Here is a 57,671-nt window from a genome sequence, read left to right on the forward strand (position 1 = left end):
AGCAAGGCCTGCCCCTTCTACTACCAACTCGACCACCTCGGCACCCCGCAGGAACTGACGGATTTTGGCGGCGAGATCGTCTGGTCGGCGAAGTACAACGCCTACGGAAAAGTGACGCAGCTAGTGTCCGGCGCAGGCGAGCAACTCGAACAACCGCTGCGGTTTCAGGGGCAATACTGTGATGTTGAGAGCGGCCTGCACTACAACCGGCATCGGTACTATGATCCCGACGTAGGCCGCTACTTGACGCCGGATCCGGTGAAGCTGGCGGGTGGGCTGAATCAGTACCGGTACGCGCTGAACCCGACGGGGTGGGTTGATCCGTTGGGGTTGAGTGGGAATTGCCCACCGAAGTCCCCGAAGTCATCAAATTGCGGGAATCCAAGCGAACCCGATTTACCTCAACTTTCCAGGCAGGGAGCATTTAGGCAGGCAAAGTTTGATGCCAAAATCCCTAGAAATCAGCAGCCTGATGTTCAGTTGGATGATATTGATGGAAGGCCACGTCAATTCACTTATGCCAATATGACTGATATGAACGGAAAAAATATTCTCAACGAAAAAGGGTTTCCGATTAGGACTAGGCAATACTTTTTTACACGGGAGGATGGGGTCAAGTTGATACTTCAAGATCACGCTGCGGGGCATAGATTTGGTGCCAAAAACGGCCAAGGAGATCAAGGGCCTCATTTTAACGTTCGGCCAGCGGACGACCCGAGAAACGGAAAAGTTGAAAATACAGCTGAGCACTATTCGTTTAGGAGATAAATCATGAAATTCTGGAATGAGCTTGATGGTAGTAAATTTTTCTCGATGGTATTTAGTGGAAATGTTGTCATTGATCGAGTCAAACTTTTTTCATTGAGCGTAGATAATAATCAATCCACGTTGTCACTACTGTTTGATATAAAAGAGTTGCCAGATACGGTTCCGGAAAAGTGGAAAGAAATTTCATATAATGCCTGTCGTATTGGAATTACTGGAAGTGAGGTTGAGGGTTTGATAGTTAAACAATTGCCTACAAGCGAGTATTTAAAACTAACCATCGAAAAGGCGGGTTCGTGTTTCTTGGTATCTGCTAAGTCGGAGCGCTCAATGATAGAGTTTACGGCGTCATTTATAGCTCTTCGTGATCCTACAGTTTATCTCACAAAGACTCCCTTTGTTTGAAGCGGGCATATTCGTTTATTAAAAATATTGGGGGTGATTTCGAATTAGGAAATTCCTCAACTGAAAATGAAGAATTGGATTGTCAGGTCGGCAGCCTTAAAGAAAACTTGCTACAAGCAGAATGTTCATCCGGCCTTTTTATTCGCACAGAGCGAAGTCTTGATAGAAGGAAAGCGCCGGGGCGTGATAGAGAACGCGTATCTGGTCCTGGCCAAGTTGACAGGTTAATTAATTGTAGGGTTGGGGATTTATGTTGGGTGATATGTTTTGCAAGATAGGGATTTTAATAAATAAGTGCGCGATGCGAATTACAGGCCAGGATGTATCGAAAGAGCATTTTGCTGTTGATCAGCAACCGGTTATTAAACACCCATTACTCGGTCAGGTCAGTAAGTGGAGGGCAGTTCCCAGTTCAAAATTTTTAAGCTATGTGGGGCAGCTGAATGCCTATAATGAAGCGATGACAAGGGAAGCCAGAAACATGTCACGTTTTACCGGGGAGGATAGGAAAGGAAATTTGGTGGTGCGAATGGAAGCTGAGAATATAGGATCTGGATATGAACCTAATGCCTTGGATCCGGCCAACCCGCGTTACATTCCTAAGATGAATGCATTTGAGATGAAGTTTGACTTTGAGACGCTGGAACCTTTAGCGTTTTACCCGATAGAGAAAGTTTAATGTTGATGCATCCTTATCTTGATATTCCGTACAGTCCGCGCTTGGAACATTTTCTCGGTGGATTCGATATATATGATCTCGAAGACAGTCTTGGGGTTGAGTTATCTAAGTACGATCCTGAGTGTCCTTACGATAGAGGGTTTTTAATATCTCGATATATTGTGAAGCGCTTTGCTGCGCTGAGCTATCGACATAAGTTTGTTTTGTTTTTTGTATTGGTAGAGGCTCTTGATGGCGATCCGAAAGTTTTTTCTGATGTGCTTGAGCATGATCCAATATCGCCCTCGTTACTTCCTCTTGGTTGGGATGAAATGAATGATCCCAAGGCGTTTTTTGAGGATGTTTACGTTAAATTATCCGAAGCTTGGGCCGAGGATTTGTACAAGGCGAGCCAGGAGGACTTTTCAACCTGGTGAAAGGCTAAGTAGCGAGAGGTGCAAAGATTTTTGCAGCGCTTGTATCGGCCTTTTTGCGGGCAAGCCACGCTCCTACAGGATCGAAGTCGTTCCTGCTTTTTGCGGCCAGCCTTGAATCTGTAGGCGCGAGGCGTGCCCGCGAAGGCGGTCCTACAGACGCTACAAATTCGGGGCAAGGTCATCGGAAGTTTCCTTCAAGTTGTAGCGGTTTGCATGAACTGGTGCGAAGTGAGCTCCAATGGTTAGTCTTTGGCAGTCGCTGCGAATGCAGTGACAGGGTGTAGGAACCCTTCAAAACCAGAGAAAACGCTTCGGCGTCGACACCTGAATTGCGGCCGTCAATGTGCGCCCGTAAGATCAGTTGCAGCGGCTGTGCGCGGGCACGCTTCGGTGTGGTCGAGTTCTCTGGCCTCGATATTCCTACCCCGCGTATAGCTGCCACCCAAGCCTGTAGGAAGGCCGATCGAAGTGATGGAGAATCTGTCCATGCGTAGCTCGATCGAGTGCCAGTCGTTCATCCTCAGTGACTTCGCGTTGCTCTACGCCATTCCGTTGCGCGATGGCTGCGACGTGCTGGATGTGCTTGGGCGACGACTGAAGGCGCGGCGTTCGGAGCAGCGCGAAACGGCTTGATCGTTCCCACGCGCTGCGCAGGGACGATCAGTGCCAGCCGCTCGGCTGCGAAGCCCTGACGTTCGCGTCGGTACAAGGTAAACTTCCCGGCCTTCGCAGGAGCAATCATGAATTATCGTCACGCCTTCCATGCCGGCAATCACGCCGATGTGTTCAAACACCTGACGCTGACCCGCCTCATCGCCCTGATGTCGCGCAAGGAGCAGCCGTTTGCCTATCTCGACACTCACGCCGGCATTGGCCTGTACGACCTTCAGGGCGATCAGGCGAGTCGTACCGGTGAGTACCTGGAAGGCATCGCGCGGTTGTGGGATCAGCCGGACCTGCCGGCGCTGACCGCCGATTACATGAGGGTGCTGCACGACATGAACCCGGATGGCCAGTTGCGCTATTACCCGGGTTCGCCGGAGCTGGCGCGGCGCCTGACGCGGCCGCAGGATCGGGTGATGCTCAACGAGAAACACCCGGAGGACGGCGTGTTGCTCAAGGACAACATGGCCGGCGACCGTCGGGTGAAGGTGCACCTGGGAGAAGGCTGGCATGTGTCGCGCGCGATGTTGCCGGTGCAGGAGAAGCGGGCGGTGATGTTGATCGACCCACCGTTCGAACAGCTGGACGAGATGCAGCGCTGTGCGGCGTCGCTGAAAGAAGCGATCGGGCGGATGCGCCAGACGGTGGCGGCCATCTGGTACCCGGTGAAGGACCAGCGCATGCTGCGGCGTTTTTATCAGGACCTGGCCGGCACGGGCGCGCCGAAGTTGTTGCGGGTGGAGTTGCTGGTGCATCCCCTGGACACGCCGAACACCTTGAACGGCTCCGGGCTGGCGATTGCGAATCCGCCGTGGGGGCTGGAAGAGGAATTGCGTGAGTTGCTGCCGTGGTTGTCCAAGAAATTGGGGCAGACCCAAGGTGGGTGGCAGATGGATTGGTTGATTGCTGAGAGTTGATCAGTGATCAGGTGTTTTGAGGTTGGCTAATCCGGCGCCTTCGCGAGCAAGCCCGCTCCCACAGGAGGGGTTGGCGTCGTACTCAGGATTGTGATCGCCGCATCACCTGCAGGAGCCAGCAAGCCGGCGCCTACAGTTGATCGTGTGTCAGGTCAGGTCAGATCGGGCAGGTCACGCCGGTACCGCCAATCCCGCAATACCCTTCAGGGTTCTTGGCCAGGTACTGCTGGTGATAAGCCTCGGCGAAGTAGACCGTCGGGGCTTCGTCGATTTCGGTGGTGATGGTGCCTTTGCCGGCCTTGGTCAGTTCGACCTGGAACACGTGTTTGCTGTGTTCGGCGGCGGCCAGTTGAGCCGGGTTGGTGGCGTAGATCACCGAACGGTACTGCGTGCCGATGTCGTTGCCCTGACGCATGCCCTGGGTCGGGTTGTGCAGTTCCCAGAACATTTTCAGCAGCTCTTCGTAGCTGACTTTCGCTGGCTCATAGACCACCAGTACCACTTCGCTGTGGCCGGTCAGGCCCGAGCAGACTTCTTCGTACGTCGGGTTTGGCGTGAAACCGCCGGCGTAACCCACCACCGTGCTGACGACGCCTTCGCGCTGCCAGAACCGGCGTTCGGCGCCCCAGAAACAGCCCAGTCCGAAGATCGCGAAATCCACGTCGGTGATGAACGGACCCAGCAGCGGCGCGTCGTGGACGAAGTGTTTTTCCGGCAGACTCATTGGGGTGTCGCGGCCAGGCAGAGCTTGTTCTTTGGTAGGAAGCACGTTTTTGTTCACCAGAATTTCCGAGCGCAGAACCATGATCAGTCCTCTCAGTCAGGTTGAAATTGTCAGATGCGCAGTTTGCCCGAGTGCAGCGCCGCTGTCAGGCGATTGGGCCACGCGGGTAGCGCTTGAGCTTTTCGATCAGCTCGGTGCCCGGGATCGGCCGGTCGAACAGGTAGCCCTGGCCGACATCGCAACGATGGCGGCGCAGGAACGCCAATTGCTCGGCGGTCTCGATGCCTTCAGCCACGACCTTGAGTTTCAGGTTGTGGGCCATGGCGATCACGGCGGAGGTGATTTCCATGTCGTCCTGGTTGTCCGGGATTTCGTGAATGAAGCTTCGATCGATCTTGATGATGTCGATCGGGAATTTTTTCAGGTAACTCAGCGACGAGTAACCGGTGCCGAAGTCGTCCATGGCCAGGGTCAGGCCCAGGCGCTTGAGCTGATCGAGCTGCAAGTGGGTGTCTTCGGTGGCTTCCAGCAGCAGGCCTTCGGTCAGTTCGAGTTCCAGCAGATTGGCCGGTAGCGCTTCTTCCTTGAGGATGTTGGCGATCGACGAGACCAGGTCCGGGTCGGAGAACTGTTTGGGTGACAGGTTGATCGCCACTTGCAGGTTACCGAGGCCGGCGGCCGTGAGGTCTTTGCTCATGCGGCAGGCCTGGCGCGCGATCCATTTGCCGATGGGGATGATCAGCCCGGTTTCTTCCGCGACGCTGATGAACTGATCCGGACGGATCATGCCTTTTTCCGGGTGGTTCCAGCGCAGCAGCGCTTCCATGCCCAGCAAGCGACCGCTGCGCAGGCAGAGCTTGGGCTGGTAGAACACGTCCAGTTCGTTTTGCGTCAGGGCACGGCGCAGGTTGTTTTCGACGAACAGTTTGTAACTGGCCTCCGCGTTCAGCGCTTCAGTAAAGACCTGCACCTGATGTTTGCCGTTGGCCTTGGCCTTGTGCAAGGCGAGCCCGGCGTTACGCATCAGGGTCTGCGGATCACGGCCATGCAGCGGCGCGCAGGCCAGGCCGACCGAGCCGGTGACGCTGATCAGCTGGTTGTCGACGAACATCGGCTTGTCGAGGGTCGCCAGCAGTTGGTTGGCCACTTGCTGGCCCGTCGCGAGGTCGGTGTCGTCCAGCAACACGGCGAACTCGTTACTGGCAAAGCGCGCCAGGCTGCCGCTCGGGATCAGGCTGTTGCGCAGGCGGCGAGCCAGGCTGATCAGCAGCTTGTCGCCGGTCTGGTGGCCGAGGCTGTCGTTGATCCGTTTGAAATTGTCGATGTCCACCAGCAGCAGGCTGATCGGTGTGTCGCTGTCGCGGGCAAAGCGTTCATCGAGGTTGCGGATGAACGCCGGACGGTTGCCGAGGTTGGTCAGGTTGTCGGTGTAGGCCAGGCGTTCGATGCGCTGTTGAGCGAGTTTGTTCTGGGTAATGTCTTCGTAGATGCCGATGTAATGCGTCAGCTCGCGATTGTCGCCATACACCTTGGAAATCGACAACTGGCCCCAGTAGGGTTCGAGGTTTTTCCGGCGACTTTTGAATTCGCCTTGCCAGCTGTTGCTCTTGGCCAGCGCCGAGGGTGCGTCGAACAGCAGTTCACTGAGATTTTCCAGGGCCGGCAGTTCCGACAGGCGCTGGCCGTGGACTTCTTCGGTGCTGTACTGGGTGATCGCGGTGAAGCTCGGGTTGACGTATTCCACCACGCCGTCGCAATTGACCAGCAGAAAGGCGTTGGCACTTTGCTCGACCGCGCGCTGGAACAGGTGCAGGGCGCTGGTGGCGGTTCGGCGGTTGTGATTATTGATGACCTGGGCGAATTGATCGGCCAGCTCGCCGGCAAAGGCGATTTCGTCGGACTGCCAGGCGCGGGTCGCACCGGTCTGCTCCAGGCAGAGCACGCCGACCACCTGACCATCGACCCGAATACTGGCGTCGAGCATCGCGCTCACGTCGCGCGGGCGCAGGCTTTCGGCGATTTCCCGAGTGCGCGGATCGCGAACCGCGTTGTGCGCATCGATCGCGCGGCTGCCGTGCAGCGCTTCCATGTAATCGGGGAAGCCACTGATGTCGATCGGCTGCGGCAGTTCGTAGGTCTGGGTGTCGCGGTGATACGCCGAAATTGGCACCAGCATCGAACCTTCAAGGTTCCACAGGCTGGCGCAGTCGATTTCGTAGATGTCACAGGCGCTGCGGGTGATCAGCTCGGCGGCTTCTCGCAGGGAGTTGCCGGTGCTGTAGCGCTGGCGGGTCAGCAGCAGGATCAGGTCTTGCTGGGCGCGCACGCGATCCAGGTGCAGGAGTTGTTCCTGCTGGGCGCGTTGATTGAGTTCGAGGGCGATCTGCAGGCGCGAGTTCTGGGTTTCCAGGTCGAGCGCCGGGATCAGCGGTTCGCCCTCGAACAGGCCGTCGACCACCAACAGGTAGCCGCGCAGCAGGTGTCGATTGTGTTGCTTGTAGGCTTCGCCGACTTCCAGCAGGCTCAAGGTGCCGGCGGCGGTATGCAGGGTGTAGCGAACCTGATAATGCGGACCGGCGGTGAGTTGCTGTTGAACGGCGTCGTGCAGTTGATAGCGCGCTTCGGGCTCCATCAGGCTGGCGTAGGGCGAGCCGACCAGGGCACACAGCTCCACGGCCGGCAGGCCGAACTGTCGCTCGCAATTGGGATCGAGGAACAGCAGCGCCCAGCTTGGTTCATTCAGCCGTTCGAAACGCAGCATGCCGAGCCGCGAGGGCACAGGCAACTGCGTCACTACCTCGGCCACCATACGGCTGGCGGCATCGGGTTGGCTTTTCATTGAGGGAAACTCGCTTCGAATGTGCTGATCGCGCCGGGCTCTCGCCCTCTTTACTGTTGCCTGCGGCAAGGTTGCATCATTGCGACACCGACTGACAAGAGACATGAAGGCCAAGTGCTATAAGAATATGTCGGCCGGCATTAACTTTTCTTCAGTATTGCCTGAAAACTAACGTATTTCGCTGGAAAAAGCGCTGCTGATTTTCGCTGGCGATGGCGGCCTTTAGGGGCGGGATCTGAGGGCGCTATCGCCAGCAAGCTGGCTTCTACAGGGCGTCCGCGATGTGTGCGGGGCGCAGGACGTGTAGGAGCCGGCTTGCTGGCGATGCTTTCGGCTTCAACGCAACGTGATGCGGGTCGACTGCAACAGACCGCCCTCCCGGTCGTGAAAACTGACTCGCACCTGATCTATGTCGACAACCAGATGGGCAAAATTGTCCTGGCTGATCACCCGGCTGGTCAGTTCATGCCGGTAATCCCCGGTGGCTGTCCGGGCCAAGGGCTGATTGAGGATGAAGGTGGAAGCCCGGGCATACGGCAACAACAGGCTGTTGCACAGCGGTGAGGACACAATGGTGTGGACCTCGAAGTCCGGGTCTTCGCTGTGGGTCAGGCGGCTGGTCAGGGAGCCGTGGACATCGCCGGACACGAAGAAGACGTTTCTGATGCAGTGTGTGCGAATCGTCTCCAACAACCGCAGGCGTTGTTCCGGAAAGGCTTTCCAGGCGTCGCCGCCCATACGTTTGCGATCGGGGTAAAACATCACGCTGGTGACCACGAATTTGACCCGCGCCGGGCTGTTGATCAACCAGTCGCAGAGGGCTTGTTCCTGTTGTTCGTCGAGGATGCGCCGGTTGGCGGCCGACAGGTTGCGCCGGGTCCGGCTGTCCGTGACAAACCACTCGATATCGCCGTGGGTGAATTGATACCAGTAGCGTTCCAGGCGCCCGTCCAGGCCCCCCGTTTCAAGGACCTCATGGGCCGGGCCGTGGCTGGCTTGATACAACTCGTAAGCGGCGATGGCATTCTTATACAAATGGTCGTCGTCAGGGCCTCTGTTGGCTGGCCAGTTGTCTTCGATTTCATGGTCGTCGAGGATCATGTAAGTCGACAGGCTCGCCATCAACCGGGCGATGTGGGGTTGGGAAAAGGCCGTGCGGTACTTGCTGAGTATGTCCCCGTATTCGCGATCAGGCGCAACGAAGTTCAAGTCATCGATATACACCTGGTCCCCGGTCATCAGCAGGGCATTGATGGGCGTGGCGGCGCGCTGCGCCAAGTGGTTGATCGACGCGAAGATTCGGTCGCCAAGCCGTGGCAGCACCGGTGAGCCGCCGGTCATTCGCAGGTACCGGCAAGAGCCAACGATGTACGCCCGAGGCACCGTTGTTATGCTGGGCTGGGTGCGGAAGCGATAGACATCCCGCGGCCATTGCAGCGGCAGCTCCTGAACCGTCTCCACGGTGTGCACCGGGCTCATGGGGCTGAACCAGCCTGCCTGGTATTCGTATTGGGTATCGGCGGCGAGGTCATCGAGGACGAAGACTTCACACATGTCCCGCGTGCTTGCCAGTTGGACGAAAACGCCGCTGGACCAGCGCAGGTCGCCGCTGCGTCGATAACGCAGCCCGGCAAATACCAAGGCGTCTGTTTGTAACTCACCGCGCAGAAAGATCCGGGCGTGATGGGGTGTCGTGTGGCCAATAATCGGGCCGACGGTAGGTTTGAACATATTCGAATCCATTCGAAATAAGGCTGATTAAGCCAATGAGGGTGTAACGCACTCCATTGAGAACGATTGAGCCCAGCCTAGTGACTGACGGGCAAAAAACACTGACGTTTAGTGGACGTGAGTTGTGGCCGACGTAAGCCACACGTGTAGGACGGGACCTTTTTCCAAAGCAAAAAAAAGCCCCGCCAAATTGGCGGGGTTGAGGTACGAGCGTGGCGCTCGGAAAACGTGGAACGCGACAGGCCCTCCGGTGAAGGAGGGCCAGCCGGTGTTACAGCAGGATGGTGCGGATGTCCGCCAGCAGATCGCTCAGACGCTTGGTGAAGCGTGCAGCAGCGGCGCCGTTGATCACACGGTGATCGTAGGACAGCGACAGTGGCAGCATCAGTTTCGGCTGGAAGGCTTTGCCGTCCCAGACTGGCTGGATAGTTGCCTTGGAGACGCCAAGGATCGCCACTTCCGGCGCGTTGACGATCGGCGTGAAGCCGGTGCCGCCAATGTGGCCGAGGCTGGAAATGGTGAAGCAGGCGCCTTGCATGTCGTCAGCGGTGAGCTTCTTGTCGCGGGCCTTCGCGGCCAGCGCAGCGGCTTCGGCTGCCAGTTGCAACAGGCTCTTCTGGTCGACGTTCTTGATGACCGGTACCAGCAGGCCTTCAGGGGTGTCGACGGCGAAGCCGATGTTCACGTATTTCTTGCGGATGATCGCCTTGCCGCTCGGTGCCAGCGAACTGTTGAAGTCCGGCAGCTCCTTGAGCAGGTGCGCGCAGGACTTGAGCAGCAGCGGCAGGATGGTCAGCTTGACGCCAGCCTTCTCTGCAACGGCTTTCTGAGCGATACGGAACGCTTCCAGCTCGGTGATATCAGCCGAATCGAACTGAGTCACGTGCGGGATGTTCAACCAGCTGCGATGCAGGCTCGACGCGCCGATCTGCATCAGGCGAGTCATCGGCACTTCTTCGGTTTCACCAAAGCGGCTGAAATCCACGACCGGAATCGGCGGGATGCCCGCGCCACCGGTAGCGCCGCCAGCAGCGGCCGGTGCTTCCTTGGCCTTTTGCATCATGGCTTTGACGTAAACCTGCACGTCTTCTTTCAACACTCGACCGTGCGGGCCGCTCGAGCTGACTGCGCTCAGCTCGACGCCAAATTCGCGCGCCAGTTGGCGTACAGCCGGGCCAGCGTGAACCTTGGCGCCAGGCTTGGCGGGTGCGGCAGCCGGTGCAGCCGGGGCCGGGGCGGCAGCCGCAGGGGCAGCTTCAGACTTGGCCGCCGCAGGTGCGGCAGCAGCGGCTGGAGCCGGTGCAGCGGCCGGTGCAGCGCCTTTGACTTTGAGCTTCAGGATCAGGTCGCCAGTACCGACTTCGTCATCCAGCTTGATGGAAACGCTTTCCACCACGCCAGCGGCTGGCGATGGAATTTCCATGCTCGCCTTGTCGGATTCCAGAGTGATCAGCGACTGGTCGGCGGTGACGGTGTCGCCTGCCTTGACCAGCACTTCGATGATCTTGGCCTTGCCCGACGAACCGATGTCCGGGACATGAATGTCCTGAACGCTGTCGGCCACCGGTGCAGCCGGAGCGGCAGCGGCAGGTGCCGGGGCAGCGGCCGCAGGTGCAGCCGCCTGGGCTGGCGCGGCAGCAGCAGGGGCCGCAGCACCCGCCACTTCCAGGTCCAGAATCAGGTCGCCGGTACCGACTTCGTCGTTGAGCTTGACGCTGATGGCCTTGACCACGCCAGCGGCTGGCGAAGGGATCTCCATGCTGGCCTTGTCGGATTCCAGGGTGATCAGCGACTGATCAGCCTCGACGGTGTCGCCGACCTTGACCTGGATCTCGATGATCTGGGCCTTGCCCGCCGAACCGATGTCCGGCACATGCACTTGCTGAACGCTGGCGGCGGCCGGCGCAGCAGCAGGAGCAGGCGCGGCAGCAGCAGGTGCGGCAGCCGGTTTGGTTTCAGCTTTGGCGGCAGGTGCAGCGGCAGCCGCCGGGGCCGCTGCTGCGGCGCCTTCGACTTCCAGCTCGAGCAGTTCGTCGCCTTCTTTCAGGCGATCGCCCAGCTTCACTTTCAGGCTCTTGACGATGCCGGCCTTCGGCGCAGGCACTTCCATGCTCGCCTTGTCCGATTCCAGCGTCAGGATGCTTTGCTCGGCTTCGATACGGTCGCCGACCTTCACAAACAGTTCAATTACTTCACCTTCACCGCTGCCGATGTCAGGTACGCGAATGAGTTCGCTCACAGAATCTCTCCTCAGCAGTCCAGTGGGTTGCGTTTTTCCGGGTCGATGCCGAACTTGGCGATGGCTTCGGAGACCACCTTAGGTTCGATATCACCACGGTCAGCCAGGGCTTCCAGGGCTGCCAACACCACGAAATGACGGTCGACTTCGAAGAAATGACGCAGTTTCTTGCGGCTGTCGCTGCGGCCAAAACCATCGGTGCCCAGGACTTTGAATTCCTTGGACGGTACCCACTGACGGATCTGCTCGGCGAACAGTTTCATGTAGTCGGTGGAGGCGATGACCGGACCTTTACGGCTGTTCAGGCACTCTTCGACGTAGCTCAGTTTAGGCTTCTGGCCCGGGTGCAGACGGTTGGTGCGTTCGACGGCCAGGCCATCGCGACGCAGTTCGTTGAAGCTGGTCACGCTCCACACGTCAGCGCCAACGTTGAACTGTTCACGCAGAATCTTCGCCGCTTCACGGACTTCGCGCAGGATGGTGCCGGAGCCCATCAGCTGAACGTGGTGCGCTGCTTCCTTGGTGTCTTCTTCGAGCAGGTACATGCCCTTGATGATGCCTTCCTCGACACCGGCCGGCATGGCTGGCTGCTGGTAGGACTCGTTCATCACGGTGATGTAGTAGAAAACGTCCTGCTGCTCTTCGGTCATCTTCTTCATGCCGTCCTGGATGATCACCGCCAGCTCGTAGCCGTAGGTTGGATCAAAGGTGCGGCAGTTCGGGATGGTGGCGGCCAGGATGTGGCTGTGACCGTCTTCGTGTTGCAGGCCTTCGCCGTTCAGCGTGGTCCGGCCGGCGGTGCCGCCGATCAGGAAGCCACGGGTACGGCTGTCGCCGGCAGCCCAGGCGAGGTCGCCGATACGCTGGAAACCGAACATCGAGTAGAAGATGTAGAACGGCAGCATGGGCTGGTTGTGGCTGGAGTACGAAGTACCGGCCGCGATGAAGGAGCTCATGGCGCCCGCTTCGTTGATGCCTTCTTCGAGGATCTGGCCCTTCTTGTCTTCCTTGTAGAACATCACCTGGTCTTTATCGACTGGCTCGTAGAGCTGGCCGACGGACGAGTAGATGCCCAACTGACGGAACATGCCTTCCATACCGAAGGTACGGGCTTCGTCCGGGATGATCGGGACGATACGCGGGCCGATTTCCTTGTCCTTGACCAGCTGCGCGAGGATCCGCACGAAGGCCATGGTGGTGGAGATTTCACGGTCGCCCGAGCCGTCGAGAATGGCCTTGAGGGTATCGAGCGACGGGGTCGGTACGCTGAAGCTCTGCGCGCGGCGCTGTGGCACGAAACCGCCCAGTGCAGTGCGGCGCTCGCTCAGGTAGCGGGCTTCGGCGCTGTTTGGCTCCGGCTTGAAGAACGGCAGGTTTTCCAGCTCTTCGTCGCGCACTGGAATGTCGAAACGATCGCGGAACAGCTTCAGGCTTTCAACATCGACTTTCTTGGTGTTGTGCGCAGTGTTTTTCGCTTCGCCGGCACCGGTGCCATAACCCTTGATGGTCTTGGCCAGGATGACGGTCGGTTGTTCCTTGTGGTTGACCGCTTCGTGGTACGCCGCGTAGACCTTGTACGGGTCGTGGCCGCCACGGTTGAGTTTCCAGATCTCGTCGTCGGACAAGTCTGCAACCATCGCCTTGAGTTCTGGCGAGTTGAAGAAGTGTTCACGCACGAACGCGCCGTCTTTGGCTTTGTAGTTCTGGTACTCGCCGTCGATGACTTCGTCCATGCGACGCTGCAGGATGCCGTCGACATCCTTGGCGAGCAGAGGGTCCCAGAAACGGCCCCAGATGACTTTGGTCACGTTCCACTGAGCACCGCGGAACACGCCTTCGAGTTCCTGGATGATCTTGCCGTTGCCGCGAACCGGGCCGTCGAGGCGCTGCAGGTTGCAGTTGATGACGAAGATCAGGTTGTCGAGCTTCTCGCGGCCAGCCAGCGAGATCGCGCCCAGGGATTCCGGCTCGTCACACTCGCCATCGCCCAGGAAGCACCAGACTTTTTGCTTGCCTTCCGGAATGAAACCACGGGCTTCCAGGTACTTCATGAAGCGTGCCTGGTAGATCGCCTGGATCGGGCCCAGCCCCATCGATACCGTCGGGAACTGCCAGAAATCAGGCATCAGCCAAGGGTGCGGGTACGACGACAGGCCGTGACCGTCCACTTCCTGGCGGAAGTTGTTCATCTGGTCTTCGGTGATGCGGCCTTCCATGAACGCACGGGCGTAGACGCCTGGCGAGGTGTGACCCTGGAAGTAGATCAGGTCGCCGCCGTGTTCGTCGGTCGGGGCCTGGAAGAAATAGTTGAAGCCGATGTCGTACAGGGTTGCGCTGGAGGCGAAGCTGGAGATGTGACCGCCCAGGTCAGAATCTTTCAGGTTCGTACGCATCACCATGGCCATCGCGTTCCAGCGTACCAGCGAGCGAATGCGGCGTTCCATGAACAGGTCGCCAGGCATGCGTGCTTCGTGGGTAACGGGAATGGTGTTGCGGTATGGCGTGGTGATGGCGTAAGGCAATTGCGAACCGCTGCGGGTTGCGAGTTCGCCCATACGGGTCATCAGATAGTGAGCACGGTCTTCGCCTTCTTTGTCGAGAACCGATTCCAGGGCGTCCAGCCATTCCTGGGTTTCGACGGGATCGAGGTCTTGCATGGCTTGCTCCAGGGCGGAAAGGCTTCCAGAATCGGTTGCCTGAGTTTGCGACTGGCCTTGTGGGCAGACGATATAAATTCTTGGATTGCCGAGAGGTAGGTTCCGGCGGCGTGTAGTTTTACTACAAATCATCGGGCATTTCAGCTATCCGAATGTATATACGAGTAGTAAAACTACAGATGAGCGGCTTATGGCCTCCAGCTGCGTTGTGAGAATAATCGTTAAGGTTGGTCTTTTGCCAACCGAAAAAGGTGAAAGCTTGATGCTGTCTGCCAAAAATAAAGAAATTTCAGCTATTTCTAACCTTTGTTCGACAGTCGACCACGTAGTGCAATTTGAAAATTCACTACATGCACCCCTCTATACGCCGATCAAGGATAGACCATGAGCCTCCCTTCGCTTGCCGAACTGCCCGGCATTCTGTTGCCGTTTGTCACCCGCGCCGAGCAGTCGTTCCGTGCGGCTGTCGAGGCACTGGATGACGACCATGGCCTGTCCGGCTGGACGCCTGAACGCTGGGCGCAATTCGCCCGCGTCACCGCCGCCAGCGACTTCGTGATTGAACAGAGCATTCGTGACCCTTTGATGTTGCTGGCACTGGTGCAGTCCGGCGAACTGGATCGCGCGTTGACCCCCGGTGAGTTGTGCGCGCAGATTGCGGCGGCGGTCGGTTCGGCAGACACCGAAGACGAACTCGGTCGCGCCCTGCGGCGCCAGCGCACCCGTCAGCAAGTGCGGATCATCTGGCGCGACCTGACCCGCCAGGCGGACCTGATCCAGACCTGCCGCGACCTCTCGGACATGGCCGATGCCAGCATCGATCAGGCCTATCAGTGGTTGTACTCGCGGCATTGCCAGCAGTTCGGCGTGCCCACTGGCCGGCGCAGCGGCGAAGCGCAGCAGATGGTCATTCTCGGCATGGGCAAGCTCGGCGCGGTCGAGCTGAACCTGTCATCGGACATCGACCTGATCTTTGCCTACCCCGAGGGCGGCGAAACCGTCGGTGTGAAACGCTCGCTGGATAACCAGGAATTCTTCATCCGTCTGGGCCAGCGCCTGATCAAGGCGCTGGACCCCATGACCGTCGACGGTTTTGTGTTCCGCGTCGACATGCGCCTGCGACCGTACGGTTCGGCGGGCGCCTTGGTCCTGAGCTTCAATGCCCTCGAGCAGTATTACCAGGACCAGGGCCGCGACTGGGAACGTTACGCGATGATCAAATCGCGCGTGGTGGCCGGCGACCAAGTGGCCGGCGCGCAATTGCAGGAAATGCTGCGCCCGTTCGTTTACCGGCGTTACCTCGACTTCTCGGCGATCGAAGCGCTGCGCACCATGAAGCAGTTGATCCAGCAGGAAGTCCGGCGCAAGGGCATGGCCGACAACATCAAGCTCGGTTCTGGCGGGATCCGCGAGGTGGAGTTCATCGCCCAGGCGTTTCAGCTGATCCACGGCGGCCGCGACCTGAGCCTGCAACAACGTCCTCTATTAAAAGTGTTGAGCACCCTCGAAGGTCAGGGTTACCTGCCGCCGGCGGTGATCAGCGAACTGCGCGAAGGCTACGAATTCCTGCGGTACACCGAGCATGCGATCCAGGCGATTGCCGACCGCCAGACCCAGATGCTCCCGGACGGTGCGCAGGATCAGGCGCGCATTGCCTTTATGTTGGGCTTTGGCGATTGGGATACTTTTCATGCGCAACTGATGCATTGGCGCGATCGGGTGGCCTGGCACTTCGGCCAGGTGATCGCCGACCCCGACGAAGAGGAGGGTGGCGAAAGCGAAGTGGTGGTGGGCGGCGAATGGCTGCCGTTGTGGGAAGAGGCGCAGGACGAAGAAGCCGCGTGCCGTCAGTTGGAGGAGGGCGGTTTCGCCGATGCCACCAAAGCCCTGAAAGCCTTGGCCAGTCTGCGCAGCAGTCCGCAATTGCGGGCGATGCAGCGTTTGGGCCGTGAGCGCCTCGATGCCTTTATTCCGCGGTTGCTGGCGCAGGCGGTTGAACACGCCAATCCCGATCTGGTGCTGGAGCGCGTGCTGCCGCTGGTGGAAGCGGTGGCCCGGCGTTCGGCGTATCTGGTGCTGCTGACGGAAAACCCCGGCGCGCTGCGGCGTTTGCTGACCTTGTGCGCCGCGAGCCCGTGGATCGCTGAGCAAATCACCCGCTTCCCGCTGCTGCTCGACGAATTGCTCAACGAAGGCCGTCTGTTCAAGCCGCCGTTGGCGCCGGAACTGGCCGCCGAGTTGCGCGAGCGCCTGACGCGGATTCCCGAGGATGACCTCGAGCAACAGATGGAAGCTTTGCGCCATTTCAAACTGGCGCATCGCTTGCGCGTCGCCGCCTCGGAAATTGCCGGTAGCCTGCCGCTGATGAAGGTCAGCGATTACCTTACCTGGCTCGCCGAAGCGATCCTTGAGCAAGTGCTGGCCCTGGCCTGGCGCCAAACGGTGGCCAAGTACGGTACGCCGTTGCGTAACGACGGGACGTTGTGCGATCCCGGCTTCATCATTGTCGGTTACGGCAAAGTCGGGGGCCTGGAATTGGGGCATGGTTCGGACCTGGACCTGGTGTTCATCCACGACGGCGATCCGCAGGCGGAAACCGACGGACCGAAACCGATCGACGGCGCGCAATTCTTTACCCGGCTCGGTCAGCGGATCATCCATTTGCTCACGGCGCAGACCAACTCCGGTCAATTGTATGAAGTGGACATGCGCCTGCGACCGTCCGGCGCCTCGGGTTTGCTGGTGAGTTCTCTGGGGGCGTTTGCCCGTTATCAGGAGAATGAGGCCTGGACCTGGGAGCATCAGGCGTTGGTGCGGGCGCGGGTGCTGGTGGGCAGTCAGGATGTCGGCCAGGCGTTCGAGAAGGTTCGCGCGGCGGTATTGGGCAAATCCCGGGACCTGGCGACCTTGCGCCAGGAGGTCAGCGAGATGCGCGCCAAGATGCGCGATAACCTCGGCAGCAAGAGCACCGCGGCCGGCACCGGGGCAAATGCCTTCGAGGCCACGGCGCCGTTCGATCTCAAGCAGGACGCCGGAGGTATCGTCGATATTGAATTTATGGTGCAATACGCGGCCCTGGCGTGGTCGCAAACACATCCGCCATTGCTGCGCTGGACCGACAATATCCGCATTCTGGAAGAGCTGGAACACGAAGGGCTGATGCCCGCCGAAGACGCCAGCCTGTTGCGCGAGGCCTATAAAGCCTACCGCTCCGCCGCGCATCGGCAGGCCTTGCAGAAGGACGCCGGGGTGATACCGGGCGACCAGTTCGTGGATGAGCGGCGGCAGGTGTTGCGGATCTGGCGCGAGCTGGGCCTGAGCTGAAACCGGATATTCGAACGCTTGATATCCACTGTAGGAGCGAGCTTGCTCGCGATGAACCAGAAATCGCCGCGGATGGTCAGGCTTGCCGCGTAATCGTTGACGACCATCGCGAGCAAGCTCGCTCCTACAGTGGAGTTGCTGTGTTGTGTAGAGTGAAGGCAGTAGGCAAAGCGTTAAGCTGCAGATACCCAATGTGGGAGCAAGACCGGTTTGCCGGCGATAGCGGAGTGACAGTCGACAGTCATGTTGAAGGTGATGACCCATCGAAGCCAGCCCTGCTCCCGCAGTGATTCTCGAGGCGGGGAGGCGTATGCCTCCCCGGTTCGTTTTTGGAAACCACATGAAAATTCTGATCGTTGGGCCCAGCTGGGTCGGTGACATGGTGATGGCGCAGACACTGTTTCAGTGTCTCAAACGACGCCACCCGCAATGCGAAATCGACGTCCTGGCCCCCGAGTGGAGCCGGCCAATACTTGAGCGCATGCCCGAAGTCCGCCAGGCCTTGAGCTTTCCGCTCGGCCATGGGGTGCTGGAACTGGCGACTCGCCGGCGCATCGGCAAATCCCTGGCTGGCCAGTACGACCAGGCGATCCTGCTGCCCAATTCCCTGAAGTCGGCGCTGGTGCCGTTCTTCGCCGGCATCCCGAAGCGTACTGGCTGGCGTGGCGAATTCCGCTACGGCCTGCTCAACGACGTGCGCACGCTGGACAAAGAACGTTACCCGCTGATGATCGAGCGTTTCATGGCGCTGGCCTACGAGCCGGGCTTCGAACTGCCGACACCCTATCCTCGCCCGACCTTGCAAATCGACCCGGTCACCCGCGAAGCGGCGCTGGCCAAGTTCGGCCTGACCCTCGACCGTCCGGTGTTGGCGCTGTGCCCCGGTGCCGAGTTTGGCGAATCCAAGCGCTGGCCGTCCGAGCATTACGCCAAGGTCGCCGAGGCGAAGATTCGTGAAGGCTGGCAAGTCTGGCTGTTCGGTTCGAAAAACGATCACGCCGTTGGCGAGGACATCCGCGCGCGCCTGATACCAGGCCTGCGTGAAGAGTCGGTGAACCTCAGCGGCGGCACGTCCTTGGCCGAGGCCATTGACCTGCTGTCCTGCGCGGACTCGGTGGTGTCCAACGACTCCGGCCTGATGCACGTCGCCGCGGCGCTGAATCGCCCATTGGTGGCGGTGTACGGCTCGACCTCGCCGGGCTTCACCCCGCCGCTGGCCGAGCATGTCGAGATCGTGCGCCTGGGCATCGAATGCAGCCCGTGCTTCGATCGCACGTGCCGCTTCGGTCATTACAACTGCCTGCGCCAGCTGATGCCGCAAGCGGTGAACGAAGCCTTGCAGCGGTTGCAGGGCACTGCGGTCGAGGTCCAATAGTTTGCGGGTTCTGCTGATCAAGACTTCTTCGTTGGGCGACGTGATTCATGCGTTGCCGGCGTTGACCGACGCTGCCCGGGCGATTCCCGGCATCACGTTCGACTGGGTGGTGGAAGAAGGTTTCGCCGAGATCCCGACCTGGCACCCGGCTGTGGGCAAGGTGATTCCGGTGGCGATCCGTCGCTGGCGCAAGAACCTCTGGCAAACCATCAAGAGCGGCGAGTGGAAGCGCTTCAAGCAAAGCGTTCGCGCCAGCCAATACGACCTGGTGATTGACGCCCAGGGTCTGTTGAAAAGCGCCTGGCTGACGCGCTACGTCAAGGCGCCGGTGGCGGGCCTCGACAAAGGTTCGGCACGGGAGCCGATCGCCGCGCGTTTCTATGATCGGCGCCTGGCGGTTGCCCGTGGCCAGCACGCGGTGGAGCGAGTGCGTCAGTTATTCGCCATCGCCCTGGGCTACGACTTGCCCAAAGGCCTGGGTGATTACGGTCTGAATGTCGAGCGGCTGGTCGAGTTGCCGCGCAAGAATCCTTACGTGCTGTTTCTGCACGGCACCACCTGGGACACCAAACACTGGCCCGAAGCCTACTGGCGCGAGCTGGCCGAGCGTGTCGGCTATCTCGGCGTCGGCGTGAAGCTGGCCTGGGGCAATCCCGCGGAGAAAGCCCGGGCCGAGCGCATCGCCAAGGACATGCGCCACGTCGAAGTGCTGCCCAGGCTGAACCTGGCGGGCGTCGGCAAAGTGCTGGCCGGCGCGCAAGCCTGCGTGGCGGTCGACACCGGCCTCGGCCATCTCGCCGCGGCGCTCGACGTGCCGACCCTGTCGCTGTTCGGCCCGACCAATCCGGGCCTGACCGGCGCGTATGGCAAAGCGCAGATTCACATCGCCAGCGATTTCCCCTGCGCACCGTGCCTGCAAAAGAAATGCACCTATCAACCGACGGCCGACGATGCCCGCCGGTTTGACCTGAAACGCGAGTGGCCGCTGTGCTTTACGCGTCTGAATCCCGAGCGTGTCGCGACCCGACTGAGCACGTTGTTACTGGCTGAGGAGCTGCGCTGATGCAATTGGCATTCGTCTTGTACAAGTACTTTCCCTTCGGCGGCTTGCAGCGTGATTTCATGCGCATCGCCCTGGAATGCCAGCAGCGTGGTCATCAGATTCGCGTCTACACGCTGATCTGGGAAGGCGACATTCCACCGGGTTTCGAAGTGCTGGTCGCGCCGGTCAAGGCGTTCTTCAATCATCGGCGCAACGAAAAACTCAGTGAGTGGATGGAGGCCGACCTGGCCAAGCGTCCGGTGGACCGCCTGATCGGCTTCAACAAAATGCCGGGCCTGGACGTTTACTATGCCGCCGACGGCTGTTTCGAAGACAAGGCGCAGAACCTGCGCAACTCGCTGTACCGTCGTTGGGGCCGCTATCGCCATTTCGCCGAATACGAGCGCGCGGTGTTCGCCAAGGACGCCAAGACTGAAGTGCTGATGATTTCCGAAGTCCAGCAGCCACTGTTCATCAAGCATTACGACACGCCGCTGGAACGCTTCCACCTGCTGCCGCCGGGCATTTCCCAGGACCGTCGCGCACCGCCCAACGCCGCCGAGATACGCGCCGGTTTTCGTCGTGAATTCAACCTCAAGGACGACGACCTGCTGCTGGTGCAGATCGGCTCCGGCTTCAAGACCAAGGGCGTGGATCGCAGCCTCAAGGCACTGGCCGCATTGCCCGCTGATCTGAAGAAACGCACCCGGCTGTTTGTAATTGGCCAGGACGACCCCAAATTGTTCCAGATGCAGAGCGCCACGTTGGGGCTCGGCGACAACGTGACGTTCCTCAAGGGCCGCAGTGATATCCCGCGTTTCCTGCTCGGGGCCGACCTGCTGATCCACCCGGCGTACAACGAAAACACCGGGACCGTGTTGCTCGAAGCGTTGGTCGCCGGTTTGCCGGTGCTGGTGAGCGCGGTCTGTGGTTATGCCCATTACATCGCCGAGGCCGACGCCGGTCTGGTGCTGGACGAGCCGTTCGATCAGGCGCAGCTGACGCACTACCTGACCGGCATGTTGAACGACGCAAATGCACGGGCGGCCTGGAGCCGCAACGGCCTGGCCTTCGCTGAGACGGCCGACCTCTACAGCATGCCGCAGCGCGCGGCCGATGTGATTCTGGCGGAGCACGCTTAATGAAGTTGATGCTGGCTGAACCGTTCAAAAGCCTTTGGACCGGACGCGACCCGTTCGCCGAAGTCGAAGGGCTGCAGGGCGAGGTGTACCGCGAGCTTGAGGCCCGGCGGACGCTGCGCACCGAGGTGGACGGCAACGGGTTTTTCGTGAAGATCCACCGGGGCATCGGCTGGGGCGAGATCTTCAAGAACCTGCTGACCGCCAAGCTGCCCGTACTCGGCGCGGGCCAGGAATGGCAAGCCATTCAGCGCCTGCAGGAGGTTGGCGTGCCGACCATGACCGCCGTGGCTTATGGCGAGAAAGGCAGCAACCCGGCGGACCAGCATTCGTTCATCATCACCGAAGAGCTGGCACCGACGGTCAGCCTCGAAGATTTCAGCATCGACTGGGTCAGGCAGCCGCCGCAGCCCAGGCTCAAGCGCGCGCTGATCGCCGAAGTCGCGCGCATGACCGGCATGATGCACCGCGCCGGGGTCAATCACCGCGACTGCTACATCTGCCACTTCCTGCTGCACACCGACAAACCGGTGACGCCTGACGACTTCAAGCTCTCGGTGATCGATCTGCACCGCGCCCAGACCCGCCCGGCGATCACCCAGCGCTGGCGCAACAAGGATCTGGCGGCACTGTACTTCTCGGCCCTGGACATCGGCCTGACCCAGCGCGACAAGCTGCGTTTCCTCAAGGGCTACTTCCAGCAACCGCTGCGGCAGATCCTTGCTGAAGAAGCCGCGTTGCTCGGCTGGCTCGAAGGCAAGGCCAACAAACTCTATGACCGTAAACAGCGATACGGGGACGCGCTCTGATGTCGGGCTGGAAACTGGAACCTGCTTACAGCGATCTGGCCGAAGACTTTGGCAGCCTCGAAGCGGTATTCGCCCTCAAGGGGGAGCAACTGACCCGCGATCCATTGTCCGAAGTCGTCCGCGTGCAGCGCAAAGGCGTCAATTATTACGTCAAGCGCTACGTTGGCGCGGGCAAGGGCTTGCGTCGTTATCTCGGCAAGCCGCGAGTGAAAATGGAATGGCAGAACCTCAAGCGTTTTGCCAAGTGGGGCATTCCCACCGCGGAAGTGGTGGCCTGGGGACTGGAGCGGCGCGGTGCCGCCTATGACCGCGGGGCGATGATCACCCTGGAATTGCCGCATACCGAAGACCTCAATGCGCTGGCTGAGCGGGATGACCCGAAGCTGGCGGATCGCGCCTGGGTCGATGGCATCAGCCGACAACTGGCCGGTTACACCCGGACCATGCACGACAATCGCTTCACCCATAACGATCTGAAGTGGCGCAACCTGCTGGTCGACGACGAGGCGCGGCTGTTCCTGATCGACTGCCCCAACGGTGATTTCTGGCGCGGTTTCTGGCTCAAGTACCGCATCACCAAGGACCTGGCCTGCCTCGACAAGGTCGCCAAATATCACTTGTCGGCCACTCAGCGCCTGCGTTTTTACCTGCAATACCGCCAGCGGACCCGGCTCAATGCCGCCGATAAAAAGCGGATCCGGCACGTGGTGAGATTTTTCGAGGGACGCGAATGACTGATTTTCTGGCCGCTGAAGACCGTGCGCTCCTGGAGCGTCACGACCTCGGCACCTTCGATGCACTGTGGGCCCGCAAGCTTGAAGCTGTGGATGAGCCCAACACCGCGCGCGGTGGCTGGAGCAGTGTGTTTCGACTGGACCTTGAAGGTCACGGCTACTACCTCAAGCGCCAAAGCAATTATCTGATGCGCACCTTGCACGCGCCGTTTGGCGAACCCAGCTTTGCCCGGGAATTCCGCAACATCAGCCGCTATGAAAAGCTTGGCATTCCGGCGCTGAAGGCGGTGTTCTTCGGTGAGCGCAAGGTCAATGGCGAGGTCCGGGCCGTCCTCTTGACCCGCGCACTGGACGGTTGGAACGACCTGGATTCACTGTTGGAACGCTGGTCGGATCTGAGCCCGGCGCAGCATTCGGCCATTTTGAAGGCCTGCGGGCTGCTGGCTCGGCGCCTGCACGGCGCACGCCAGGTTCACGGCTGCTTCTACCCCAAGCACATTTTTCTCCAGGCCACCGGCGACGGGTACTCGGCCCAGTTGATCGACCTGGAAAAAACCCGACCGCTGCTGTTCGGTCACCGTGACCGGGTCAAGGACCTCGAGCCGCTGACTCGAAGGGCGCGCGAGTGGAGCGAAGCGCAGCTGCGCGAGTTGCTGTCCGCCTATCTGGATCAACCGCAGGACAGTGCGCTGATCGATAGCTGGCTGGCGCGATTGACCGTGCGGCGTCGCTACAAGAGGGCGAATTGATGCGTTTGTCTGAACTCAAGAACGCCGGTCGCCATCCTCAGCTGCCCCTGAGCATTCCGCTGGCGGATGCCGCCGGGCCGGCGCAGTTGCAGCTGTTGAGCCTGTTACGGGTGTTGCCGGGCCAGCGTTATGTCGGTGCCGGTGTCTGGCGTGGCCGCCCGGTACTGGCCAAATTGCTGGTCGGCAGCAAGGCGGCGCGGCATTTTCAACGTGAGCGGGACGGCGTGCGTCTGCTCGCCGCCCAGGGATTGACCACGCCGCCATTGCTGGCCGATGGCCTGAAGGAGGGCGAGGGTGGCTGGCTGTTGTTCGATTTCCTGGAGGGCGCCGAAAGCCTCGGTGATACCTGGAAACAGGTCGAGCACTTGCCGGTGCTCGCGGACGGGCAGGGGGCTGTATTGGCCGAGGCGCTGGGTGCGATCGGTCAGATGCACCGCAAAGGGTTGTGGCAGGAAGACCTGCACCTGGACAACCTGCTGCGTCAACGCGGCCGCCTGTATTTGATTGATGGCGCCGGGATCCGCAGCGAAACCCCGGGTCAGCCGCTGTCACGGCAGAAAGTCCTGGAAAACCTCGGGGTGTTTTTCGCCCAGTTGCCCAGATCGCTGGAGCCGTTCACCGAAGAATTGCTGGTCTATTACCTCCTGAGCAACGGCGAGCACGCCTTGCCGATGGAGGCGTTGCAGAAGCAGATCGACAAGGTGCGCAGTTGGCGGCTCAAGGACTTCCTGATCAAGGTGGGGCGTGAGTGCACGTTGTTCAGTGTGCAACGCGGGCCATTCGGCCTGCGGGCGATTCGTCGCGAAGAAGAGGCGGCCATGCTGCCCGTGCTGGAGCAGGCTGATGCACTGCTCGATCAGGGCCACTTGTACAAGACCGGCGGCGCGGCGAGTGTCGGAAAAGTCGTGGCGGCCGGTCGGACGCTGGTGATCAAGCGTTACAACATCAAGGGATTCGCCCACTGGCTCAAACGCTTCTGGCGCCCAAGCCGTGCCTGGCATTCCTGGCGTGAAGGCAATCGCCTGACGTTCCTTGGTATCGCCACGCCGAAACCGTTGGCTGTGCTGGAAAAGCGCTTCCTCTGGTTGCGCAGCCGGGCGTATCTGGTGACCGAGCACCTGCCGGGGCCGGACATCATCGAGCGATTCGCGCCGTACGTTGAGAGCGGCGACGCCCCCGAGGCCGAGCTGGTGGCGCTGGATCATCTGTTCGCGGAGCTGATTCGCGAGCGGATCAGTCACGGCGACTTCAAGGGGCATAACCTGTTCTGGCAGGAAGATCGCTGGGCGCTGATCGATCTGGATGCGATGTGCCAGCACGGTTCGCTGAGCAGCTTCGCACCGGCGTATGCACGGGATCGGGCGCGGTTCATGCGTAACTGGCCTGAGGGTAGCGCGTTGTATCAGGTGATCGATCAGCGGTTGCCCAAGGACATCGCCAGCGCTGGCTGAACCCCTATCGCGAGCAGGCTCGCTCCTGCAGGATCGGCGGCGGGAGCGTTTACCGCAGATCCTGTAGGACCCGGCTTTACGGCGATGTGGCCGGAAAACCCAATCCACCCCTCGGCCTGTCAAATCGGGACAGGTTCTTGTGACATGTCCTACATGATCTACAGACCCCATGAACTGGGCCTCCCATAGTCACGATGCTAGTTTGCCTGACGTTCTCGGAGGGCAAGTCTTGTCTATTAAATCGGCTGTCACGCTTGGCACCTGTTCATTGCTGTTATCGGGCTGCGGAACCGCTCTCACGGTGTTGCAGAATGACGAGGGCGCCGCGCGCGGCCTCAGGAAGCAAAAGACCTACTGTCAGTCCATTCCGCGCATCTATAGCGGCCTGGCCCACGATTTTTGTATTTTGAATGCGCCGCCCGATCCCACCGGCTTCCTGGTCCCGTTCGTGCTGCTGGACCTGACCCTGTCGGGAGCGTTCGACACGGTTGCCCTGCCTTACACGATCTACCGCCAGGCTGCGGATGGCAGCCTCAGTATCTACTGGCGGCCGGCTCGCCGATGAATCCAGGCAATCACTTCATACGAAATCATCTGGGTGGCACTGATAACCCGTAGGCTCATTCCTGCCATGTTTACGCTATAATCCCGCCCTTTAGCTGTCTCTCGCCCCTTGCGAGGGCACATTCATTTTGAGGCGCGTTGCGCCTGCATGCAGACTTAAGAGGCTAGACCCCTGTGGCATTGACGATTCTTGGCCTGTCCGGCGCCCTTAGCCATGATCCTTCCGCAGCCCTGTACATCGACGGCAAACTGGTCGCAGCGGCGGAAGAAGAGCGCTTCGTGCGCGATAAACACGCAAAGAACCGCATGCCTTACGAATCGGCGAAGTTCTGCCTCGAGCAGGCCGGTATCAAGCCCTCCGACGTTGACGTGGTGGCAATTCCGTTTGCGCCGATCAGCCTGTTCGGCAAGGCCCGCTGGCACTACGCCAAGCGTTACTGGTATGCCCCGGACCGCGCCCTTGACGCGATCCTGATGGGCAATCGTCGCTACAAACGCTATCGCAACAAGATCGTCTGGTGCCTCGAACAACTGGGTTTCGATCCGAAGAAGATCAAGATCGAGCCGGTCGAACACCACCTGGCCCACGCCTCCAGCGCTTACCACTGCTCCGGTTTCAAAGAAAAAACCGCGATCCTCGGGATCGACGGCAAGGGTGAATACGCCACGACCTTCTTCGGCTACGGCGAAAACGGCAAGATCCACAAGATCAAGGAATTCTTCGATCCGGACTCCCTCGGTGGCCTGTACGGTGCGATCACCGAGTTCCTCGGTTTCGAAATGCTCGACGGCGAGTTCAAGGTCATGGGCATGGCGCCGTACGGCGACGCCAGCAAATACGATTTTTCGCGCCTGGCTTCCTTCGAGAACGGTGAGCTGGTGATCAACACCGACTACGCCAACGTCATCGGTCTGCGTCGCTATAAAGAGAAGGGCAAGGGTTTCTACTTTTCGCCGAAGCTGATCGAGTGGCTGGGGCCGAAGCGCGAAGGCGACATCGCTGACGAGCCTTACATCCACTACGCCGCGAGCATGCAAGCGCTGTTCGAAAAGATCTCGCTGCAGATGATCGACTACTACCTGGGCGACGTGCTCAAGGAAACCGGCAAGCTGGCTTTCGCTGGCGGCTGTGCGTTGAACGTCAAGCTGAACCAGAAAATCATCGCCCGCGATGACGTCAAGGAGCTGTTCGTGCAACCTGCGTCCGGCGATGCCGGCACTGCGGTCGGTGCGGCCGCTTACGTGTCCCACGCCCGTGGCGTGCCGGTCGAGAAGATGGAACACGTTTACCTCGGCCCGTCGTACAGCAACGAAGACGTACTCGCGGCCTGCGCCCGTCACCCGAGCAAGCCGGTATGGCGCAAGCTCGAGAACATGCCGGAAAACATCGCCAAAATCATGGTCGACGGCAACCCGGTGGCCTGGTTCCAGGGGCGCATGGAGTTCGGTCCGCGTGCCTTGGGCGGGCGTTCTATCATCGGGTGCCCGAGCGCGACCGGCGTGGCCGATCGCATCAACCACCAGATCAAGTTCCGCGAGCGTTGGAGGCCTTTCTGCCCCTCGATGCTCGACACTGTTGCCCCGCAGATGATCAAGATCGATCACCCGGCGCCGTTCATGACCTTCACCTTTGAAGTGGCGGAAGAGTGGAAGACCCGGGTGCCCGAAGTTGTCCACGAAGACGGCACGTCCCGGGCCCAGGTGCTCAAGCGTGAATACAACCCGCGCTACTACGACATGATGAAAGCGCTCGAAGTCCTGACTGGCAACGGCGTATCGCTGAACACTTCGCTCAACCGTCGTGGTGAACCGATGATCTGCTCGCCGACGGATGCCCTGAACATGTTCTTCGGTTCCGACCTACAGTATCTGATCATGGAAGACATTCTGGTGGTCAAAGAGGGCGCGAACGCATATGACACGCTCGGCTGAACGCCATGTGCTGCAGTTCTGTCACGGCTATGACGGTCCGTTTCTGGACTGCGCCCGGCAGTACGCCAGTCTGTTCGCGGGATCCGGCTATCGAGTGACCACGGTGTTCCTGACCGGGGAGGCCGATGCTGAGGTCGCCGCGGCCTGCGCTTCTGATGAAGTGCTGTTCATGGAATACAGTTCCAGGGCCATTCGTGGCCTGAAGCTGGGCGCCATTGCCGATCTGCGCAAGATCGCCGCCTCGCGCAACTTCAGCTTCTGCATCGCCCACCGATTCAAGCCGCTCTACATTGCTTTGCTCGGCACCTCGTTGCCGGTGATCGGCGTGCATCACGCGTTTGACGACTACGCGCGTGGCACCCGCAAATTCTTCGCCAATTTTTTCCGCAAGCGCTTGAGCCTGCTCGGAGTCTCTGACGCCGTGCGCGACGATATTCGCATATGCCTGCCAAAATGGCCGGCTGAGCGGATTCAGACCCTCCATAACCGCATCGATGTGCAAGCCTTGCAGGACAGCCATGTCTCCGTGCGCGAAGCGCGGGAAACCCTGGGGTTGTCGATGGATGCGTGGGTGATCGGCAACGTGGGCAGGCTGCACCCGGACAAGGACCAGACCACGTTATTGCACGGTTTTGCTGCGGCGTTACCGAAGTTGCCAGCCAACAGTCAGTTGGTGATTCTCGGGATTGGCCGTCTGGAGCATGAGCTCAAGGCCATGGCTCGGGAGCTGGGGATTGGCGATCGCGTGCTGTTCCTTGGTCAGGTACCTGAGGCTCGTCGCTATTTCCGTGCCTTCGATGTGTTTGCCTTGAGTTCCGATCACGAGCCGTTCGGCATGGTGCTGCTGGAGGCCATGGCCGCCGGTGTGCCCCTGCTGGCGACGGCGTGTGGCGGGGCGAAGGAAGTGGTCGAAGGTGTCGGCATTCTGTTTCCGCTGGGCGATGTCGAGCGCCTGGCGCAAGGCCTGCAACATCTGGCCGCCATGGATGACCTGCAGCGTCGTCAGTGCGCCGAACTGATGCTTGACCGTTTGCGGGAGCGCTTCTCCGATCGCGCGGTGCGCGATGCTTTCTGGCATTTGCCGATCGTCACCGAACTGACGGTGAGGGGTTGATGCTCAACCGATTCCAAGGCTGGCGCGAACGTGGTTGGGCAGTGATCGACGCCTCGACGTACGCCGAGACCTGGCAACACTATGGCGGCAGTGTCGCCACTCACCCCATGGTGGTCGAGCGCCTGGCGCAGTTGGCTGGCATTCCGGTGCGCTACCTCGGCTGGGCACCGAATGGCGAAATTCAGGCGGCCATTCCGACCTGGGGCCGCGACCTGGCCTTGTCCAAGGACGTGCTCAAGCGCCGCGGTAAAAAAGGACTGTTCGACCTCGGTAATGCCGAGCTGATCCTGCCCGCCGCCGTCGATACCCAAGCCCCCCTGCGCCATCGCGCACGTTATTTGTCCGCACTGAATGAAGGTCGCTTCAGCGGCATCAGGTTGCAGGCGGAACAACTGGCCATGGCCCGCACACCAGAAGAACTGTCGAAAAAGTTTCGCTATAACCAGCGCCGTGAATTGCGCTTGCTGGAGGAGGCGGGCGGCGTGGTGCGGCCGGTCAGCGGATTCTCCAGTGGCGAACTGGCGGCGATCTACTGCGATTTGTTCCAGCGCCGTTGGGGTTTTCCGGCGACCGGGGCCGAGCGCATGGCTGAGGTGATCGAGCTATTGCGTGATTTGCTGATCGGCTCGGTGATCTTCCTCAACGATGCGCCGATCGCGATTCAACTGGTGTACCGCGTCGAAGCGCCGCAATGGATCAGTGTCGAGTACATCAATGGCGGCGTTGACCCCGAGACCCGCGAATTCAGCCCTGGTAGCGTCCTGAGTTTTCTCAATACCCAAAGCGCCTGGGAGCATGCACGTGCGCTGGACAAGCCCCTGCGCTTTTCCTTCGGTCGCGCCGACCGTGAATACAAGGACCGCTGGTGCAATCCTGTGCCGGTCTTCACCGTATGAGCCCACCCATGAGCCGCAAACAGCAATTGCTCAAGCGCCACCGGCGCAACAAACGCATCGGCCTGTTGATCGCCCTGGTGCTGTTGATCGGTATTGGCGTCCTGGTGGCCTGGTGGCTGCCGCTGGTGCTCGCGGTCCTCGGCTGGATCGCTCACGAAGCCTGGTTCGCCGACCATTTGTTTTATTCGCCCAAGGACGATTACGCGTACAGCTTTCCGCCCTACACCCCGCAACCGAAGATTCATCTGGACGGAGAGCGTTTGCGTCTGGATGACGGTGTCATGCTGGTGGACGACGCGACGCTGATCCTGGCGCTGCGGGTCAAAAGCACCTGGCTCGGACGCTTTATCGACCCGTTCGTCGAGTTGGCGGGTGGCGACAATCCTGATCGGCAAACCTTCGAGCGCGGCGCCAACGGCTTGCGCTATCTCAATCTCAGTGGTCAGGCGCAAGTGCTGTCCCGGGGTGAGCTGCGTTTGCGCGGACGTTTTTGCCGGGTGCTGGGCGAACCCGTGCTCTGGGCGTTCGAACAGCCGGATTACCGCCGTCAACGTGTAATGGTGATCGCCCCTCACGCGGACGACGCCGAGCTGGCAGCCTACGGTTTGTACAGTCAGGCGGACGAAGCCTGGATCGTCACCCTTACTGCAGGTGAAATCGAAGCGGATCATTATCGGCAGATCGGCCTGAACAAGGTCGAGGCGGCACGTTTGAAAGGGCGGTTGCGCGCCTGGGACAGCATCGCCGTGCCACGCTGGGCGGGGGTGCCGGAAGCTCATTGCGTGCAGTTGGGCTATTTCTGCCTGCAACTGGCGGGGATGCAGGCCGCGCCATCCAGACCCGTGGGTTCGCGTGAAGCGGAGATGGATGACACGCGATTGTTCCGTCAGTTGAACCCCTTTGCCCTGCCGGGCGACGTCGATGGTGCGCCGACCTGGAATAACCTGCTGGCCGATCTGCGCGAATTGCTGCTACGCGCTCGCCCCGAAGTCATCGTGTTGCCGCACCCGACGTTCGATCCGCACCCGGACCACATCTGCGCTCAGCAAGCGGTTCTGGAAGCGCTTCGAGGCCTCGACTGGCAGCCGACCACGTTGCTCGGTTATGCCAACCATTTGCATGACAACGATCGCTGGCCCATGGGCGATGCCGGGCATGGCATTGCGCTGCCGCCGGCTTTCGATGCTTCGCTGCCCATGCAGCCGTTCTGCCTGCCGGTGCCACCGACGCTTCAGCGTGATAAGGCCATGGCGCTGGCAATGATGCACGACTTGCAGCCGCGCATGCCGTTCAAGCGGCGCCTGCGGCGGTTGATACAGTGGCTCTTGGCCAGTAGAGTGCCGCCCCTCTATGGTGAGAATGAGTTCTTTCGCAAGGCGGTCAGACGCCAAGAGCTGTTCTGGCTCCTGCAGCAGGTTGAAACATCCGGGCAGCAGAACTGAAGTACACGTCTGCCTGGCATGGCGGCGTTTCCCAGCATTTACAGTGAGTTTTCCGTGATCAACCCTTGCCCGCGTATTTTGTTCCTGATGCCTTATTTCGGTCGCTGGCCTTTCTGGATGCCGTTTTTCCTGGAAAGCTGTCGTCGAAATCCCGACATAGACTGGTTGCTGTTCAGTGACTGCGGGGTTCCCGAGGACTTGCCGCCCAACGTCACCGTCGAAAGCATGACGTTCAGCGATTACTGCGGGCTGGTGTCCGAGCGCCTGAACATCGACTTTGCGCCGAAGGAGGCGTACAAGCTGTGCGACATCAGGCCTGCGTTCGGGCTGATTCATGCCGATCGTCTGCAAGGCTATGATTTCTGGGGATTCGGCGACCTTGATCTGGTGTACGGTGATTTGCGCAGTTACTTCACTGCCGAGCGCCTGGCGGCCTACGACCTGTTCTCGACCCACGAGCGCCGGGTGGCCGGGCACCTTTGCCTGATCAGGAACACCGAGCGCACGCGCCAGTTGTTCAGGCAGATCAAGGATTGGGAAGCGCGGTTTACCGACCAGAAGCATCACGCACTGGACGAGGGGGCCTTCAGTCGAATCTTTCTCTGGCGCAAGAATTTTCCCGACCCTTTGTTCAAACTGGTGGGCAAGTTCAACCCGTGGCGCCGCCGCAGCGAATTCACCGAGGCCTTCAGCACGCCGGGTGGTTGCATCAAGTGGCATGACGGGACCGAGAACTTCCCGCTCCAGTGGTATTGGCGCGACGGCCAGGTCACCAATGATCGCGATGGCGATCGCCGGTTTCCGTATTTCCATTTCGTTTGCTGGAAGCGCAACGAATGGTCACGGTTGCCACAACCTGATCCGGTGGAGCTCAAGCGTCTCGCCGCTGAGCCCGCCTGGGTCATCGACGCGACTGGTTTTCACCGGGGAGAGTTATGAGTCAACGGTTGAAGGTTCTGCAATTGCAGCCTGACTATAACGTCAAAGCCCATGACTTTGCCGACCTGGCAGAGCAGATCGTCAAGGCTTTGCCGGGCGATCGCTACGAAGTGACTGCCGCGTTCCTGCGCGGCAAGCCGGGGCCGGGCGAGGCGGTGAGCCGAGCCGCGCGCTCCGTGTATTTCGAGTTTTCCGACAAATCGCTCAAGGGCATGCGCCTGCGTGCCATGTGGCGGCTGTACCAGTTTTGCCGCAAAGAAAAATTCGATGTGGTGATCTGTAACCGCTTCAAACCCGTGAACATGATGCTGACGCTCAACCGCTGGTTGAAAGTGCCACTGTGCATCGGCATCTCCCACGGCTTCGGAGAGTACGACCGCTTCTACCGGCGTCGCCAGACCCAGCGCCTGATCGATCGTCACTGGCGTTTTGTCGGTGTGTCGCCGGCGGTCAAACAGTACCTGCTGGACTGTGATTGCGGTTTCACCGATGAAAACACCTACGCCATTACCAATGCGATCGACATCGAGCAGGCAGAGGGCTTGCAACATAGTCGCGAGCGCGCCCGGGAAATGCTCGGCATCGATCCGTCGGTGCGGTTGATCGGCGCGCTCGGCAGGTTGGTTCCGGTCAAGGGCCACACTTACTTGTTGCAAGCCTTTGCTGCGCTCAAGGACAAGTACCCGAACACGCAGCTGGCGATCATCGGTGCCGGTCGCGAAGAGTCGCGGCTGGCCGCCGAGATCGAGCGCCTGGGCCTGAGTGGACGTGCACACTTGCTGGGCTTCAAGGAAAACGCCTTGCAGTACGTGCGCGCCTTCGACATCTGGACCATGCCCTCGCTGGCTGAAGGTCTGGGCCTGGCATTGCTGGAAGGCATGAGCGGTCACCTCCCGGTGATCGCCTCCAATGTGCCGGCGATGCTGCCGCTGATCCAGGGCGCGGGCGGTCTGGCGATCACGCCTAAGGATGTGCCAAGCCTGGTCGCGGCGCTTGATCACTATCTTGGGCTGTCGGACGCAGCGCTCAGGGCCAAGGGCGAACAGGCCTATCGTTATCTCCAGGAACAACATGACATCGAGGTGTTCCGCCAGGAATACCTGAACCTGATCGACACTGGCCTGAGCCAGGCCCGCAAGGAATCACCATGAGCGACGCACAACCCATCGTCACGGTCATCATCGCGTCGTATAACCACGGTCGCTACATTGAGGAAAGCATTCTCAGTGTGCTCAACCAGACCTACCCGAACATCGAGTTGCTGGTGGTCGATGATGGCTCCAGCGATGACAGCGTCGAGCGGATCAACGCTTTGCAGGCGCAACACGGCTTTGATTTCCGCGTCCAGCAGAACCAGGGACTGACCAACACCCTCAACGGCGCCATTGCCCGCGCCAAGGGTAGCCTCATCGTTCCTTTCGGTTCCGATGACATCATGTTGCCCGAGCGTATCGCCACGCAGGTGGCGCACATGGACGGCAAGCCCGAAGTCGGTATCTGCGCCGGCAATATCGAGCTGATGGACGCCGATGGCATTCCGTATCCGGAGTCGCGCCAGCGCCGCGATGTGCCGTTCCGTCGCCTGGACTTCGATGACATGTTTCTCGAGCGCAAGCCTTATCCGCCGGCGCCGACCCTGATGATTCGTCGCGAGGCGCTGGACAAGGTTGGCGGGTTCGATCCGACGATTCGTCTGGAAGACTTGTTGATCGAGCTGAAAGTGACCCATGCGGGTTACTACATTGATGGCTTGAACGTGCTGATGGCGCGCTATCGCAAGCACGCCACCAATTCCTACAAGAACCACCGTTTCATGATTGACAACATTCTGCGTACTTATGACCTGTTCAGCGATCACCCGCTGTACGAGCACGTACGCTACAAGTTTCTCAGTTCGATGTTCCTGAAAACCGCCAATCGAGACCGCAAGCTCGCGCGCGAACTGCTGGCGCAGATTCCGTTCAAGGCGTGGAACAAGAAGACCTGGCGTGGCCTGGGCCGCTTGTATTTCTCGCGGTTGGAAAAAAGCTGAGCTACCGATGAATCCGCGCCTGCCGCTGCACCTGTAGGAGCGAGCTTGCTCGCGATGGTCGACAACGATGACGCGGCTTCCTGAGTACTCGCGTCATCCGAACGATCATCGCGAGCAAGCTCGCTCCTGCATGTTCAGTGGGCGGGCGCGCTGGTGGCCAGCACCTGTTTGTGCAAAGTATCCACCGCCGATTTCGAGGCCGTCACGGCATAGCCTTGCAGCAGCGCCTGGAAGTGATCCTCGAACAACCAGCGTTTGTCGACGGTGTAGCGCTGCATATGGCGCAGATTGCGCTGGCGCAGAGACAGGCTGAGTGACGACGGGTAGAGGCGCAGGTCAGCCACGTCGATCAGACCGAACTCGCCATCCTCCAGCACCAGCACATTACCCAGATGCAGCGAGCGGAAATACACCCCTTGCTCATGCAGCTGCGCCATGAATTTGCCAAAGCGTTCCACCAGCGCCTGACGCACGTCCGGGGCCGTGATCCCTTGCAGGACCTGACGCAGGGTGTTACCCGGCAGCGGCGTGTAATGCACAGCGCTGCTGCCATCATTGAGGCGGTACAGGTCGAGGATCTGCGGCGTCGGGAACCCCATGCTGCGCAGGCGTTCGCTGTTGACCGCAAAGCGTTCGGAGTAGGAATTGAAGCTGCCCGAGGTGTACCAGCGACGAGAGCGGAACAGCTTGAGGAAACTGCCATCTAACAGGCGCAAGACCTTCGGCCCAAGGCCATCCTCTTCAATCACCCGGGCGTTGGCGGTCAACGTTTCCAGGGCCGGCGGGGTCAGTTTCCTGATCGATACGGCCAGCAGGCGACCGGCGCGCTGGTTGATGCTCAACGCGGCGATCAGTGCCAGGGGAATCCATAGCAGGAACCAGTGTTCCTTGGGACGCGAAATGATCCCGCCGCCTTCGGTCAGGCCCGCCCCGATGCCGAACACCAGCCAGGTCGAAGCGATGATGAACAACGGTTGCACGCGATGGCGCCAGCTGCTCAGCAGGGCCCAGGCCTGGAAAAATATCCACGGGATAAAGCCGATAATGCCGACGTAGTAAAGTACGCCAAGGGCGAAACTATGGGGCTCTGACAGTGTGTAACCAACGCCGGGATCGACGTCCAGGGAGGCATCGAAGCCATGGCCGATCCATGGGTGTTCGGCGATTTTGTGCAGGACAATCTGCCAGATTTCAAAACGATAGGAGCCGCCTCGTTCAAGAAGCATGCCCGAGAACTGCACGATCACGGCTGCTCCACCGAGTACCAGGGCACTCAGCAGGACGACCGAGCGACGATTCCAGCAGATGAAAACCAGCCAGCAGGCGGCCAGGGTAAGGGCGACCAAGGGCGTGCGCGACCCGGTGGCAATGACCTCGGCGAACATGATGGCCGTCGCTGGAATGCTGAGCCAGAGTATCTGCGGGCGCTTGCACGTCATGCTCAGACTGAGCCAATAGGCGCAGAAGAAACCGAACAGGTGCGAGGCCAGCAATGGGTTGTCGAATGCACCGCCGCCAATCATGCGCATGCCCGGTTCATAGATACGGGCGAACATGACCAGGTTGTAGATCGAAACGATCAGCGCCACGGTGGCGGCACTGAACAGCAAAGGCTGAATGCCTTCGCCGCGATGTCGCACCAGCAGGTAGCATCCGCCGAACAACATCAACAGGTGCAGCGGCGGCTTGAGTTTGCCGGCAAAACATTCATCGCCGGGGCTCCAGCAGAGACTCAACAACGCCCACCCGGCGAACAGCAGCAACGCGATGAAAATCGGCTCGCGCAGCAGTTCTTTAAGCTGTCGTGGGCGCAGGCACAGGGCTATCAACGATGGAATGCTGAACAAGCCGTAGTACAGCTTGTGAAGCAGATTGCGTTCCGGCAACAAGAACAGCGCACACAGAAGCAGGAAATAGCCAGCGGGAAGAATCCACAGGCAAATGAAATCGAAAACTCGATTGGACGTATTGTTTAAACCGCTGACTTGCATGCTGAAAGATTCAATCCTGAAGTTGATCGGCCATTCCGGTGATGGCTATATGATACCGTTTGCGCCGTCTAACAATACCAGCCTTTATGCGATTGCCAGAACCCCGAGGAAGCTGTGCTAAAGTCAGCGTCCTTTTCATCGACATTCGCGTGATATGACCGACTCCAGTCTCTCCGCAAGCCCCTCGAGCTTGAAAATCTACTTCCGTCTGCTGGGTTACGTTCGGCCGTACATCAGCCTGTTCCTGATCAGCATTGTCGGGTTTCTGATTTTCGCTTCGACGCAGCCAATGCTCGGCTACATCCTCAAGTACTTCGTCGATGGCCTGTCCAATCCCGAAGCGGTGCTATTCCCCAGCGTGCCCTATCTACGCGATCTGCAACTGCTGCAAGCCGTGCCGTTGCTGATCATTCTGATCGCTGCCTGGCAGGGGCTGGGGTCTTATCTGGGCAACTACTTCCTGGCCAAGGTTTCCCTCGGGCTGGTCCATGACCTGCGGGTGCAGTTGTTCAACAACCTGCTGGTTCTGCCTAACCGGTACTTCGACAAGCATAACTCGGGTCACCTGATTTCCCGCATCACCTTCAATGTAACAATGGTTACCGGGGCGGCAACAGATGCGATCAAGGTCGTAATCCGTGAAGGCATGACGGTGATCTTCCTGTTTGCCTCGCTGCTGTTCATGAACTGGAAACTGACCTTGGTCATGGTCGCGATCCTGCCGCTGATCGCGGTGATGGTGCGTACCGCGAGCAAGAAATTCCGCAAGCAGAGCAAGAAAATCCAGGCGGCCATGGGCGACGTGACGCACGTGGCGTCGGAAACCATCCAGGGTTACCGCGTGGTGCGCAGCTTCGGCGGCGAAGTCTACGAAGAGAAGCGCTTCTTAGATGCCAGCCAGGGCAACACCGACAAGCAATTGCGCATGACCCGCACCGGCGCCATCTACACGCCGCTGCTGCAGCTGGTGATCTACAGCGCCATGGCGGTGCTGATGTTCCTGGTGTTGTACCTGCGCGGCGACGCGTCCGCCGGCGATATGGTCGCCTACATCACGCTGGCGGGTCTTTTGCCAAAGCCGATCCGTCAATTGTCAGAAGTCAGCTCGACCATCCAGAAAGGCGTCGCCGGTGCCGAAAGCATTTTCGAGCAACTGGACGTCGCACCGGAAGTCGATACTGGCACTGTCGAGCGCGACGCCGTGACCGGTCGCCTCGATGTCCGGCACCTGAGCTTCACCTACCCGGGCACCGAGCGCCAGGTCCTGGACGACATCAGCTTCTCCGTGGAACCGGGGCAAATGGTGGCGCTGGTGGGGCGTTCGGGCAGCGGCAAGTCGACCCTGGCCAACCTGATTCCGCGTTTCTATCACCACGACAAGGGCGAGATCCTGATCGATGGCGTCGAGGTTGAGCAGTACAAACTGCTGAACCTGCGCAAGCACATCGCCCAAGTGACCCAGCACGTCACGCTGTTCAGCGACACCGTGGCCAACAACATCGCCTACGGTGATCTGGCCGGTGCGCCGCGCGAGGCCATCGAAAAAGCCGCGAAAGACGCCTACGCCATGGACTTCATTGCGCAGCTGCCCGAAGGCCTGGACACTCAGGTCGGCGAGAACGGTGTGTTGCTGTCCGGTGGTCAACGTCAGCGTCTGGCGATTGCCCGGGCCTTGTTGAAAAATGCGCCGTTGCTGATTCTCGACGAAGCCACCTCGGCCCTCGACACCGAGTCGGAGCGGCACATCCAGGCCGCGCTGGACCAGGTGATGAAAGGCCGAACCACCCTGGTGATCGCGCACCGTCTGTCGACCATCGAGAAGGCCGACCTGATTCTGGTCATGGATCAGGGCCGCATCGTCGAGCGCGGCACCCATGCCGAATTGCTGGCGCAGAACGGCTACTACGCTCGACTGAACGCCATGGGCCTTGATGCCCCGGCCGAGGACATCGCCTGAGTCTGGCCGACGTTCAAATGTTACGAACGCGTCAAAAAAATCGCAGTCTGAAGTTTTCGAACTTGCACAGGCTGCGATTTTTTTGTTTTTGTCTCCCGTGTTAATGCCATGCGCAAGCCCCAGGTCAACCCTGTGCTAATATCCCGCCCTTGTTCATTTTGTATGTGGGTTGCTCCATGAAGTTGTCCATGCCGCGATTCGATCAAGCCCCCGTCTTGGTGGTCGGCGATGTCATGCTCGACCGTTACTGGCATGGTGGTACCTCGCGGATTTCCCCTGAGGCGCCGGTGCCGGTGGTCAAGGTCGAGCAAATCGAGGACCGCCCGGGCGGTGCGGCTAACGTTGCCCTGAACATTGCCGCGCTCGGTGCGCCGGCCTCGCTGGTCGGTGTAACCGGCGACGATGAAGCCGCCGACAGCCTGGCCAACAGCCTCAAGGGCGCTGGCGTTCGCGCGTTGTTCCAGCGCATTGCGCACCAGCCGACCATCGTCAAGTTGCGGGTCATGAGTCGTCACCAGCAACTGCTGCGTATCGATTTCGAAGAGCCTTTCGCCACCGACGCCCTGGCGTTGGGCGAGCAAGTGGACGAATTGCTTGAGGGCATCAAGGTGCTGGTGCTGTCCGACTATGGCAAAGGCGCGTTGAAAAACCATCAGGTGCTGATCCAGGCCGCCCGTGCCCGTGGCATTCCGGTGCTGGCCGATCCCAAAGGCAAGGACTTTTCGATCTACCGGGGTGCGAGCCTGATTACCCCGAACCTCAGCGAATTTGAAACCATCGTCGGCGGCTGCGCCGATGAGCACGAACTCGTGAGCAAAGGCGCGCAACTGATGCGCGACCTTGATCTCGGCGCTCTGTTGGTCACCCGTGGCGAACATGGCATGACCTTGTTGCGCCCGGATCATCCTGCATTGCACTTGCCCGCCCGTGCGCGGGAAGTGTTTGACGTGACCGGTGCCGGCGACACGGTGATTTCCACCCTGGCGGCGGCGATCGCTGCTGGCGAAGAATTGCCCCACGCGGTGGCGCTGGCCAACCTGGCAGCCGGGATTGTCGTTGGCAAGCTCGGTACGGCCGCCATCAGCGCTCCGGAGCTGCGCCGTGCCATTCAGCGTGAGGAAGGTTCCGAGCGCGGTGTGTTGGGCCTGGAGCAGCTGCTACTCGCGGTTGATGATGCGCGGGCACACAAAGAGAAGATAGTCTTCACCAACGGCTGTTTCGATATCCTGCATGCCGGTCATGTAACCTATCTCGAGCAGGCGCGGGCCCAGGGCGATCGATTGATCGTCGCGGTCAATGACGATGCGTCGGTAAGCCGCCTGAAAGGGCCGGGACGGCCGATCAACAGCGTCGACCGTCGTATGGCCGTGCTTGCGGGGTTGGGGGCAGTGGACTGGGTGATCAGCTTCCCTGAAGGCACCCCGGAGAATCTGCTGCGTGAGGTCAAGCCGGACGTGCTGGTAAAGGGCGGCGATTACGGGATCGATCAGGTCGTCGGTGCCGACATCGTGACCGCTTACGGGGGGACCGTGAAAGTGTTGGGATTGGTAGAGAACAGCTCGACCACAGCGATTGTCGAGAAGATCCGTAATCATTGATGAGATTAACGACTCCCGCTTCGTACGTTATGAGCGGGTTTTATCGTGAGGATAAAACCGTCCCCGACGATGTTGGCCGGAATTAACTCAATGCTCTTACCCGCTTTTGTCTCGTGGTAAAAGATTTATGAAAGTCATGCTTCTGGTGATGGACGAGCAGCGCGTGATTCTGGATCGCCTGTATGAAATCGTGCAGCAAAACTGCGACGAGTGTGTCGTCTATCGCCTGAGCAAAAAGCAGCAGATGAAACTGGGGCCGTTTCTTGCGTCGGTTAATTACCAGACTTTCGACAGGGTGGTGATTTTCTCCAGAGTCAAACGACTTGTCCCGCAACTAAGTGTTTTGAAATGTATCCCGGGACTTATTTTCCTCGAGCATGACGCCTATCAGAACTACATGCCTGCAAGTAAATACCTGAGGGTTTACTCGCGCCTGTACAGCCGTTTGCCGAGTTCCCGCGCACTGGTTTCTGGTGCTGTCGTGGCGCGTCGGATGCAAGCTGAAAATATCGATGCGGTGTTCGTTTCGAAGGGATATGACGAACAGATGCTGCACAACACCGGCTGCGAACGGGACATTCCGGCGGGGTTTCTGGGCAGTCTGAAAAGTACTGAATATGCGCAACGCAAGGCGCTGCTCGAGTCCCTGTCCCGGCGTACAGGCATGCTGGTAACCCGCACCAAGTCCGGCGCTGAATACCTGGAAATGCTCAATCGCATCAAGATTTTCGTGAGTGCCGACATCGGTATGAATGAATTCATGATCAAGAACTTTGAGGCGATGGCCTGTGGCTGCGTGCTGTTGGCCTGGAGTCAGGGTGAAGAAGACGAGTTGCTGGGATTCCGCGACATGCACAACACGGTTTTCTATCGCTCGGAAGACGAGGCCGTTGAAAAACTTGAGCTGTTGCAGAATGACCCGGAGCTGACGGCGCGGATCGCCAGTAACGGCCAGGCCTTCGCCGAGAGCCAGTATTCCTTCGCGCGGGTGGGGCGCACCCTCGCGGCCGAGATTCAGCGTGAGATGCGTCCGTGGCGGCCACCTTCAACGTTGATCCGTCTATGGGTCAAGCTGCGATACGGTATGCAGGTTCCTCGGTAACCATGGAAAATCAACAGCAATCCATGGCGCTGGATGCGCTGCCCGGTGGACATCAATCCATTCTCGACGGGATGCCCCCGGCGCTGAAAGAGTGCCTGCGCAAGGCCGCGCGGGTGGTGCTGGTCGCCAACAATCCAGCCATTACCCGGGACGATGTCCAGGCGCTGAATATCGGTGCCGATGATGTCATCGTCAGCTTCAACAACTGCGTCCTGGCTCCGCTGCTTTCCCCACAAAGCGTCAATCTTTTCGTGCACGGGTTCAACGCGCCGGATGCCTATTTCTTCGGCCTTCCCTATGGTCCTGAAGTGCAGCGGATTTTCGCGCAGGCGCAGGCGCGGTGTTTCACGATGTTAGTGGGATGCACCGGAGCCATGTGCCCGTTGCCGGAAGTGTCGCTCTATTGGGAGCGTATTCCGTTGCCCCCATTGTGGAACTACCCGGTCGATCGCCCGGGCGGCAAGCGCTATGTCGGACCGACCACCGGCTTCAATGTGCTGGTGTTGTTCGACTGGTTGCGCGGTCAGGCGGATTACAACTTCCAACTCATGACGTTAGGTTTTTCCAACGAAGCGGGTAAACGCTGGGGCGGCCATGCCTGGGATTATGAGCGGGACTGGTTGCAACAATCAGACGTCATCGTAGTACCGCTGCGGCCACGCCGGTGGTGGCAGAAACTGTTTCATCGCCGATAAATTTTCAAGGGGTGCTGTCGAGTGTTGAATATTGCGGTGGCTTTTTTTGGTATCCCGAGAAATTCGCAAATCTGCTTTCCGTCCATTCAAGAAAACGTTCTTGCGAGGCTGCCTTCCGACAGCAACGTCAAGTGCTTTTACCACCTGTATAAAGTCGACGAAGTCCAGAATTCGCGCTCGGGTGAACAAGGTGAGTTGAAGGCCGACAACTACGAGCCCTTCGAGACCATGACCGGGCAACTGACCTCAACCGACGGTGTGCTGGAACGCTGGAACTTTGAACAAGTGAAAGCACTGGGCGATACCTGGGCGGATGATTACGCCTCGCTCAGAAACCTGATCTATCAGCTCAATTCGCTGCACACGGTCACGACACTGATGGAGTCGTTCAATCCCGATTTCGTCATCTTCGTCAGGCCGGACATTTGCTTCCACACAGCGCTGCCCACGTATGTGTTCAAGCATGCCGAAGCCCGGCAGCTCAATACCTACATCCCCGACTGGCAGTGGTGGGGCGGATTGAATGACCGGTTTGCCGTGTGTGGTCGCGGCACTTATGTCGCTTATGGCAAGCGAATCGAGCGCATTTTCGATTTCAGTCAAGCGACTGGCAGGAAACTGCATTCCGAGCGTTTGCTTAAATTTGCACTGCAACAGGCGGGGGCGCGGATATGTACCCTGAAGACCCAGGCGTCGCGCGTTCGTATCAACGGGGCGTTCGCCGAGGAATCGTTTTCGCCTAAACGTGGCATGGGCAAGCGCGAAAATCGCTATTTCCATTTTTTTGCGCGCTTGCGCACCTACATGGACAAGCGCCGGGCAAGCTAGCTCAAGTCGAAGGACGATCAGGGATCTCTGTAGGAGCGAGCAGGCTCGCGAAAAACCTGAGAACGCCGCGAGGTGTCTGGCTTCCCACGTTATCGTTGCCAACCATCGCGAGCCTGCTCGCTCCTACAGGGCATGCGGCTTATTTGCGCAAACTGCCCCGCACCAGCCGGACCAGACGCAAAGCCTTGACGCTCAGTTTCTTCAGGCCACGTCGCGGCGCCTTTGGTGTTTCCAGCCCTTGTTGTGCCACCCAGTCTTTCCAGCGAATTCGTTCTTCGCGGACGACCCAGCCTTCCTGGATGGCAAAGCTTTCCGCCAGATACAGCCCGCGAGTACTGGCGGGCACCAGCTTGTCGCGCTTGAGTGTGTACAACTCGGGACGCGGAACGCCCTCATTCAGCGGCATCAGGTACAGGTCCGGACGTTTGCGATCCAGGCGCGCCACCAATTGGTCGCCTTCCAGTCGCTCGTCCACATGAAACAGGCTCAGGGACTTGGCTTCCTTGGGGACTTCCAGGCGCAAGTCATAGATTAGTTGTAGCGACGCGGTTGGCAGGTGCACATAGGCACGTGGACGCTCGATCAGCTGCATGTTGGCGCAGCGCACCGGTCGCGCCGCGCCGGAGAACGGCGTCAGGCGAAACGGCAACGCTTCGCGATAATGCAGTGCCGACGAGTAGGGCGCGGGCAGCCAGGTGTCATTAAAGCGTCCACCGAGCCAGCCTTCCGGGGTTTCGAGCAGGCACTCTTCGGCAATCTCCTGGATCGCGGTGTGCAGCGGCAGGTTCAATTCGTGGGCCGGCACGTAACCCGAGATCAGTTTTAGCACCACATCGCCACGGTCCTGCCGGCGCTGGCGCACCAGCACCCAGTAATCGCGATTCTGCCAATGCAGGGTCAGGCGCACCGAGACCCCGAGGTTGGCCAGCTCCAGCGCGAACCGCTCACTGTCCGCCACCGTCACCGGTCGACGACGTTGCAGGGTCTGGGAGAAATTGAGCGGCATCCCGACGCTCTGATAGCTCAAGCCTTCGGGGGTCGCTTCGACGAATAACGGCAGGGTCTTGAAGTTGCTCGGGTTCTTTCTAATGAGCGTACGCGGCATGTCGGCTCCTGCTTAAGGCCGCGTGGGCGGCATCATTGACTACGTAGGACCTGAGCAACGGTCGCGACATTGTGGGCGAGGTGCAGCGGATTGATCGTCCCGACAATAGCACTGGCTACCCCCGGGTGTTCAAACACCAGCTCGAAGCTGGCGCGCACCGGGTCTACGCCCGGGCTCAGACAGACGTGACCGCTGGCGAGGGCTTTTTTGACCAGGATGGCTTTGCCGTGAGCAGCAGCATAGTCAATGACTGGCTTCTCGTGCTGTTCGTTCAGATTGAAGGTGACCATGGCGCAATCACCTTGCTCCAGGGACTTCAGCCCCCCTTCAACGGTTTTGCCGGAGAAGCCGAAACCGCGAATCTTGCCCTCGGCCTTGAGCGCCGCGAGGGTGGCGTAGACCTCGCTGCCGTTGAGAATCGCCAGGTCGTTGCCATCGGAATGCACCAGCACCAGGTCGATAAAATCCGTTTCCAGACGTTGCAGGCTGCGCTCCACCGAACGCCGGGTATGCGCCGCGCTGAAATCGTGGCGGGACTGACCGTCGGCAAATTCTTCGCCGACCTTGCTGACAATCACCCATTCCTGACGCTGGCCCCGTAGCAACGGGCCGAGGCGTTCTTCGCTGCGACCATAGGCCGGGGCGGTGTCGATCAGGTTGATGCCGAGGTCGCGCGCGAGTTTGAGCAGCCTGCGCGCTTCGTCATCGTCGGGAATCTGGAATCCATTGGGGTATTTCACACCTTGGTCGCGGCCGAGCTTGACCGTGCCCAGGCCAAGCGGCGAAACCATCAGGCCGGTGCTGCCCAATGGGCGATGCAGTTCGTGCAGGGTCTTTACGCTCATGGCAGCAATTGCTCCCAGGCTGGAACGCCCAGCGGTGGTTTTGGCAACGCGGGCAGCGGCGCCTGGTGGCCGGGCTGGATGCCATCGCGTTGCAAGGCGTTGATGACGCGGTCGGCAAAGTCCGGCGCCAGCGCCAGTTTTGTTGGCCAACCGACCAACAGCCGGCCCTGCTCGGCGAGGAACGCGTTATCCGGACGGGTCAGGCCCGTTTGCAGCGGCTCGGCGCGGTCCACGCGCAAGGTGGCCCATTGCACGGTGCCGAGGTCGATCCATGGCAGCAGTTGGCCGAGTTCTTTCTGCGCAGTGGCAATTTGCTCAGCCGGTTCGCGGGCGACGCCTTCGGCCTCGGCGATATCGCCTCCCAGGTACCAGACCCATTGGCCATCGGCCGCCGGGTGGGTGGTGACGGTGATGCGGGGCTTGGTGCCGCCACCCAGGCAGTGAGCGTACAGCGGTTTAAGGCCCGGGCCCTTGGCGATGATCATGTGCAGCGGGCGGCGTTGCATGGCCGGCTGGCTCAGCCCCAGCGCTTCCAGCAGCGCTGCGGTGCCAGCCCCGGCGCTCAGGACGATGCGCTGGGCGCGGATCTCGCGCTCGTCGACCTTCAGGCCCACCAGCACGCCACCTTCCAGCCACGGTTCGATATTCTGGCCGGCGAGCAAGCCATCGCCGGCGAGGTCGGCCAGGCGCTGGATCAGGCTGGGCACGTCGACCACCAGTTCCGCCAGGCGATAGACCTTGCCCTTGAAGCGCTTGTCTTGCAGGGCGGGTGGCAGTTGGTCGCCCTTGACCTGATCGACGCGACCGCGCACGGCTTTGCTGGCGAAGAAACTGGTGAGGTTGCCTGCGAGCGTGCCGGGGGACCAGAGGTAATGGGCTTCAGACAGCAGGCGCACACCCGACAGGTCCAGCTCGCCGTCGCCGGCCAGGGCTTCACGCCAGCGGCGCGGCATGTCGGCGATGGCTTCCGAGGCGCCGGTCAGGGCGCCGTGCAGCGCGTACTTGGCGCCGCCGTGGATGATCCCCTGAGACTTCACAGTCTGTCCGCCGCCGAGCGTAGCGCTTTCCACCAGCACGGTCGAAAACCCCTGGCGGCGCAGGCGCGCATTCAGCCAGAGGCCGGCGACGCCAGCGCCGACGATCAGCACATCGGTTGAAATAGCGGATGGCATGCAGCGACCTCAGTGTTCAAAACGAGGGCGCAGTATACAGCGTACGGAACGCTCGAAACCTGCGGGAGCGTGTTTCGGGCGTTAGTGCCCGGCGGTTTTGGAGAACAGCTGGATGACTACGACACCCAGCACAATCAATGCCATTCCCAGCATCGCCGGCACGTCGAGCTTTTGCCCGTAGATGAACAGCGCGGCAACGCTGACCATCACAATCCCCATGCCGGCCCACACTGCGTACGCCACCCCCACCGGAACGCTGCGCACCACCAGCGTCAGCATCCAGAAGGCGATACCGTAACCGACAATGACCAGAATCAACGGTAGCGGCGTACTGAACCCTTTGACGGCTTTCATCGAGACCGTGGCGATCACTTCGGCGCAGATGGCAATGGCCAGATAGTAGTAAGCGGTCATGGGTGCATCCTCGTGTGAAGTGTTGCGTTCTGAGGTCGCATTCTAGTGATTCCCCAGATGCGGTAAAGTCATTACCTATCTGTTCTGAAGATGGGTTGGCCATGGACATGCAATGGAATCTGGAACAGCTGCGCTTGTTTGTCAGCGTAGCGGAGCAACGCTCGTTTTCCGCCGTGGCGCGGGACCAGCACAAGGCGCAATCGGCGGTCAGCCACTCGATCGCGCTGCTGGAAGAAGACCTGGGCATGAGCCTGTTCGATCGCAGCAGCGGCCGGCAGCCGAAACTCACCGAGGCCGGCAGCGCCTTGCTCGAAGAGGCACGGGAGGTGCTGCGCCAGTGCGAGCGTCTCAATGGCCGGGCGCTGGCGATGATGCGTGGGCAAGAGGCGCGCATCCGCTTGGCACAGGATGAAGCGATGCCTTTTCAACCGGTCATCGACAGTCTCGACGCACTGGCCAAACAGTTCCCGAGCCTGGAAGTGCAATTGTCCAACGGCACCCAGGGCGATGTGGCGCGCAAGCTGTTGGAGCGACGCGCCGACCTCGGGTTGCTGTTCTATCACGAGCAGATTCCCGAGGCGCTGGAGCGACGGGTGCTGGGCAGTATCGAAATGGTCACCGTCTGCGGCGTCGACCATCCGCTGGCGACCATGGGTGAGGTCAACTGCCAGCAGCTGGCCCAGCATCGCCAGCTGCTCATGGCTGCGCAATCCAGCGTCTACCCCGGCAGCGAGCCCGCCAGCCCGCAGGTCTGGCGCGCCGACAGCTTCTACGTGATCGCCGAATTGCTGATGCGCGGCCTCGGCTGGGCCTGGCTGCCGCGCAACGTCGTGCAGTATTCGGGGTATCAACGCCAGATCGTCGAGCTGGTCAGCGAATGGACGCCACCGGCGCTGGTGGTGGAGCTGGTCTGGCGCCGAGACGAGCCCCTCGGCCCGGCGGCCCGTTGGCTGGCGGAACGTTTTGCCGTGCACTTGCAGGCGATCGGCGAGAAAAGCCGATAAACTCCGCCGCCATGAATAGAACTCTCTATACCGCGCTGTTTTACCTGGGGCTGCCACTGGTAGCGATTCGGCTGTGGCTACGCTCGCGCAAGGCGCCAGCTTACGCAAAACGCATCGGCGAGCGTTTTTCCATCGGGCTGCCGGCGATGAAGCCCGGCGGCATCTGGGTGCACGCGGTGTCTGTCGGCGAAAGCATTGCCGCGGCGCCGATGATTCGTGCGTTGCTGCAACGCTATCCGGCGCTGCCGATCACCGTGACCTGCATGACCCCGACCGGTTCCGAGCGCATCCGGGCGTTGTTCGCCAATGAACCGCGCATCCAGCACTGCTATTTGCCGTACGACCTGCCGTGCGCGGCGGCGCGATTCCTGGATCGGGTCCGGCCGACGCTGGCGGTGATCATGGAAACCGAACTCTGGCCCAACCACATTCACCAGTGCGCCAAACGCGGGATTCCTGTGGCATTGGCCAACGCGCGGCTGTCCGAGCGTTCGGCGAAAGGCTACGGCCGATTCGCCAGGCTGACCCGGCCGATGCTCGCCGAAATGAGCCTGTTCGCCGTGCAGACCGAAGCCGAGGCCCAGCGCTTTCGCGATCTGGGTGCACGAGCTGAAACTGTTGAGGTGACCGGTTCGATCAAGTTCGACCTGACCATCGACCCGGCATTGCTCCAGCGCGCCGCCGAGTTGCGGGCGCAATGGCAGGCGCAGGAGCGTCCGGTGTGGATCGCCGCCAGTACCCACGACGGCGAAGATGAGGTGGTGCTGGCGGCGCACCGTCGGTTGCTCGCCAGTCACCCCGATGCGCTGCTGATTTTGGTGCCGCGCCATCCTGAGCGATTCAACGCGGTATTCGACCTGTGCAGGCAGCAGAGTTTCGCCACGGTTCGTCGTTCAACCGGGGAGCCTGTCACCGCGGGGACGTCGGTACTGCTCGGCGATACCATGGGCGAGTTGTTGTTTTTGTATGCGTTGGCCGATAGCGCCTTCGTCGGCGGCAGCCTGGTGCCTAACGGTGGCCATAACTTGCTGGAACCCGCCGCCCTGGCGAAACCAGTGCTCAGCGGCCCGCACCTGTTCAACTTCCTGGAAATCGCCGCGCAATTACGCAGCGCCGGCGCTTTGCAGGAAGTGGAGGACGCCGAGGGGCTGGCGCTGGCGGTGCAGCGACTGTTCGAATTGCCGCGCGATGCGCAGCGCATGGCTGACGCGGGTTTGAAGGTCATGCGCACCAATCAGGGCGCGTTGCAGCGGTTGCTGGAGGGCTTGGGCCGACTGATGCCCTAGACCCCAGTAGGAGCGAGCATGCTCGCGATGAAGCCCGGACACCGCTGGCATCCAGGCAACCCGCGTCATCGTTAACGACCATCGCGAGCAAGCTCGCTCCTACAGGAGGCCTCAAGCGATAGCCATTTCGAAATCGCCGTCAGGCCTCAAGGCCGCGCTTTGAGCTGTTCCGCCGCAGCCTTGGCCAGGTCCGGCGGCAGGAAGTCCTTGTCCGGGTTGTAGTCCGCCTTGAGATAGCGCTTCAGCTCCTCCAGATCCCCCGGGTTCAACGTACCGGCGGCCTGCTTCAGGCGCAGGTTGTCGAGGATGTAGTCGTAGCGGGTGTTGTTGTAGTTGCGCACCGAGGTGTACAGCTGGCGCTGGGCATCGAGTACGTCGACGATGTTCCGCGTCCCCACCTGATAACCGATTTCGGTCGCTTCCACCGCACTCTGGTTGGAGATGATCGACTGCTTGCGCGCCTGCACCTGCTCCACGTCAGTGTTCACGGCACGGTGCAGGTTGCGGGTGTTTTCCACCACTTGCCGACGCAGGCCTTCACGCTGTTGTTCGCTCTGGCCCAGGCGCGAGTAAGACTCGCGAACCTGCGAGCTGGTCAGGCCGCCGCTGTAGATCGGGATGTTCAATTGTAGCGCCAGCGTGGTTTGCTCGACGGGGCCACCATAGGCCTGGCCGAAGGCACTCGGGTTGCTGAAGCCAAAGGCGTCGTTATCACCTTTCTCGTACTTGGCCACCGCGTCCACCGTGGGCAGGTGCCCGGCCTTGCGTTGCCTGAGGGTTTCTTCGGCGGCGCTGACCGCGTAGTTGCTGGCCAGCAGATTCAGGTTCTGTTTGGCCGCGGTGTCGACCCAGGCCTTGGCGTCGTTCGGCGCCGGCGGCAGGATCGGCAACGTGTGGACGATGCCCTGAATCGAGTTGTACTGGCGGTTGGTCAGCGTGATCAACGCTTCGAACGCATCATCCACCTGGCGCTGGGCCACGATCCGGTTGGCCCGTGCCGTGTCGTAACTGGCCTGGGATTGCAGCACGTCGGTCTTGTCCGACAGGCCGACGTCGAAGCGCTCGTTGGACTGGTCGAGCTGACGCTTGAACGCCGCCTCCTCAGCCTTGGTCGAGGCCAGGTTGTCCTGGCTGCGCAGCACGTTGAAGTAGTCTTCCGCCGTTTGCAGGATCAGGTTCTGCTCGGTCGCGGAAAGTTGCAGTGCCGCCTGTTCGTTGACGTCCTTGGCGGCCTGATACTGGAACCAGCGATCGGCACGAAACAACGGTTGCGCCAGGGTCGCCTGATAAGAATTGGCGCTGCGATTGGCAATGGCCGATGGTTGATTGATATCGGTGCGTACTTCGGCCACCTGGCCACCGCCGGAGAGGTTCGGCAGCAGGCCGGCGCGGGCCTGGGGCACGACTTCTTTCTGGGCACCGTACTGGGCGCGTGCGGCGGCCAGGTCGGCGTTGTTGTCCACCGCTTCCTGATAGACGCTGACCAGGTCGGTCCGGGTCGACAAGGGTGCTTCGGCTGCCCAGGCCATTCCATTGGACGCACAAGACACGGCAACCGCCAGTGAGAGTTTGCGCAGCATAAGGCGATCCCTAAAAATTACGCTGATAATTTGAGCGCCAAAGGTACGGCGCAGACCGCGTAGCGTCAATGCGCGACAGGGCCGTTGCGAGTGTAGTTGCGCATACGTGCGGCAACAATCGTCTAATTACGCCATTCATCATGGTGTTTACCGCGGTGTTGGCGTTCTTTGCCAGTTGTGTCTAGACTGGCCGGGTTCTTGTCGGGGTGCCTTGCTATGAGGCTGAGATCGAATAATTTCGGATCCCGTTGAACCTGATCAGGTTAGCGCCTGCGTAGGGAACAAGATTTCTCGTCACCCGGCGAGTCCTCTTGTGCTTCGTCCGGGATGTTGTTCGACAATCGAACGCCCCTCGAGCACTGAGCACAGCACCAACAGCGTAGTTATTGGCTGATTGGTCGCGTCCATTCGTTACAGGTTCGCTCCGACAAAATTCCACTGCCTGGATGCTGTCTGGAGAGCCCGTGATGACAATAAAACTTAAAAACACAACGAACCTGAGTGACTCGGCCCAAGTCGATCAACAGTCGGTTCAGCCGTTTACCCGCTCGCAAAAAATCTATGTTCAGGGCTCTCGTCCGGACATCCTCGTGCCAATGCGCGAAATCAGCCTCGACGTCACCCCGACCGACTTCGGCGGCGAGATCAACGCGCCGGTGGTGGTGTACGACACCTCGGGTCCGTACACCGACCCCAATGTCATCATCGACGTGCGCAAAGGCCTGGCCGACGTGCGCTCGCCGTGGATCGAAGCCCGTGGCGACACCGAGCGCCTGCCGGGCCTGAGCTCGAACTTCGGCCAGGAACGCCTCGCCGATGCCGAGCTGACCAAGCTGCGCTTTGCTCACGTCAACAACCCGCGCCGCGCCAAAGCCGGGGCCAACGTCAGCCAGATGCACTATGCGCGCCAGGGCATCATCACCGCCGAGATGGAATACGTCGCCATCCGCGAGAACATGAAGCTCGAAGTGGCCCGCGCCGCCGGCCTGCTGGACCAGCAACACGCCGGCCACAGCTTCGGCGCCAGCGTGCCGAAAATCATCACGCCGGAATTCGTCCGCGACGAGATTGCTCGCGGTCGCGCGATCATCCCGGCCAACATCAACCACACCGAACTGGAACCGATGATCATCGGCCGTAACTTCCTGGTGAAGATCAACGGCAACATCGGCAACAGCGCTTTGGGTTCGTCCATCGAAGAAGAAGTGGCGAAACTGACCTGGGGCATTCGCTGGGGTTCGGACACGGTCATGGACCTGTCCACCGGCAAGCACATTCATGAAACCCGCGAGTGGATCATCCGCAACTCGCCGGTGCCGATCGGCACCGTGCCGATCTACCAGGCCCTGGAAAAAGTCGGCGGCGCCGCCGAAGACCTCACCTGGGAGCTGTTCCGCGACACGCTGATCGAACAGGCCGAGCAGGGCGTCGACTACTTCACCATTCACGCCGGCGTGCTGTTGCGCTACGTGCCGCTGACCGCCAAGCGCGTGACCGGCATCGTTTCCCGTGGCGGTTCGATCATGGCCAAGTGGTGCCTGGCGCACCACAAAGAGAACTTCCTCTACACCCATTTCGAAGACATCTGCGAAATCATGAAGGCCTACGACGTCAGCTTCTCGCTGGGCGATGGCCTGCGTCCGGGCTCGATTGCCGACGCCAACGACGCCGCGCAATTCGGCGAACTGGAAACCCTCGGCGAGCTGACCAAGATCGCCTGGAAGCACGACGTGCAGTGCATGATCGAAGGCCCCGGGCACGTGCCGATGCAGTTGATCAAGGAGAACATGGACAAGCAGCTCGAGTGCTGCGACGAAGCACCGTTCTACACCCTCGGGCCGCTGACCACCGACATTGCGCCGGGTTACGACCACATCACCTCCGGCATCGGTGCGGCGATGATCGGCTGGTTCGGTTGCGCGATGCTCTGCTACGTGACGCCGAAGGAACACCTGGGCCTGCCGAACAAGGATGACGTGAAGACCGGGATCATCACCTACAAGATCGCCGCCCATGCCGCCGATCTGGCGAAAGGGCATCCTGGGGCGCAGATTCGCGACAATGCCTTAAGCAAGGCGCGTTTTGAGTTTCGCTGGGAAGACCAGTTCAATCTGGGCCTCGATCCCGACACCGCGCGTTCGTATCACGATGAAACCCTGCCGAAGGATTCGGCCAAGGTCGCGCATTTCTGCTCCATGTGCGGGCCGAAATTCTGCTCGATGAAAATCACCCAGGAAGTCCGTGAATACGCGGCCAACCAGCGGATCGAGACCGTCGACGCCGAAGTCGCCCAGGGATTGGCGGACCAGGCCGAGCGGTTCAAGCAGGAAGGCAGCCAGCTGTACAAGAAGGTTTGATCTGACCTGAAAGGGTCGGGCCTGCAGAGGCCCCATCGCCAGCAGGCTGGCTCCCACATTGGATCGGGGTGTTCACAAGACCCCCGTGGGAGCCAGCCTGCTGGCGATTGAGATCTACACAACAACAAATGTCCCTCTGAGATAACACCCTTGAGCATTCAACCCAGCACTTACTCACCTGACATCGCAGTGCCGAGCGACAAACGTGTCTTCGGCGGCCGCGATCTGTTTTCCCTGTGGTTCTCCCTCGGCATCGGCCTGATGGTCCTGCAGACCGGTGCGCTCCTCGCGCCAGGCCTGGGCCTGTCCGGCTCGTTGCTGGCGATCTTCCTTGGCACCCTGATCGGCGTTCTGCTGTTGGCGGCCGTCGGCGTGATCGGCAGCGACACCGGTCTGTCCTCGATGGCCGCGCTCAAACTCAGCCTTGGGGCGAAAGGCGCCAGCCTGCCGGCGGTGCTGAACCTGCTGCAACTGATCGGTTGGGGGTCGTTCGAAATCATCGTCATGCGCGACGCCGCCAGCCTGTTGGGCGCCCGTGCGTTCAGCGAAGGCAGCCTGCTGTCGAATCCGCTGCTCTGGACCGTGTTCTTCGGTGCCCTGGCGACGTTGCTGGCCGTCAGCGGCCCGTTGACGTTCGTGCGGCAGATCCTGCGCAAGTGGGGCATCTGGCTGCTGCTGGCCGCGTGCATCTGGCTGACCTGGAACCTGTTCGCCAAGGCCGATCTGGCCGCGTTGTGGGCGCAGGCGGGTGACGGTTCGATGCCATTTGCCGTGGGCTTCGACATCGCAATCGCCATGCCGTTGTCGTGGCTTCCGCTGATCGCCGACTACTCGCGGTTCGGCAAGCGCGCGAAGAATGTGTTCGGCGGTACGGCCGTGGGCTTCTTCATCGGTAACTTCTGGCTGATGAGCCTGGGCGTGGCGTACACCCTGGCGTTCGCGCCGAGCGGTGAAGTGAATGCCTTGTTGCTGGCATTGGCGGGCGCGGGCCTGGGGATTCCGTTGCTGCTTATTCTGCTGGACGAGTCGGAAAACGCCTTCGCCGATATTCACTCGGCGGCCGTTTCCAGCGGGATTCTATTGCGCTTGAAAGTCGAGCACCTGGCCTTGGCCATCGGCGTGATCTGCACCCTGATCGCCTTGTTGGCGCCATTGGCCCAGTACCAGAACTTCCTGCTGTTGATCGGCTCGGTATTCGCGCCGCTGTTCGGCGTGGTGCTGGTGGACCATTTCATCCTGCGCAAACGCGGTGCTCAGGTCGCTGCAGCCGCCTTGCGCTGGCCGGCGCTGCTCGCCTGGTTGGGCGGGGTGAGCACCTATCACTTGCTGGCCAATCTGTATCCGGACATCGGCGCAACCCTGCCGTCGTTGATTCTGGCAGGGCTGCTGCAACTGGTGCTGGGCCGGGCCTTCAGTTACGGCCGGGAAACAGCTCGGGCTTGAGAATGCCGTTCAGGCGCGGGTAGGGGATCTTCAGTTCGACGTGGCCCAGTGCGTAAGGCGCGATGGTGCTCACGTCGTACTTGAGGATCACCCCGCCGTAGGTCAGCGCCACGTTCTGGGTTTTCTGGAACGGCCAGCTCTTCACGAACTCCGCTTCCTGATCAAGCTTGGTGCTGATCAGCCAGCTGTTGTGCGCCACCTGCGCGGCTTTCCAGAACGCTTCTTCCTGCCCCGGCACCAGCATGTCCGACAGGGTCAGCACTTTATGCTGCTGGCGCGAGTAGTTAATGAAGCTGCGGCCCGGCGTGCCATGGGTGCCGCCGGTATCCAGGTAGCTGGAAAATTCGATGATCACCAAGCCGTCATGCTGCTCGCGTACCTTGGCTTGCAAATAGCTGCTGTAGCGCGGGCCGGCGGTGCGCAAAAATTCATCGCGATACGCCGCCAGCGTCGGTGCCACCGGGGCGTCGGGTGCGCTGCGGCTCATTTGCAGCAGGCGTTTTTCGATGATGCCGTCCAGTTGAGGCTCGGCGGGGAAGCGCAGCGTGTCGATATTCACCAGCGGGCAGTCAGGGGTCGTACAGCCCGGTTTCAGTTGCTCCGAGGCGTCGCGGGTGGTTTCCAGGGGCGCCCGGTAGTTGGGTTGGAACAGGCTCTGGCAAGCGCCCAGCGTCAGAGCGATTGCGGCCACGGAGGCGATTTTAAAAAGCGACATGGGCGTCCTTCATAAAACAGGGAAAGGCGAAAAGTTAACCGCTTCGACTCTCAACGAAGCAGTCAGTTCGCCACTAAGCTAATTAGAGTTGGTTTCGCCTCAACCGTCTATCCCGCTGACGGAAAGGGGCTGCATCAAACGTCACGGGCGCGTTAGGATGGCGCGAAGTCGAGGTTGCAGGAAACACCAGGCAATCTCGTACCTGATTCTGCAAACGAGGATTGTCATGACTGATTTTGCCAACGCCATGCCGACGGCCGTTGAGATCGTTCGGCGCGAAAAGTGCTACGAGGGCTTTTACAAGCTCGACCGCGTGCACTTGCGCCACGAATTGTTCGCCGGTGGCATGAGCCGTGAAATCAATCGGGAAGTGTTTGTTCGCCACGACGCCGTTTGCGTGCTGCCTTACGATCCAAAGCGCGACGAAGTGGTGCTGATCGAGCAGTTTCGCGTCGGCGCCATGGGCAAGACCGACAACCCGTGGCTGGTCGAACTGGTCGCCGGTCTGATCGACAAGGATGAAGTGCCGGAAGAAGTTGCTCACCGCGAAGCGCAGGAGGAAGCTGGGCTTGTATTCGGGGCGCTCTGGCCGATCACCCACTATTTTCCATCGCCGGGCGGCAGCAATGAATTGGTGCACTTGTACCTGGGGCGTTGCGAGACCACCGGGGTCGGCGGCCTGCATGGGCTGGAGGAAGAAGCAGAAGATATCCGCGTGAAGGTCTGGGCGTTCGAAGATGCGCTGCAAGCCGTACGCGACGGGCGAATTGCCAACGCGGCCAGCATCATTGCCTTGCAATGGCTGGCATTGAACCGCGTTGAAGTGAGGGGGTTATGGTCGTAAACAAGCTGCGCGATCGCTACAGGGTTGACCTGGTGGGGCTGCAGGCCTCCTGCGAGGCCAACTACGCGCGCCTGATGCGACTGCTGCCGGATATGCGCAACGAACCGGCGGCGCGGCGCATTGCCGTGAGCCATGGCGAGCAGATCCTCGGCGTGCTGGCCCTCGAAGTGCTGCAGGTCTGTCCGTACACCACGACCCTGCAGGTGCGCCAGGAGCACAGCCTGCCCTGGCTGCCGGTGCCGCAACTGGAAGTCCAGGTCTATCACGACGCGTGTATGGCCGAAGTGGTCAGCGCCGAACATGCACGACGCTTTCGCGGCATCTATCCTTACCCGAACGCCGCGATGCATCAGCCGGACGAAAAAGCCCAGCTGAACATGTTTCTGGGGGAGTGGCTCAGCCATTGCCTGGCGCTGGGGCATGAATACGAAGTCGTTCGCTAGTTGTGAACTGCGTCCGGTTCACGGGTTTCCCCTTTTGATCGTCCCCCAGCATAATCGCGGCATTCCCTTTATCCCGTGTTCAGCCCTGGGAGAACGCCTTGCCGAGCGTATCCACATTGACCACCGCCGATCCGGCGTTGCTGGTGCAACTGTCCGACAGTCATCTGTTTGCCGAGGCCGACGGTACGTTGCTGGGCATGAACACGCGCGACAGCCTGCAAAAGGTCATCGAACTGGTCCGGCGGCAACAGCCGCAGATCGACCTGATCATCGCCAGTGGCGATATTTCCCAGGACGGCACGCTGGAGTCCTACCAGCAGTTTCGTCACCTGACCCGTCGGCTCGATGCGCCGGCGCGCTGGATTCCCGGCAATCACGATGAGCCGCAGGTCATGGCCGAGGCCGCAGTGCAAAGCGCGCTGCTGGAACCGGTGGTGGACATCGGCAACTGGCGGGTCACGTTGCTTGACTCGGCCGTGCCGGGCTCGGTGCCGGGGTATTTGCAGGACGAGCAGTTGCAGCTGCTCGCCCGGTCGTTGAGTGAAGCCCCGGAGCGTCATCATCTGGTGTGCTTCCACCATCACCCGGTATCGATCGGTTGCCCGTGGATGGAGCCGATTGGTTTGCGCAATCCCGACGGACTGTTCGCCGTGCTGGACCGCTTTCCCCAGGTCCGCGCCGTCCTGTGGGGGCATGTGCACCAGGAAATCGACCAGATGCGCGACGATGTGCGGTTGCTGGCATCGCCATCGACCTGCATTCAGTTCGAGCCGCGCAGTGAGGACTTCAAGGTCGGCGAACAGGCGCCGGGGTATCGCTGGTTGCGGTTGATGCCGGACGGGCAGATTGAAACCGGGGTGGAACGGGTCACCGGCTTCGATTTTCAGGTGGATTACGGCTCTAACGGCTACTGAATATCTGCGGTGCTGCCATCGCCAGCAGGCTGGCTCCCACATTGAATCAGGGTTGTGTACAGATCCCTGTGGGAGCCAGCCTGCTGGCGATGGCGTCCGCTCGGGCGACATGAACTCCACGGATATCCCCGATTCTCCCGACACCCTGTAAACTCCGCCTCTTTACCCGACGCACAGGGAGTTCAAATGTCCGGTTCGATCCTTTACATCCACGGTTTCAACAGCGCCCCCGCCTCGCAAAAGGCCACGCAGTTGGTGCAGGTGATGGAGCGTCTGGGCTTGAGCGACCAACTGCGGGTGCCGGCCTTGCATCACCATCCACGCGAGGCCATCGGTCAGCTGGAGCAGGCGATTTCCGAGCTTGGGCGGCCACTGCTGGTCGGCAGCTCACTCGGCGGCTACTATGCGACTCACCTGGCCGAGCGCCATGGCCTCAAGGCCCTGTTGATCAACCCTGCCGTCAGTCCGCACCGGATGTTCGACGGGTATCTGGGGACGCAGAAAAACCTGTATACCGATGAGGCCTGGGAATTGACCCACGACCACGTGACGGCCCTGGCCGAACTGGAAGTGCCGGCGCCCCGGGATCCGCAGCGTTACCAGGTGTGGTTGCAGACCGGTGACGAAACGCTGGATTATCGCCTCGCCCAGCAGTATTACCGGGCCTGTGCCTTGCGTATCCAGGCTGGCGGCGACCATGGTTTCCAGGGTTTTGCCGAGCGATTGCCGGCAATGCTGAGTTTTGCCGGCATCGGCGCAGATTTGTATCAGGCGATTGATTTCACGGCACTGTGAGCCATCGCCTCTTTTTCACCGACATTTGACGACGAGAACCCATGGCCACTCCCAGCGCTAGCTCTTATAACGCAGACGCCATCGAAGTCCTCTCGGGCCTCGACCCGGTGCGCAAACGCCCCGGCATGTACACCGACACCAGTCGGCCGAACCACCTCGCCCAGGAAGTCATCGACAACAGCGTCGACGAGGCCTTGGCCGGGCACGCGACGTCGGTGCAGGTCATCCTGCACGCCGATCACTCCCTGGAAGTCAGCGATGACGGCCGTGGCATGCCGGTGGACATTCACCCGGAAGAGGGCGTGTCGGGCGTCGAGCTGATCCTCACCAAGCTCCACGCGGGCGGCAAGTTTTCCAACAAGAACTACCAGTTCTCCGGCGGTCTGCACGGGGTGGGTATTTCCGTGGTCAACGCCTTGTCGACCGAAGTCCGGGTGCGCGTCAAGCGTGACGGCAACGAATACCAGATGACCTTCGCCGACGGTTACAAGAAAACCGAGCTGGAAGTGGTCGGCACCGTCGGCAAGCGCAACACCGGCACCAGTGTGTTCTTCGCGCCGGACCCGAAGTACTTCGATTCACCGAAATTCTCCATCAGCCGCCTCAAGCACGTGCTCAAGGCCAAGGCCGTGCTGTGCCCGGGGCTGCTGGTCAGCTTTGAAGACAAGGCCACCGGCGAGAAAGTCGAATGGCACTACGAAGACGGCCTGCGCTCCTACCTGGTCGATGCGGTCAGCGAATTCGAACGCCTGCCCGACGAGCCATTCTGCGGCAGCCTCGCCGGTAATAAGGAAGCGGTCGACTGGGCGCTGCTGTGGTTGCCGGAAGGTGGCGACAGTGTTCAGGAAAGCTACGTCAACCTGATCCCGACGGCCCAGGGCGGTACGCACGTCAACGGCCTGCGCCAGGGCCTGCTCGACGCGATGCGCGAATTCTGTGAATTCCGCAGCCTGCTGCCGCGTGGCGTAAAGCTCGCGCCGGAAGACGTCTGGGAGCGTATTGCCTT

The 57,671-nt window shown here is 60.4% G+C and carries 48 protein-coding genes and 1 riboswitch (1 of these 49 running past the window's edge); of the genes, 36 read left to right on the plus strand and 12 right to left on the minus strand.

Translation table 11 applies throughout. The features are described 5' to 3' along the window. The 6 genes from NTD84_RS29935 to NTD84_RS28665 form a co-directional block, all read left to right on the plus strand. A partial coding sequence (locus NTD84_RS29935; RefSeq protein WP_315975580.1) for an RHS repeat-associated core domain-containing protein occupies positions 1-768 on the plus strand: 768 nt, incomplete at its 5' end. A 3-nt stretch (positions 769-771) separates the two neighbouring features. Further along, complete coding sequence (locus tag NTD84_RS28645) at positions 772-1,170, plus strand: immunity 50 family protein (protein ID WP_262172413.1); 399 nt, start codon at positions 772-774, stop codon at positions 1,168-1,170. 250 nt (positions 1,171-1,420) lie between these two features. Beyond that, on the plus strand, positions 1,421-1,849 hold the full coding sequence (locus NTD84_RS28650) for a hypothetical protein (protein WP_262172414.1): 429 nt from the start codon (positions 1,421-1,423) through the stop codon (positions 1,847-1,849). Then, positions 1,849-2,265 (plus strand): hypothetical protein, encoded by a 417-nt coding sequence (locus NTD84_RS28655; protein ID WP_262172415.1) that lies wholly within the window; start codon positions 1,849-1,851, stop codon positions 2,263-2,265. Before NTD84_RS28650 ends, NTD84_RS28655 begins: the two co-directional genes overlap by 1 nt. 486 nt (positions 2,266-2,751) lie before the next feature. Then, positions 2,752-2,898 carry a hypothetical protein gene (locus NTD84_RS28660; RefSeq protein WP_262172416.1) on the plus strand — a complete coding sequence of 49 codons (147 nt, stop codon included), beginning with the start codon at positions 2,752-2,754 and terminating at the stop codon, positions 2,896-2,898. A gap of 107 nt (positions 2,899-3,005) precedes the next feature. Continuing rightward, positions 3,006-3,845 carry a 23S rRNA (adenine(2030)-N(6))-methyltransferase RlmJ gene (locus NTD84_RS28665; protein ID WP_262172418.1) on the plus strand — a complete coding sequence of 280 codons (840 nt, stop codon included), beginning with the start codon at positions 3,006-3,008 and terminating at the stop codon, positions 3,843-3,845. Between the two features lie 157 nt (positions 3,846-4,002). Here the strand turns inward: NTD84_RS28665 and msrA are convergent, their stop codons facing one another. The 5 genes from msrA to aceE all read right to left on the minus strand — a co-directional run bounded on the left by msrA (position 4,003) and on the right by aceE (position 14,035). Further along, on the minus strand, positions 4,003-4,650 hold the full coding sequence (gene msrA, locus NTD84_RS28670) for a peptide-methionine (S)-S-oxide reductase MsrA (protein WP_262172419.1): 648 nt from the start codon (positions 4,648-4,650) through the stop codon (positions 4,003-4,005). A 64-nt stretch (positions 4,651-4,714) separates the two neighbouring features. Continuing rightward, on the minus strand, positions 4,715-7,408 hold the full coding sequence (locus tag NTD84_RS28675; RefSeq protein ID WP_262172420.1) for a GGDEF and EAL domain-containing protein: 2,694 nt from the start codon (positions 7,406-7,408) through the stop codon (positions 4,715-4,717). 336 nt (positions 7,409-7,744) lie between these two features. Then, a complete protein-coding gene (locus NTD84_RS28680; RefSeq protein ID WP_262172421.1) occupies positions 7,745-9,139 on the minus strand; it encodes an alkaline phosphatase D family protein in 1,395 nt (464 codons plus the stop codon). Between the two features lie 271 nt (positions 9,140-9,410). Beyond that, the gene (gene aceF / locus NTD84_RS28685) at positions 9,411-11,378 is read right to left on the minus strand and encodes a dihydrolipoyllysine-residue acetyltransferase (RefSeq protein WP_262172422.1); all 1,968 of its coding nucleotides are present in this window, start codon (positions 11,376-11,378) and stop codon (positions 9,411-9,413) included. 11 nt (positions 11,379-11,389) lie between these two features. After that, positions 11,390-14,035 (minus strand): pyruvate dehydrogenase (acetyl-transferring), homodimeric type, encoded by a 2,646-nt coding sequence (aceE, locus tag NTD84_RS28690; RefSeq protein WP_262172423.1) that lies wholly within the window; start codon positions 14,033-14,035, stop codon positions 11,390-11,392. 384 nt (positions 14,036-14,419) lie between these two features. Here aceE and glnE point away from each other — a divergent pair, with 384 nt between their 5' ends. The 16 genes from glnE to NTD84_RS28770 all read left to right on the plus strand — a co-directional run bounded on the left by glnE (position 14,420) and on the right by NTD84_RS28770 (position 33,577). Beyond that, positions 14,420-17,359 (plus strand): bifunctional [glutamate--ammonia ligase]-adenylyl-L-tyrosine phosphorylase/[glutamate--ammonia-ligase] adenylyltransferase, encoded by a 2,940-nt coding sequence (gene glnE, locus NTD84_RS28695; RefSeq protein ID WP_262172424.1) that lies wholly within the window; start codon positions 14,420-14,422, stop codon positions 17,357-17,359. 340 nt (positions 17,360-17,699) lie between these two features. Next, a complete protein-coding gene (waaF, locus tag NTD84_RS28700) occupies positions 17,700-18,734 on the plus strand; it encodes a lipopolysaccharide heptosyltransferase II (RefSeq protein WP_262172425.1) in 1,035 nt (344 codons plus the stop codon). A 1-nt stretch (position 18,735) separates the two neighbouring features. Further along, on the plus strand, positions 18,736-19,797 hold the full coding sequence (gene waaC, locus NTD84_RS28705) for a lipopolysaccharide heptosyltransferase I (protein ID WP_262172426.1): 1,062 nt from the start codon (positions 18,736-18,738) through the stop codon (positions 19,795-19,797). After that, on the plus strand, positions 19,797-20,918 hold the full coding sequence (locus NTD84_RS28710; RefSeq protein WP_262172427.1) for a glycosyltransferase family 4 protein: 1,122 nt from the start codon (positions 19,797-19,799) through the stop codon (positions 20,916-20,918). Before waaC ends, NTD84_RS28710 begins: the two co-directional genes overlap by 1 nt. Beyond that, on the plus strand, positions 20,918-21,724 hold the full coding sequence (gene rfaP, locus NTD84_RS28715) for a lipopolysaccharide core heptose(I) kinase RfaP (protein WP_262172428.1): 807 nt from the start codon (positions 20,918-20,920) through the stop codon (positions 21,722-21,724). Before NTD84_RS28710 ends, rfaP begins: the two co-directional genes overlap by 1 nt. Then, complete coding sequence (locus NTD84_RS28720) at positions 21,724-22,458, plus strand: lipopolysaccharide kinase InaA family protein (RefSeq protein WP_262172429.1); 735 nt, start codon at positions 21,724-21,726, stop codon at positions 22,456-22,458. Before rfaP ends, NTD84_RS28720 begins: the two co-directional genes overlap by 1 nt. Continuing rightward, positions 22,455-23,207 carry a lipopolysaccharide kinase InaA family protein gene (locus NTD84_RS28725; protein WP_262172430.1) on the plus strand — a complete coding sequence of 251 codons (753 nt, stop codon included), beginning with the start codon at positions 22,455-22,457 and terminating at the stop codon, positions 23,205-23,207. The genes NTD84_RS28720 and NTD84_RS28725 overlap by 4 nt, the downstream gene beginning before the upstream one ends. Further along, positions 23,207-24,658, plus strand: coding sequence for a lipopolysaccharide kinase InaA family protein (locus NTD84_RS28730; protein ID WP_262172432.1), 1,452 nt, complete (start codon positions 23,207-23,209; stop codon positions 24,656-24,658). Before NTD84_RS28725 ends, NTD84_RS28730 begins: the two co-directional genes overlap by 1 nt. Positions 24,659-24,887: 229 nt before the next feature. Further along, positions 24,888-25,223 carry a YceK/YidQ family lipoprotein gene (locus NTD84_RS28735; RefSeq protein ID WP_262172433.1) on the plus strand — a complete coding sequence of 112 codons (336 nt, stop codon included), beginning with the start codon at positions 24,888-24,890 and terminating at the stop codon, positions 25,221-25,223. Positions 25,224-25,396: 173 nt separating this feature from the next. After that, positions 25,397-27,154 (plus strand): carbamoyltransferase, encoded by a 1,758-nt coding sequence (locus NTD84_RS28740; RefSeq protein WP_262172434.1) that lies wholly within the window; start codon positions 25,397-25,399, stop codon positions 27,152-27,154. Then, entirely contained in the window at positions 27,138-28,268 is a 1,131-nt protein-coding gene (locus NTD84_RS28745) for a glycosyltransferase (protein ID WP_262172435.1), read from the plus strand. The genes NTD84_RS28740 and NTD84_RS28745 overlap by 17 nt, the downstream gene beginning before the upstream one ends. Next, positions 28,268-29,164 (plus strand): antimicrobial resistance protein Mig-14, encoded by an 897-nt coding sequence (locus NTD84_RS28750; RefSeq protein ID WP_262172436.1) that lies wholly within the window; start codon positions 28,268-28,270, stop codon positions 29,162-29,164. The genes NTD84_RS28745 and NTD84_RS28750 overlap by 1 nt, the downstream gene beginning before the upstream one ends. Before the next feature lie 8 nt (positions 29,165-29,172). After that, positions 29,173-30,606, plus strand: coding sequence for a PIG-L deacetylase family protein (locus NTD84_RS28755; protein ID WP_262172437.1), 1,434 nt, complete (start codon positions 29,173-29,175; stop codon positions 30,604-30,606). 54 nt (positions 30,607-30,660) lie between these two features. After that, on the plus strand, positions 30,661-31,545 hold the full coding sequence (locus NTD84_RS28760; RefSeq protein ID WP_262172439.1) for a DUF6625 family protein: 885 nt from the start codon (positions 30,661-30,663) through the stop codon (positions 31,543-31,545). Beyond that, positions 31,542-32,696, plus strand: coding sequence for a glycosyltransferase family 4 protein (locus tag NTD84_RS28765; RefSeq protein ID WP_262172440.1), 1,155 nt, complete (start codon positions 31,542-31,544; stop codon positions 32,694-32,696). The genes NTD84_RS28760 and NTD84_RS28765 overlap by 4 nt, the downstream gene beginning before the upstream one ends. After that, entirely contained in the window at positions 32,693-33,577 is an 885-nt protein-coding gene (locus tag NTD84_RS28770) for a glycosyltransferase (protein WP_262172441.1), read from the plus strand. The genes NTD84_RS28765 and NTD84_RS28770 overlap by 4 nt, the downstream gene beginning before the upstream one ends. Before the next feature lie 134 nt (positions 33,578-33,711). Here NTD84_RS28770 and NTD84_RS28775 read toward each other — a convergent pair whose 3' ends face one another. Further along, on the minus strand, positions 33,712-35,568 hold the full coding sequence (locus NTD84_RS28775) for a bifunctional O-antigen ligase/aminoglycoside phosphotransferase family protein (protein ID WP_262172442.1): 1,857 nt from the start codon (positions 35,566-35,568) through the stop codon (positions 33,712-33,714). 154 nt (positions 35,569-35,722) lie between these two features. Here NTD84_RS28775 and msbA point away from each other — a divergent pair, with 154 nt between their 5' ends. The 5 genes from msbA (at position 35,723) to NTD84_RS28800 (ending at position 41,748) form a co-directional block, all read left to right on the plus strand. Further along, positions 35,723-37,525 (plus strand): lipid A export permease/ATP-binding protein MsbA, encoded by a 1,803-nt coding sequence (gene msbA, locus NTD84_RS28780; RefSeq protein WP_262172443.1) that lies wholly within the window; start codon positions 35,723-35,725, stop codon positions 37,523-37,525. 176 nt (positions 37,526-37,701) lie between these two features. After that, on the plus strand, positions 37,702-39,123 hold the full coding sequence (gene hldE / locus NTD84_RS28785) for a bifunctional D-glycero-beta-D-manno-heptose-7-phosphate kinase/D-glycero-beta-D-manno-heptose 1-phosphate adenylyltransferase HldE (RefSeq protein ID WP_262172444.1): 1,422 nt from the start codon (positions 37,702-37,704) through the stop codon (positions 39,121-39,123). A 127-nt stretch (positions 39,124-39,250) separates the two neighbouring features. After that, positions 39,251-40,225, plus strand: coding sequence for a glycosyltransferase (locus tag NTD84_RS28790; protein WP_262172445.1), 975 nt, complete (start codon positions 39,251-39,253; stop codon positions 40,223-40,225). Between the two features lie 2 nt (positions 40,226-40,227). Then, positions 40,228-40,920, plus strand: a complete 693-nt coding sequence (locus NTD84_RS28795) for a hypothetical protein (RefSeq protein WP_262172446.1) — start codon at positions 40,228-40,230, stop codon at positions 40,918-40,920. A gap of 21 nt (positions 40,921-40,941) precedes the next feature. Beyond that, entirely contained in the window at positions 40,942-41,748 is an 807-nt protein-coding gene (locus NTD84_RS28800; RefSeq protein WP_262172447.1) for a hypothetical protein, read from the plus strand. Positions 41,749-41,887: 139 nt separating this feature from the next. Here the strand turns inward: NTD84_RS28800 and NTD84_RS28810 are convergent, their stop codons facing one another. From NTD84_RS28810 to NTD84_RS28825, 4 genes are all read right to left on the minus strand, one after another. After that, positions 41,888-42,853 (minus strand): metal ABC transporter ATPase, encoded by a 966-nt coding sequence (locus tag NTD84_RS28810; RefSeq protein WP_262172448.1) that lies wholly within the window; start codon positions 42,851-42,853, stop codon positions 41,888-41,890. Between the two features lie 32 nt (positions 42,854-42,885). Further along, on the minus strand, positions 42,886-43,698 hold the full coding sequence (locus NTD84_RS28815; RefSeq protein WP_262172449.1) for an aldo/keto reductase: 813 nt from the start codon (positions 43,696-43,698) through the stop codon (positions 42,886-42,888). Continuing rightward, positions 43,695-44,870, minus strand: a complete 1,176-nt coding sequence (locus tag NTD84_RS28820; RefSeq protein ID WP_262172450.1) for an NAD(P)/FAD-dependent oxidoreductase — start codon at positions 44,868-44,870, stop codon at positions 43,695-43,697. The genes NTD84_RS28815 and NTD84_RS28820 overlap by 4 nt, the downstream gene beginning before the upstream one ends. Positions 44,871-44,951: 81 nt before the next feature. Continuing rightward, positions 44,952-45,284, minus strand: coding sequence for a DMT family transporter (locus NTD84_RS28825; RefSeq protein ID WP_008027887.1), 333 nt, complete (start codon positions 45,282-45,284; stop codon positions 44,952-44,954). A 101-nt stretch (positions 45,285-45,385) separates the two neighbouring features. Here NTD84_RS28825 and NTD84_RS28830 point away from each other — a divergent pair, with 101 nt between their 5' ends. Both NTD84_RS28830 and waaA read left to right on the plus strand, forming a co-directional pair. After that, positions 45,386-46,288, plus strand: a complete 903-nt coding sequence (locus NTD84_RS28830) for a LysR family transcriptional regulator (protein WP_262172451.1) — start codon at positions 45,386-45,388, stop codon at positions 46,286-46,288. 11 nt (positions 46,289-46,299) lie between these two features. Next, on the plus strand, positions 46,300-47,574 hold the full coding sequence (waaA, locus tag NTD84_RS28835) for a lipid IV(A) 3-deoxy-D-manno-octulosonic acid transferase (protein ID WP_262172452.1): 1,275 nt from the start codon (positions 46,300-46,302) through the stop codon (positions 47,572-47,574). A 146-nt stretch (positions 47,575-47,720) separates the two neighbouring features. Here the strand turns inward: waaA and NTD84_RS28840 are convergent, their stop codons facing one another. Continuing rightward, positions 47,721-49,154, minus strand: coding sequence for a TolC family outer membrane protein (locus NTD84_RS28840; RefSeq protein ID WP_262172453.1), 1,434 nt, complete (start codon positions 49,152-49,154; stop codon positions 47,721-47,723). 192 nt (positions 49,155-49,346) lie between these two features. Continuing rightward, a riboswitch (TPP riboswitch) is annotated at positions 49,347-49,452 on the plus strand. Between the two features lie 169 nt (positions 49,453-49,621). On the opposite strand from NTD84_RS28840, the gene thiC reads away from it, so the two are divergent. Together thiC and cytX are read left to right on the plus strand one after the other, a co-directional pair. Further along, on the plus strand, positions 49,622-51,511 hold the full coding sequence (thiC, locus tag NTD84_RS28845; RefSeq protein ID WP_262172454.1) for a phosphomethylpyrimidine synthase ThiC: 1,890 nt from the start codon (positions 49,622-49,624) through the stop codon (positions 51,509-51,511). A 150-nt stretch (positions 51,512-51,661) separates the two neighbouring features. Further along, complete coding sequence (gene cytX / locus NTD84_RS28850; RefSeq protein ID WP_262172455.1) at positions 51,662-52,954, plus strand: putative hydroxymethylpyrimidine transporter CytX; 1,293 nt, start codon at positions 51,662-51,664, stop codon at positions 52,952-52,954. Here cytX and NTD84_RS28855 read toward each other — a convergent pair. Further along, a complete protein-coding gene (locus NTD84_RS28855) occupies positions 52,923-53,669 on the minus strand; it encodes an RsiV family protein (RefSeq protein ID WP_262172456.1) in 747 nt (248 codons plus the stop codon). The two genes, cytX and NTD84_RS28855, sit on opposite strands and share 32 nt — an antisense overlap. A 226-nt stretch (positions 53,670-53,895) precedes the next feature. Between NTD84_RS28855 and NTD84_RS28860 the strand changes: the two genes are divergently transcribed. The 5 genes from NTD84_RS28860 to parE form a co-directional block, all read left to right on the plus strand. Beyond that, positions 53,896-54,513, plus strand: coding sequence for an NUDIX domain-containing protein (locus tag NTD84_RS28860; protein WP_262172457.1), 618 nt, complete (start codon positions 53,896-53,898; stop codon positions 54,511-54,513). Beyond that, on the plus strand, positions 54,504-54,956 hold the full coding sequence (locus NTD84_RS28865) for a DUF1249 domain-containing protein (protein WP_262172458.1): 453 nt from the start codon (positions 54,504-54,506) through the stop codon (positions 54,954-54,956). Before NTD84_RS28860 ends, NTD84_RS28865 begins: the two co-directional genes overlap by 10 nt. A 98-nt stretch (positions 54,957-55,054) precedes the next feature. Next, the gene (gene cpdA, locus NTD84_RS28870; protein ID WP_262172459.1) at positions 55,055-55,870 is read left to right on the plus strand and encodes a 3',5'-cyclic-AMP phosphodiesterase; all 816 of its coding nucleotides are present in this window, start codon (positions 55,055-55,057) and stop codon (positions 55,868-55,870) included. Positions 55,871-56,056: 186 nt separating this feature from the next. Beyond that, complete coding sequence (locus NTD84_RS28875) at positions 56,057-56,665, plus strand: YqiA/YcfP family alpha/beta fold hydrolase (RefSeq protein ID WP_262172460.1); 609 nt, start codon at positions 56,057-56,059, stop codon at positions 56,663-56,665. 41 nt (positions 56,666-56,706) lie between these two features. Beyond that, positions 56,707-57,671, plus strand: the 5' portion of a protein-coding gene (gene parE, locus NTD84_RS28880) for a DNA topoisomerase IV subunit B (RefSeq protein ID WP_262172461.1). The gene runs 940 nt beyond the window's last position; 965 of the gene's 1,905 nt are visible here — the first part of the coding sequence; its start codon is at positions 56,707-56,709; its stop codon lies off the right edge, out of view.

It is taken from the genome of Pseudomonas sp. 14P_8.1_Bac3 (genome assembly GCF_025466085.1).
Lineage (GTDB): Bacteria > Pseudomonadota > Gammaproteobacteria > Pseudomonadales > Pseudomonadaceae > Aquipseudomonas.

Bases quoted from the DNA above. Each gene is read 5' to 3' on its own strand.
- NTD84_RS28830 (WP_262172451.1), top strand. From the start codon at position 45,386: ATGGACATGCAATGGAATCTGGAACAGCTGCGCTTGTTTGTCAGCGTA.
- NTD84_RS28865 (WP_262172458.1), top strand. From the start codon at position 54,504: ATGGTCGTAAACAAGCTGCGCGATCGCTACAGGGTTGACCTGGTGGGG.
- waaA (WP_262172452.1), top strand. From the start codon at position 46,300: ATGAATAGAACTCTCTATACCGCGCTGTTTTACCTGGGGCTGCCACTG.
- hldE (WP_262172444.1), top strand. From the start codon at position 37,702: ATGAAGTTGTCCATGCCGCGATTCGATCAAGCCCCCGTCTTGGTGGTC.
- msbA (WP_262172443.1), top strand. From the start codon at position 35,723: ATGACCGACTCCAGTCTCTCCGCAAGCCCCTCGAGCTTGAAAATCTAC.
- NTD84_RS28795 (WP_262172446.1), top strand. From the start codon at position 40,228: ATGGAAAATCAACAGCAATCCATGGCGCTGGATGCGCTGCCCGGTGGA.
- NTD84_RS28840 (WP_262172453.1), bottom strand. From the start codon at position 49,154: ATGCTGCGCAAACTCTCACTGGCGGTTGCCGTGTCTTGTGCGTCCAAT.
- waaF (WP_262172425.1), top strand. From the start codon at position 17,700: ATGAAAATTCTGATCGTTGGGCCCAGCTGGGTCGGTGACATGGTGATG.
- msrA (WP_262172419.1), bottom strand. From the start codon at position 4,650: ATGGTTCTGCGCTCGGAAATTCTGGTGAACAAAAACGTGCTTCCTACC.
- NTD84_RS28680 (WP_262172421.1), bottom strand. From the start codon at position 9,139: ATGTTCAAACCTACCGTCGGCCCGATTATTGGCCACACGACACCCCAT.
- NTD84_RS28665 (WP_262172418.1), top strand. From the start codon at position 3,006: ATGAATTATCGTCACGCCTTCCATGCCGGCAATCACGCCGATGTGTTC.
- NTD84_RS28730 (WP_262172432.1), top strand. From the start codon at position 23,207: ATGCGTTTGTCTGAACTCAAGAACGCCGGTCGCCATCCTCAGCTGCCC.
- glnE (WP_262172424.1), top strand. From the start codon at position 14,420: ATGAGCCTCCCTTCGCTTGCCGAACTGCCCGGCATTCTGTTGCCGTTT.
- thiC (WP_262172454.1), top strand. From the start codon at position 49,622: ATGACAATAAAACTTAAAAACACAACGAACCTGAGTGACTCGGCCCAA.
- NTD84_RS28855 (WP_262172456.1), bottom strand. From the start codon at position 53,669: ATGTCGCTTTTTAAAATCGCCTCCGTGGCCGCAATCGCTCTGACGCTG.
- NTD84_RS28675 (WP_262172420.1), bottom strand. From the start codon at position 7,408: ATGAAAAGCCAACCCGATGCCGCCAGCCGTATGGTGGCCGAGGTAGTG.
- rfaP (WP_262172428.1), top strand. From the start codon at position 20,918: ATGAAGTTGATGCTGGCTGAACCGTTCAAAAGCCTTTGGACCGGACGC.
- NTD84_RS28765 (WP_262172440.1), top strand. From the start codon at position 31,542: ATGAGTCAACGGTTGAAGGTTCTGCAATTGCAGCCTGACTATAACGTC.
- NTD84_RS28775 (WP_262172442.1), bottom strand. From the start codon at position 35,568: ATGCAAGTCAGCGGTTTAAACAATACGTCCAATCGAGTTTTCGATTTC.
- NTD84_RS28745 (WP_262172435.1), top strand. From the start codon at position 27,138: ATGACACGCTCGGCTGAACGCCATGTGCTGCAGTTCTGTCACGGCTAT.
- NTD84_RS28825 (WP_008027887.1), bottom strand. From the start codon at position 45,284: ATGACCGCTTACTACTATCTGGCCATTGCCATCTGCGCCGAAGTGATC.
- NTD84_RS28770 (WP_262172441.1), top strand. From the start codon at position 32,693: ATGAGCGACGCACAACCCATCGTCACGGTCATCATCGCGTCGTATAAC.
- NTD84_RS28650 (WP_262172414.1), top strand. From the start codon at position 1,421: ATGTTGGGTGATATGTTTTGCAAGATAGGGATTTTAATAAATAAGTGC.
- NTD84_RS28725 (WP_262172430.1), top strand. From the start codon at position 22,455: ATGACTGATTTTCTGGCCGCTGAAGACCGTGCGCTCCTGGAGCGTCAC.
- NTD84_RS28660 (WP_262172416.1), top strand. From the start codon at position 2,752: ATGCGTAGCTCGATCGAGTGCCAGTCGTTCATCCTCAGTGACTTCGCG.
- NTD84_RS28645 (WP_262172413.1), top strand. From the start codon at position 772: ATGAAATTCTGGAATGAGCTTGATGGTAGTAAATTTTTCTCGATGGTA.
- NTD84_RS28750 (WP_262172436.1), top strand. From the start codon at position 28,268: ATGCTCAACCGATTCCAAGGCTGGCGCGAACGTGGTTGGGCAGTGATC.
- NTD84_RS28655 (WP_262172415.1), top strand. From the start codon at position 1,849: ATGTTGATGCATCCTTATCTTGATATTCCGTACAGTCCGCGCTTGGAA.
- NTD84_RS28860 (WP_262172457.1), top strand. From the start codon at position 53,896: ATGACTGATTTTGCCAACGCCATGCCGACGGCCGTTGAGATCGTTCGG.
- NTD84_RS28875 (WP_262172460.1), top strand. From the start codon at position 56,057: ATGTCCGGTTCGATCCTTTACATCCACGGTTTCAACAGCGCCCCCGCC.
- NTD84_RS28810 (WP_262172448.1), bottom strand. From the start codon at position 42,853: ATGCCGCGTACGCTCATTAGAAAGAACCCGAGCAACTTCAAGACCCTG.
- NTD84_RS28815 (WP_262172449.1), bottom strand. From the start codon at position 43,698: ATGAGCGTAAAGACCCTGCACGAACTGCATCGCCCATTGGGCAGCACC.
- NTD84_RS28755 (WP_262172437.1), top strand. From the start codon at position 29,173: ATGAGCCGCAAACAGCAATTGCTCAAGCGCCACCGGCGCAACAAACGC.
- NTD84_RS28790 (WP_262172445.1), top strand. From the start codon at position 39,251: ATGAAAGTCATGCTTCTGGTGATGGACGAGCAGCGCGTGATTCTGGAT.
- NTD84_RS28720 (WP_262172429.1), top strand. From the start codon at position 21,724: ATGTCGGGCTGGAAACTGGAACCTGCTTACAGCGATCTGGCCGAAGAC.
- aceE (WP_262172423.1), bottom strand. From the start codon at position 14,035: ATGCAAGACCTCGATCCCGTCGAAACCCAGGAATGGCTGGACGCCCTG.
- NTD84_RS28710 (WP_262172427.1), top strand. From the start codon at position 19,797: ATGCAATTGGCATTCGTCTTGTACAAGTACTTTCCCTTCGGCGGCTTG.
- NTD84_RS28820 (WP_262172450.1), bottom strand. From the start codon at position 44,870: ATGCCATCCGCTATTTCAACCGATGTGCTGATCGTCGGCGCTGGCGTC.